50 protein-coding genes and 1 tRNA gene (1 of these 51 running past the window's edge) are annotated in these 57,671 nt (G+C 64.3%); 35 read left to right on the top strand and 16 right to left on the bottom strand.

The annotated features are described in order from the left end of the window. Nucleotides 1–256: the start of a glutamine-hydrolyzing GMP synthase gene (gene guaA / locus DSM100688_RS07945; RefSeq protein ID WP_152358567.1), read on the bottom strand. 1,307 nt of this gene lie to the left of the window's left edge; only the first 256 of its 1,563 coding nucleotides appear in the window; its start codon is at nt 254–256; the stop codon falls past the left edge of the window. 445 nt (nt 257–701) lie between these two features. On the opposite strand from guaA, the gene DSM100688_RS07940 reads away from it, so the two are divergent. The 3 genes from DSM100688_RS07940 to DSM100688_RS07930 all read left to right on the top strand — a co-directional run bounded on the left by DSM100688_RS07940 (nt 702) and on the right by DSM100688_RS07930 (nt 5,097). Continuing rightward, on the top strand, nt 702–3,179 hold the full coding sequence (locus DSM100688_RS07940) for a phosphoketolase (protein WP_152358566.1): 2,478 nt from the start codon (nt 702–704) through the stop codon (nt 3,177–3,179). Between the two features lie 207 nt (nt 3,180–3,386). Beyond that, the gene (locus tag DSM100688_RS07935; protein ID WP_152358565.1) at nt 3,387–4,439 is read left to right on the top strand and encodes an inorganic phosphate transporter; all 1,053 of its coding nucleotides are present in this window, start codon (nt 3,387–3,389) and stop codon (nt 4,437–4,439) included. A 34-nt stretch (nt 4,440–4,473) separates the two neighbouring features. Further along, nucleotides 4,474–5,097, top strand: a complete 624-nt coding sequence (locus tag DSM100688_RS07930) for a DUF47 domain-containing protein (protein ID WP_152358564.1) — start codon at nt 4,474–4,476, stop codon at nt 5,095–5,097. 80 nt (nt 5,098–5,177) lie between these two features. On the opposite strand, the gene DSM100688_RS07925 is transcribed toward DSM100688_RS07930, so the two are convergent. Together DSM100688_RS07925 and DSM100688_RS07920 are read right to left on the bottom strand one after the other, a co-directional pair. After that, on the bottom strand, nt 5,178–5,822 hold the full coding sequence (locus DSM100688_RS07925; RefSeq protein ID WP_152358563.1) for a response regulator transcription factor: 645 nt from the start codon (nt 5,820–5,822) through the stop codon (nt 5,178–5,180). 4 nt (nt 5,823–5,826) lie between these two features. Then, nucleotides 5,827–7,053 (bottom strand): sensor histidine kinase, encoded by a 1,227-nt coding sequence (locus tag DSM100688_RS07920; protein ID WP_152358562.1) that lies wholly within the window; start codon nt 7,051–7,053, stop codon nt 5,827–5,829. A 276-nt stretch (nt 7,054–7,329) separates the two neighbouring features. Here DSM100688_RS07920 and DSM100688_RS07915 point away from each other — a divergent pair, with 276 nt between their 5' ends. From DSM100688_RS07915 to DSM100688_RS07905, 3 genes are all read left to right on the top strand, one after another. Beyond that, entirely contained in the window at nt 7,330–8,283 is a 954-nt protein-coding gene (locus tag DSM100688_RS07915; RefSeq protein WP_420837495.1) for an ABC transporter ATP-binding protein, read from the top strand. A gap of 117 nt (nt 8,284–8,400) precedes the next feature. Next, nucleotides 8,401–9,663 (top strand): ABC transporter permease, encoded by a 1,263-nt coding sequence (locus tag DSM100688_RS07910; protein ID WP_152358560.1) that lies wholly within the window; start codon nt 8,401–8,403, stop codon nt 9,661–9,663. Then, entirely contained in the window at nt 9,650–11,110 is a 1,461-nt protein-coding gene (locus tag DSM100688_RS07905) for an ABC transporter permease (RefSeq protein ID WP_152358559.1), read from the top strand. Before DSM100688_RS07910 ends, DSM100688_RS07905 begins: the two co-directional genes overlap by 14 nt. Nucleotides 11,111–11,126: 16 nt before the next feature. Here DSM100688_RS07905 and DSM100688_RS07900 read toward each other — a convergent pair whose 3' ends face one another. From DSM100688_RS07900 to DSM100688_RS07890, 3 genes are all read right to left on the bottom strand, one after another. Beyond that, nucleotides 11,127–12,617: an ATP-binding protein gene (locus DSM100688_RS07900; protein WP_152358558.1), complete on the bottom strand. Its 1,491-nt coding sequence runs from the start codon at nt 12,615–12,617 to the stop codon at nt 11,127–11,129. A gap of 182 nt (nt 12,618–12,799) precedes the next feature. Beyond that, nucleotides 12,800–14,149: a nucleobase:cation symporter-2 family protein gene (locus tag DSM100688_RS07895; protein ID WP_152358557.1), complete on the bottom strand. Its 1,350-nt coding sequence runs from the start codon at nt 14,147–14,149 to the stop codon at nt 12,800–12,802. Between the two features lie 40 nt (nt 14,150–14,189). Next, nucleotides 14,190–14,771, bottom strand: coding sequence for a xanthine phosphoribosyltransferase (locus DSM100688_RS07890; protein WP_152358556.1), 582 nt, complete (start codon nt 14,769–14,771; stop codon nt 14,190–14,192). Between the two features lie 149 nt (nt 14,772–14,920). Here DSM100688_RS07890 and DSM100688_RS07885 point away from each other — a divergent pair, with 149 nt between their 5' ends. From DSM100688_RS07885 to mltG, 12 genes are all read left to right on the top strand, one after another. Beyond that, nucleotides 14,921–16,921 carry an acyltransferase family protein gene (locus DSM100688_RS07885; protein WP_152358555.1) on the top strand — a complete coding sequence of 667 codons (2,001 nt, stop codon included), beginning with the start codon at nt 14,921–14,923 and terminating at the stop codon, nt 16,919–16,921. A gap of 104 nt (nt 16,922–17,025) precedes the next feature. Continuing rightward, nucleotides 17,026–19,710 carry an ATP-dependent helicase gene (locus tag DSM100688_RS07880; RefSeq protein WP_152358554.1) on the top strand — a complete coding sequence of 895 codons (2,685 nt, stop codon included), beginning with the start codon at nt 17,026–17,028 and terminating at the stop codon, nt 19,708–19,710. A gap of 382 nt (nt 19,711–20,092) precedes the next feature. Further along, complete coding sequence (locus tag DSM100688_RS07875) at nt 20,093–20,497, top strand: DUF4418 family protein (protein ID WP_152358553.1); 405 nt, start codon at nt 20,093–20,095, stop codon at nt 20,495–20,497. A gap of 7 nt (nt 20,498–20,504) precedes the next feature. Next, entirely contained in the window at nt 20,505–21,716 is a 1,212-nt protein-coding gene (locus DSM100688_RS07870) for an ABC transporter permease (RefSeq protein ID WP_163146899.1), read from the top strand. Nucleotides 21,717–21,721: 5 nt separating this feature from the next. Next, entirely contained in the window at nt 21,722–22,519 is a 798-nt protein-coding gene (locus DSM100688_RS07865; protein ID WP_152358551.1) for an ABC transporter ATP-binding protein, read from the top strand. Nucleotides 22,520–22,767: 248 nt separating this feature from the next. After that, complete coding sequence (rpsD, locus tag DSM100688_RS07860; RefSeq protein ID WP_152358550.1) at nt 22,768–23,394, top strand: 30S ribosomal protein S4; 627 nt, start codon at nt 22,768–22,770, stop codon at nt 23,392–23,394. A gap of 153 nt (nt 23,395–23,547) precedes the next feature. Next, the gene (locus DSM100688_RS07855) at nt 23,548–24,222 is read left to right on the top strand and encodes a histidine phosphatase family protein (protein ID WP_152358549.1); all 675 of its coding nucleotides are present in this window, start codon (nt 23,548–23,550) and stop codon (nt 24,220–24,222) included. Between the two features lie 106 nt (nt 24,223–24,328). Next, nucleotides 24,329–24,712, top strand: coding sequence for a DUF948 domain-containing protein (locus DSM100688_RS07850; protein ID WP_152358548.1), 384 nt, complete (start codon nt 24,329–24,331; stop codon nt 24,710–24,712). Then, nucleotides 24,712–24,951, top strand: coding sequence for a hypothetical protein (locus tag DSM100688_RS07845; protein ID WP_152358547.1), 240 nt, complete (start codon nt 24,712–24,714; stop codon nt 24,949–24,951). The genes DSM100688_RS07850 and DSM100688_RS07845 overlap by 1 nt, the downstream gene beginning before the upstream one ends. A gap of 122 nt (nt 24,952–25,073) precedes the next feature. Beyond that, nucleotides 25,074–27,752 carry an alanine--tRNA ligase gene (gene alaS / locus DSM100688_RS07840; protein ID WP_152358546.1) on the top strand — a complete coding sequence of 893 codons (2,679 nt, stop codon included), beginning with the start codon at nt 25,074–25,076 and terminating at the stop codon, nt 27,750–27,752. A gap of 8 nt (nt 27,753–27,760) precedes the next feature. Continuing rightward, nucleotides 27,761–28,240, top strand: coding sequence for a Holliday junction resolvase RuvX (gene ruvX, locus DSM100688_RS07835; protein WP_152358545.1), 480 nt, complete (start codon nt 27,761–27,763; stop codon nt 28,238–28,240). Further along, entirely contained in the window at nt 28,237–29,433 is a 1,197-nt protein-coding gene (mltG, locus tag DSM100688_RS07830) for an endolytic transglycosylase MltG (protein WP_152358544.1), read from the top strand. The genes ruvX and mltG overlap by 4 nt, the downstream gene beginning before the upstream one ends. Nucleotides 29,434–29,487: 54 nt before the next feature. Here the strand turns inward: mltG and DSM100688_RS11795 are convergent, their stop codons facing one another. Further along, nucleotides 29,488–29,958, bottom strand: a complete 471-nt coding sequence (locus DSM100688_RS11795; protein WP_163146898.1) for a peptidase A24 — start codon at nt 29,956–29,958, stop codon at nt 29,488–29,490. Between the two features lie 49 nt (nt 29,959–30,007). On the opposite strand from DSM100688_RS11795, the gene aroC reads away from it, so the two are divergent. Genes aroC through aroQ form a run of 3 tightly spaced genes read left to right on the top strand, consistent with a single transcriptional unit; the run spans nt 30,008 to nt 33,340 of the window. Further along, nucleotides 30,008–31,204: a chorismate synthase gene (gene aroC, locus DSM100688_RS07820; RefSeq protein WP_152358543.1), complete on the top strand. Its 1,197-nt coding sequence runs from the start codon at nt 30,008–30,010 to the stop codon at nt 31,202–31,204. Further along, complete coding sequence (locus DSM100688_RS07815; RefSeq protein WP_152358542.1) at nt 31,201–32,838, top strand: bifunctional shikimate kinase/3-dehydroquinate synthase; 1,638 nt, start codon at nt 31,201–31,203, stop codon at nt 32,836–32,838. Before aroC ends, DSM100688_RS07815 begins: the two co-directional genes overlap by 4 nt. A gap of 55 nt (nt 32,839–32,893) precedes the next feature. Further along, on the top strand, nt 32,894–33,340 hold the full coding sequence (gene aroQ / locus DSM100688_RS07810; RefSeq protein ID WP_152358541.1) for a type II 3-dehydroquinate dehydratase: 447 nt from the start codon (nt 32,894–32,896) through the stop codon (nt 33,338–33,340). A 217-nt stretch (nt 33,341–33,557) separates the two neighbouring features. On the opposite strand, the gene DSM100688_RS07805 is transcribed toward aroQ, so the two are convergent. Then, a complete protein-coding gene (locus DSM100688_RS07805) occupies nt 33,558–34,547 on the bottom strand; it encodes a CTP synthase (protein WP_152358540.1) in 990 nt (329 codons plus the stop codon). 367 nt (nt 34,548–34,914) lie between these two features. Here DSM100688_RS07805 and DSM100688_RS07800 point away from each other — a divergent pair, with 367 nt between their 5' ends. Further along, the gene (locus tag DSM100688_RS07800) at nt 34,915–36,582 is read left to right on the top strand and encodes a CTP synthase (protein WP_152358539.1); all 1,668 of its coding nucleotides are present in this window, start codon (nt 34,915–34,917) and stop codon (nt 36,580–36,582) included. A 94-nt stretch (nt 36,583–36,676) separates the two neighbouring features. On the opposite strand, the gene DSM100688_RS07795 is transcribed toward DSM100688_RS07800, so the two are convergent. The 4 genes from DSM100688_RS07795 to DSM100688_RS07780 form a co-directional block, all read right to left on the bottom strand. After that, the gene (locus tag DSM100688_RS07795; RefSeq protein ID WP_152358538.1) at nt 36,677–37,537 is read right to left on the bottom strand and encodes a TraX family protein; all 861 of its coding nucleotides are present in this window, start codon (nt 37,535–37,537) and stop codon (nt 36,677–36,679) included. 23 nt (nt 37,538–37,560) lie between these two features. Then, a complete protein-coding gene (locus DSM100688_RS07790; protein ID WP_152358537.1) occupies nt 37,561–38,028 on the bottom strand; it encodes a hypothetical protein in 468 nt (155 codons plus the stop codon). 277 nt (nt 38,029–38,305) lie between these two features. Continuing rightward, nucleotides 38,306–39,514, bottom strand: coding sequence for a sensor histidine kinase (locus DSM100688_RS07785; protein WP_163146897.1), 1,209 nt, complete (start codon nt 39,512–39,514; stop codon nt 38,306–38,308). Further along, nucleotides 39,511–40,161 carry a response regulator transcription factor gene (locus DSM100688_RS07780; protein ID WP_239519403.1) on the bottom strand — a complete coding sequence of 217 codons (651 nt, stop codon included), beginning with the start codon at nt 40,159–40,161 and terminating at the stop codon, nt 39,511–39,513. The genes DSM100688_RS07785 and DSM100688_RS07780 overlap by 4 nt, the downstream gene beginning before the upstream one ends. A gap of 233 nt (nt 40,162–40,394) precedes the next feature. Here DSM100688_RS07780 and DSM100688_RS07775 point away from each other — a divergent pair, with 233 nt between their 5' ends. The 7 genes from DSM100688_RS07775 (at nt 40,395) to DSM100688_RS07745 (ending at nt 48,562) form a co-directional block, all read left to right on the top strand. Further along, nucleotides 40,395–42,005 carry a L,D-transpeptidase gene (locus DSM100688_RS07775; protein WP_152358534.1) on the top strand — a complete coding sequence of 537 codons (1,611 nt, stop codon included), beginning with the start codon at nt 40,395–40,397 and terminating at the stop codon, nt 42,003–42,005. Nucleotides 42,006–42,398: 393 nt separating this feature from the next. Continuing rightward, complete coding sequence (gene sufB, locus DSM100688_RS07770) at nt 42,399–43,853, top strand: Fe-S cluster assembly protein SufB (RefSeq protein WP_051923850.1); 1,455 nt, start codon at nt 42,399–42,401, stop codon at nt 43,851–43,853. A gap of 5 nt (nt 43,854–43,858) precedes the next feature. Next, the gene (gene sufD, locus DSM100688_RS07765; protein ID WP_152358533.1) at nt 43,859–45,088 is read left to right on the top strand and encodes a Fe-S cluster assembly protein SufD; all 1,230 of its coding nucleotides are present in this window, start codon (nt 43,859–43,861) and stop codon (nt 45,086–45,088) included. 42 nt (nt 45,089–45,130) lie between these two features. Then, nucleotides 45,131–45,910 carry a Fe-S cluster assembly ATPase SufC gene (sufC, locus tag DSM100688_RS07760; protein WP_152358532.1) on the top strand — a complete coding sequence of 260 codons (780 nt, stop codon included), beginning with the start codon at nt 45,131–45,133 and terminating at the stop codon, nt 45,908–45,910. A 151-nt stretch (nt 45,911–46,061) separates the two neighbouring features. Then, a complete protein-coding gene (locus tag DSM100688_RS07755) occupies nt 46,062–47,333 on the top strand; it encodes a cysteine desulfurase (protein ID WP_152358531.1) in 1,272 nt (423 codons plus the stop codon). A gap of 3 nt (nt 47,334–47,336) precedes the next feature. Beyond that, on the top strand, nt 47,337–47,885 hold the full coding sequence (gene sufU / locus DSM100688_RS07750) for a Fe-S cluster assembly sulfur transfer protein SufU (protein ID WP_152358530.1): 549 nt from the start codon (nt 47,337–47,339) through the stop codon (nt 47,883–47,885). A 74-nt stretch (nt 47,886–47,959) separates the two neighbouring features. Continuing rightward, the gene (locus DSM100688_RS07745; RefSeq protein ID WP_420837494.1) at nt 47,960–48,562 is read left to right on the top strand and encodes a metal-sulfur cluster assembly factor; all 603 of its coding nucleotides are present in this window, start codon (nt 47,960–47,962) and stop codon (nt 48,560–48,562) included. 167 nt (nt 48,563–48,729) lie between these two features. On the opposite strand, the gene glgC is transcribed toward DSM100688_RS07745, so the two are convergent. From glgC to DSM100688_RS07730, 3 genes are all read right to left on the bottom strand, one after another. Continuing rightward, the gene (gene glgC, locus DSM100688_RS07740; RefSeq protein WP_275575913.1) at nt 48,730–50,001 is read right to left on the bottom strand and encodes a glucose-1-phosphate adenylyltransferase; all 1,272 of its coding nucleotides are present in this window, start codon (nt 49,999–50,001) and stop codon (nt 48,730–48,732) included. A 132-nt stretch (nt 50,002–50,133) separates the two neighbouring features. Continuing rightward, a complete protein-coding gene (locus DSM100688_RS07735) occupies nt 50,134–51,000 on the bottom strand; it encodes a TrmH family RNA methyltransferase (RefSeq protein ID WP_152358527.1) in 867 nt (288 codons plus the stop codon). Between the two features lie 95 nt (nt 51,001–51,095). After that, nucleotides 51,096–51,183: transfer RNA gene (locus DSM100688_RS07730), tRNA-Leu, on the bottom strand. Between the two features lie 119 nt (nt 51,184–51,302). Here DSM100688_RS07730 and DSM100688_RS07725 point away from each other — a divergent pair. From DSM100688_RS07725 to era, 6 genes are all read left to right on the top strand, one after another. Continuing rightward, nucleotides 51,303–52,097 carry a 16S rRNA (uracil(1498)-N(3))-methyltransferase gene (locus DSM100688_RS07725; RefSeq protein ID WP_152358526.1) on the top strand — a complete coding sequence of 265 codons (795 nt, stop codon included), beginning with the start codon at nt 51,303–51,305 and terminating at the stop codon, nt 52,095–52,097. A gap of 129 nt (nt 52,098–52,226) precedes the next feature. Next, nucleotides 52,227–52,565: a histidine triad nucleotide-binding protein gene (locus DSM100688_RS07720; RefSeq protein WP_152358525.1), complete on the top strand. Its 339-nt coding sequence runs from the start codon at nt 52,227–52,229 to the stop codon at nt 52,563–52,565. 9 nt (nt 52,566–52,574) lie between these two features. Next, nucleotides 52,575–53,837 carry a PhoH family protein gene (locus tag DSM100688_RS07715; protein ID WP_152358524.1) on the top strand — a complete coding sequence of 421 codons (1,263 nt, stop codon included), beginning with the start codon at nt 52,575–52,577 and terminating at the stop codon, nt 53,835–53,837. Continuing rightward, the gene (gene ybeY, locus DSM100688_RS07710) at nt 53,834–54,379 is read left to right on the top strand and encodes an rRNA maturation RNase YbeY (protein WP_152358523.1); all 546 of its coding nucleotides are present in this window, start codon (nt 53,834–53,836) and stop codon (nt 54,377–54,379) included. The genes DSM100688_RS07715 and ybeY overlap by 4 nt, the downstream gene beginning before the upstream one ends. A gap of 128 nt (nt 54,380–54,507) precedes the next feature. After that, entirely contained in the window at nt 54,508–55,947 is a 1,440-nt protein-coding gene (locus DSM100688_RS07705; protein ID WP_152358522.1) for a hemolysin family protein, read from the top strand. A gap of 1 nt (nt 55,948) precedes the next feature. Beyond that, entirely contained in the window at nt 55,949–56,971 is a 1,023-nt protein-coding gene (gene era, locus DSM100688_RS07700; RefSeq protein ID WP_239519398.1) for a GTPase Era, read from the top strand. 135 nt (nt 56,972–57,106) lie between these two features. On the opposite strand, the gene DSM100688_RS07695 is transcribed toward era, so the two are convergent. Then, nucleotides 57,107–57,460 (bottom strand): endonuclease domain-containing protein, encoded by a 354-nt coding sequence (locus tag DSM100688_RS07695; protein ID WP_152358521.1) that lies wholly within the window; start codon nt 57,458–57,460, stop codon nt 57,107–57,109. Nucleotides 57,461–57,671 lie beyond the last annotated feature (211 nt).

Here is a 57,671-nt window from a genome sequence, read left to right as displayed (position 1 = left end):
GGAAGCCGTAGCAGATGCCGAGCACGGGGACGCCGGCGTCGAACAGCTTCGTGTCGACGCGCGGGGCGCCCGGCTCGAACACGGAGGCGGGGCCGCCGGACAGGATGATGGCCTTGGGATCCTTGGCGAGGATCTCGTCGGCCGGCATGGAGTGGGGCACGAGCTCGGAGTAGACGCCGGCCTCGCGCACGCGGCGCGCGATGAGCTGGGCGTACTGGGCTCCGAAATCAACGACAAGGACAGGACCTGTTGCCATGAATTCTCCCTTTAATACATGTTGGGTATGCCAGACGGTTAACAGATCCATTGTGGCGGCGCAAGGCGACATTGCCCGGCATCGCGGCACGTCGGGGGAATGTAACAGAGTGTTACGTTCGGTTGAACAACACGCCGCGTGTGATACGGGTGAAGTGAACGCGGTTAATATATATGAAGCACCGATTTTCCGCGGAATATCGCCGTTTTCCAACCGTTCGCCGGTAAATTCCGTGTTCACAAAATCCCCATCGAAAGCAAACAAAAGGTTAGATTTTCATAACATTTTCGAACAGACACGCAAAAAATCGGCCAAAAGTCGGGCTTCGATCGTATGATGCCAAGTGATTGGGATTGAGCACGGCTAAATCGCAAGGTTCGGCACGGCCCATGACCTACCGATAACAATCAATCGCACAACACAGTGCAGGAGTACAGGAGTACATATGACGAGTCCTGTTATTGGCACCCCTTGGAAGAAGCTCAACGCTCCGGTTTCCGAGGAAGCCCTCGAAGGCGTTGACAAGTACTGGCGCGCCGCCAACTACCTTTCCATCGGCCAGATCTATCTGCGTTCCAACCCGCTGATGAAGGCGCCGTTCACTCGTGAAGACGTCAAGCACCGTCTGGTTGGCCACTGGGGCACCACTCCGGGCCTGAACTTCCTCATCGGCCACATCAACCGCTTCATCGCCGACCACGGCCAGAACACCGTGATCATCATGGGCCCGGGCCACGGCGGCCCGGCCGGTACCTCCCAGTCCTACCTGGACGGCACCTACACCGAGACCTTCCCGAAGATCACCAAGGACGAGGCTGGTCTGCAGAAGTTCTTCCGTCAGTTCTCCTACCCGGGCGGCATCCCGTCCCACTTCGCTCCGGAGACCCCGGGCTCCATCCACGAGGGTGGCGAGCTGGGTTACGCCCTGTCCCACGCCTACGGCGCCATCATGGACAACCCGTCCCTGTTCGTGCCGGCCATCGTCGGTGATGGCGAGGCCGAGACCGGCCCGCTGGCCACCGGCTGGCAGTCCAACAAGCTCGTGAACCCGCGCACCGACGGTATCGTGCTGCCGATCCTGCACCTCAACGGCTACAAGATCGCCAACCCGACCATCCTGTCCCGCATTTCCGACGAAGAGCTCCACGAGTTCTTCCACGGCATGGGCTACGAGCCGTACGAGTTCGTCGCCGGCTTCGACGATGAGGACCACATGTCCATCCACCGCCGCTTCGCCGAGCTGTGGGAGACCATCTGGGACGAGATCTGCGACATCAAGGCGACCGCCCAGACCGACAACGTGCACCGTCCGTTCTACCCGATGCTGATCTTCCGCACCCCGAAGGGCTGGACCTGCCCGAAGTACATCGACGGCAAGAAGACCGAGGGCTCCTGGCGCTCGCACCAGGTGCCGCTGGCTTCCGCCCGCGATACCGAGGCCCACTTCGAGGTCCTCAAGAACTGGCTCGAGTCCTACAAGCCGGAGGAGCTGTTCGACGAGAACGGCGCCGTGAAGGAAGACGTCACCGCCTTCATGCCGAAGGGCGAGCTGCGTATCGGTGCCAACCCGAACGCCAACGGCGGCCTGATCCGCAAGGATCTGGATCTGCCGAACCTCGAGGACTACGAGGTCAAGGAAGTCAAGAAGTACGGCCACGGCTGGGGCCAGCTCGAGGCCACCCGTCGCCTCGGTGTCTACACCCGCGACATCATCGCCCGCAACATGCACGACTTCCGCATCTTCGGACCGGATGAGACCGCTTCCAACCGTCTGCAGGCCTCCTACGAGGTCACCAACAAGCAGTGGGATGCCGGCTACATCTCCGACGAGGTCGACGAGCACATGCACGTCTCCGGCCAGGTCGTCGAGCAGCTGTCCGAGCACCAGATGGAAGGCTTCCTCGAGGCCTACCTGCTGACCGGCCGTCACGGCATCTGGAGCTCCTACGAGTCCTTCGTGCACGTGATCGACTCCATGCTCAACCAGCACGCCAAGTGGCTTGAGGCTACCGTCCGCGAGATCCCGTGGCGCAAGCCGATCGCCTCCATGAACCTGCTGGTCTCCTCGCACGTGTGGCGTCAGGATCACAACGGCTTCTCGCACCAGGATCCGGGTGTCACCTCCGTCCTGCTGAACAAGTGCTTCCACAACGACCACGTCATCGGCATCTACTTCGCGACCGACGCGAACATGCTGCTGGCCATCGCCGAGAAGTGCTACAAGTCCACCAACAAGATCAACGCCATCATCGCCGGCAAGCAGCCGGCCGCCACCTGGCTGACCCTCGACGAGGCTCGCGCCGAGCTCGAGAAGGGTGCCGCCGCTTGGGATTGGGCTTCCACCGCGAAGACCAACGATGAGGCCGAGGTCGTGCTTGCCGCCGCCGGCGATGTCCCGACTCAGGAGATCATGGCCGCTTCCGACAAGCTGAAGGAACTGGGCATCAAGTTCAAGGTCGTCAACGTGGCTGATCTGCTCTCCCTGCAGTCCGCCAAGGAGAACGACGAGGCCCTGACCGACGAGGAGTTCGCCGACATCTTCACCGCCGACAAGCCGGTGCTGTTCGCGTACCACTCCTACGCCCACGACGTGCGCGGCCTGATCTACGATCGTCCGAACCACGACAACTTCAACGTCCACGGCTACGAGGAGGAAGGCTCCACCACCACGCCGTACGACATGGTTCGCGTGAACCGCATCGATCGTTACGAGCTGACCGCTGAGGCCCTGCGCATGATCGACGCCGACAAGTACGCCGACAAGATCAAGGAGCTCGAGGACTTCCGTCAGGAAGCCTTCCAGTTCGCGGTCGACAACGGCTACGATCACCCGGACTACACCGACTGGGTGTACTCCGGCCTGAACACCGAGGAGAAGGGCGCCATCACCGCGACCGCCGCCACCGCCGGCGACAACGAGTGACGATAGCCTGATCGCTAGGTCATAAGGAGTCAAGCTCCCCGAGGGATATCCCCCGGGGAGCTTTTTCATTGCCACGTGATCGCTCCACCCACCTGTCGCACGAGGAAAGACGCAACACGACACGAACGGATACGACTACGTAGTCGGTCATCGTATACAATCAAACTGTCCGCACGCTCGCCCTCGAAGAAGAAGGAACGATCCCCCTTGGATGTGTCCCTATCGTATTTCGTCCAACAGGTGCTTTCCAATCCCGCACTGGCCGTGACAACGTTGCTGACGCTCGGCGTCATCTTTGTCAACGGATGGACCGACGCGCCCAACGCCATTGCGACCTGCGTGACCACCCGGTGCATGCGCGTGCGGTCGGCCGTTATCATGGCCGCGGTGCTCAACTTCCTCGGCGTGTTCCTCATGACGCAGGTCAACGCGTCGGTCGCGTCCACCATCTCCACCATGGTCGACTTCGGCGGCGACACGCACGCCGCGCTCATCGCCCTGTGCGCGGCGCTGTTCTCCATCGTCATCTACAGCGTCGGCGCGTCCATGCTCGGCATCCCCACGTCGGAAAGCCACAGCCTCATCGCCGGCCTGTCCGGCGCGGCCATTGCCATCCAGGGCGGTATGGGCGGCATCAATATGGGCGAATGGGTCAAGGTGCTCTACGGCCTCGTGGCCAGCCTGCTCATCGGCTTCGGCATGGGCTGGATCGTGTGCAAGGCTGTTACCCTGATTTGCGCGAGTCTCGATCGGCGACGTACCAACGGGTTCTTCACCTACGCGCAGATCGTCGGCGCGGCCGCCATGAGCTTCATGCACGGCGCGCAGGACGGCCAGAAGTTCATCGGCGTGCTGTTCCTCGGCATGGCGTTCTGCAACGGCCAGTCGAGCGTCGCGGGCGTGGTGATCCCCGTGTGGCTCATGATCCTGTGCAGCACCATCATGGGCGTCGGCACGTCCGTCGGCGGCGAGAAGATCATCAAATCCGTCGGCCAGGACATGGTCCGTCTCGAAAAGTACCAAGGCTTCTCCGCCGACCTGTCAAGCGCGCTGTGCCTGCTGCTCATGACCGTGCTTGGCATCCCCGTCTCCACCACGCACACCAAGACCAGCGCCATCATGGGCGTCGGCGCGGTCCGGCGCCTGTCGGCCATCAACTTCGGCGTGGTACGCGACATGATGCTCACTTGGGTGTTCACGTTCCCCGGCTGCGGCATCATCAGCTTCGTCATGGCCAGACTGTTCATGTTCGTGTTCTAACCGGTACTGTTTTTTTTGAGGAGGACCACCAGCAATGGCACGGAAAAACGACGCGTTCTATTTCGACGGCTTCAAGCGGAGTGCCGACTGCGCATGCCAGGCCGCGCACCTGCTGTCGGACGTGATGCATGACTATAATCCCGAGCGGCTGCGTGAGCGCATGGACGCCATGCATGCGATCGAACAGTCGGCCGACGAGGTGCGCCACCAGATGATGGACGAACTGGTGACCGCGTTCATCACGCCGTTCGACCGCGAGGACATCGCCCGGCTCAGCCATGTGCTCGACGACGTGACCGACAGCATTGAAGGCGTGCTCGACCGCATGTACTACGACAACGTGACCGTGATGCGTGATGACGCGCTGCACATGGCCGACATGGTCGTACGCGCCTGTGAACGCATCGCGCTGCTCGTCGCGGAACTGCCGCAGTTCAAACGCTCCAAGACCCTGCGCGGACTCGTGTTCGACATCAACACCATCGAAACCGACGCTGACCATGTGTTCATCGAGGCGATGCGCACGCTGCACACCACCTGCGACGATCCGATGCAGATGTTCGCCTGGCACGACGTGTACCGCAACCTCGAACAGTGCGCCGACGACTGCGAGCATGTGGCCGACACGGTCGACAGCATCGTCATGAAGAACAGCTGACCGGACGCTCCCCTCAGTCGGCTGCGCCGACAGCTCCCCTCGGGGAGGGAAGCCATGATCCGCCTCCTTGGAAATCGGGATCAGCGGTGGGCGTTGAGCCAGAGGATCGCGAGCTGGGTGCGGTTCGTCAGTCCCAGTTTGTCGAGGATGCCGCTGATGCGGTTGCGTACGGTGCCTTCGCTGACGAACAGCTTCGCGGCGATGTCGCGGTTGTCGAGCCCTTCGGCGACCAATGCGGCGATCTCGCGGTCGCGGTCGGACAGCCGGTCGAACGCCTGACGGTCGGCCGTACGGTCGGCTTCCTCCGGCGAATCCGGTGTTGAGAGCTTGCCGAGCACGTCGGCGCCCAACACGATCTGCCCGGCCATCACCGCCTGCAACGCCGGGCCGACCGATGTGACGTCCTGCTTGATGAGATAGCCGCGCGCGCCGAGCGACACCGCCTGTGTGATGTACGATCGGTCCGCGAACGTGGTCAGGAACAGGATCTTCGCCGCCGGATCCTTGGCAAGAATCTCGCGCGCCGCGGCCAGCCCGTCCTTGCCGGGCATCTGCACGTCGATGAGCAGCACGTCCGGCCGGCTGGACGGCGACCTGAAATACTGTGCCACCGCAGCGTCCCCGTCGTTCGCCGTCCACAGCACGTCCGCCGTATGCGTCGCCGTCAGGATCGTCGCCAACGACTGGCATACGATCGGATCGTCGTCCGCAATCGCCGTTCTCATGACATCAGCTCCTTGATACGCCCGACTCGACGGTGCCGTCATGTTTCCCGTCGGGATCATGGTAGGCCCATCGCCGCTTGGGAACCGTGACGAACACGCGCCATCCATCGTGATACGGGCCACACGATGCCATGCCTCCGAGCGCTCGCACGCGGCTGTCGATATCGGCCAATCCCATGCCGCGCATTGCCTCGCCGTCCGATTCGTCATGACGGTCGGCCATGGCCTTCACCGGGCCCGGATCCTCGATGACCAGCTGCCAGATCGCCGGGAAATCACGCAACGTCACCGTCGCCGTGGATGCATCGCTGTGCCGGACCACATTCGACAGCGATTCACGGATCACTGTGGCGAAACAGTGGGTCACCGGTGCCGGCGCATCCGTGATCTCGTTCGACAGCGTTACCGTGAACCCGGGCGTCGCCATGCCGAACGCATGCGCCGCGTCCGTGATCTGCGCGGCGAAATCCGTACCGTCGTCCGCCAGATCGTGCACGGAACGCCGCACCATCGTCATCGCCTCGTCCAATGTGCCGTGCAATGCGCCGAACCCTTGGGAAGCCACCGCGTCGCCCGTCGCGTCGGCCACCGCCCTGCCGGCCTGCGCCTGCATGATCGCACGGGTAAGCAGATGGCCGACGTTGTCGTGGATCTCGCGGGCGATACGCGTGCGCTCGTTCAGCGTGGCCATGCGCACCGACTGCGAGCGTTCCTCGGCGATGTCGGCCATGCGGCGACGGTTGGCACGGTTGCCGTCACGGGCGATATCCTGCGTATGCCGCAGCGTCCGCCGCAGCCGCAGCACCGTCGCGCGCGACCGGCCCAGCATCAGACCGATCACGGTGACCAGACCGGCCACAAGCAGTATCAGCCGGTCGGAGACATCGCCCATACGCGCCATGGCGATGGTCGTCGGCACTAGCGGCGACAGCCATCTGACCAGCCTATCCGCGCGCGCATCATGCCACGCCACTGGCAGACGCGCCAGATCATAGGCGACGACCGGCAAAAACACGCACCAGCGCGGCATGAGCAGGGCTGCCACGATGCAGACGCCCGCCGGCAGCGCGGTCATGGCAGGAGCGACGCGTCGCAACATCAGCCATTCGCCCAGACAGGACAGGGAGATCGCCGTCAACAGACCGATCAGCGCGGCGGTGTCGCAACCGGACAGCGCGGCCATGGCCGTTGCACAGGCCAAGAGCAACGCTTTGTCCAGCAAGATGAGCATGCCCTCATGGTAGCCGGTTCCCGGGATGCGGCGTGCAGATCCCGGGAACCGGCAAACGCACAGCATCGAACATTGCGCACATCGCGATCAGCGGCGTTCCAACGATTGCGAGAAAAACCGAACATGGGCTGGTTCCCGGGATATTCCGCCGAAAATCCCGGGAACCGGCAAACCCGTGACAAATGTCACGTCCGCCCGGCCACGTCGTGACGGATGGCTGTGGCATCGTCACGCCCCACGCGCGATGATGAAATCATCCCAAGGAAAGGAGCGGACATGACCGACATCACCGACACGCCGGCCGTCCATGTCAGTCAACTGGTCAAACGATACGGCGACATGGTCGCGCTCGACTACTTCGACCTCGATGTGAACCAGGGCGAGATCTTCGGCCTGCTCGGACCCAACGGTTCCGGCAAGACCACCGCCATCAACTGCATCCTCGCGCTGCTCACCTACGACGCCGGCACGATCCGCGTGTTCGACCAGCCGATGACGCCGACCAGCTATGCGCTCAAGCGCCGCATCGGCATCGTGCCGCAGAACGTTGCCGTGTTCAACGAGCTGACCGTCACCGAAAACATCGACTACTTCTGCTCGCTGTACGTGCCGAAGAAAGCCGACCGCGCGCCGCTCGTCGAAGAGGCGATCGACTTCGCCGGACTGCAGGAATTCCGCAAATTCCGCCCGGGCAAACTCTCCGGCGGCCTCCTGCGTCGTCTCAACATCGCCTGTGGCATCGCGCACAGGCCCGACCTGATCTTCTTCGACGAGCCGACCGTGGCCGTCGACCCGCAAAGCCGCAACGCGATCCTCGAAGGCATCCAGAAGCTCAACCGGGACGGCGCGACCGTGATCTACACGAGTCACTACATGGAGGAGGTCGAACAGATCTGCGACCGCATCCTCATCATGGACCACGGCCGGCATCTCGCGCTCGGCATCGCCGACGAACTCAAGGCCATGATCGACACGGGGGAGCGGATCACCATCGAAACGTTCGATCTGACCGACGACGCGCTCGCGGCCGTACGCGCGCTCCCGTTCGTGATCGAGGCGACGTACGACGGCCACGAGCTGGCCGTACGCTGCCGGCGCGGCGACCACAACCTCGTCGACCTGATCGGCGTGCTGCGCGGCGCGGGCGCGAACCTCGGCCATCTGACCAGCCGGCCGCCAAGCCTCAACGACGTGTTCCTCGAACTGACCGGCAAGGCGCTGCGGGACTGAGGAGTGGATGAGGCCGGTCGGGTGGCTCCTCTCAGTCAGCCGCAGGCTGACAGCTCCTCTCGGAGAGGGAAACCATTCGATCGGCACCCACGCCTCACCCAAGGAAAGGAGAACGCCATGTGGAGCACCTTCATCGTCACCCTGAAAATGAACCTGCGCAACAAAAGTTCGCTGTTTTGGCTCATCGTGTTCCCGATCGCGCTGGCGACCATGTTCAACGGCGTGTTCGGCGGACTCGACAAGGCCATGAGCATCACCCCGGTACCCGTCGCCGTCGTCCAGGACACGAACTGGACAAACGCGGTCGGCGCGGACACGCTGATCACCGCGCTCGCCGGCGACGGCAGAACGGATAAGGCGACCGGCGGTGACAACGCCGACACGACCATCGGCGACATCGACATCGACATACGCCTGCTGGACGTCACCAAGGTCGACTCCGCCGCACAGGCCCGTGACCTGCTGACCCGAGGCAAGACGGATGGCGTCATCGCCGCGGACGGCGACGGCCGCATCGCGCTCACGCTCGGCTCCGACACCGTCGCCACGGCCAACAACGGCACGCAGGACGTGGGACTCGATGTCTCCCTCGCCGCGCTCGACAACGTGATCGACCAATACAACCGCACCAGCGCGACCGTGAAAACTGCGTTGAAGGACAACCCGACCGCCGCCCTCACGCGCACGTTCTGGAACGGCATCGGCTCGGCCATGAACGGTACGAAGGAGATCTCACTGACCAACTTCAAACCCGACGTGATGGCGAGATATTACTATGCGCTCATGGGCATGGCCTGTCTGCTCGCCATGTCGTACATGATCCATACCGTCACCACCGCGCAGGCGAATCTCTCCGCACTCGGCATCCGCCGCACCGTCGCGCCGCTCGGCCGCGCCAGACAGCTGCTTGCCGGGTTCCTCGCCGGTTGGCTGTGCTCCTGCGCGTGCCTGCTCGTCGCGCTCGCCTACATCCGTTACGTGTGCGGCATCGCGGTCGGTGGGCGTGAACCGTTGGCCGTGCTCGCCGTGGTGGTCGCCTCGTTCATGACCTGTTCGTTCGGCACGATGATCGGTGCGATCCCCAAGCTCACGGACGGCGTCAAGCAGAGCATATCCACCGCGATCGCCTGCGGACTGTCGCTGTTCAGCGGCCTGTACGGCGGGTTCGCGATGGAATTGAGCGACCTGATCTCGCGCAAGGTCCCGCTGCTCGCCGCCATCAACCCCACCCAACAAGTCACCAACCTGTTCTACTCGCTCATGTATTACGACAGCACCCAGCCGTTCATCCGCACCTGCGCCATCCTGCTCGCGATGAGCGCGGTGTTCCTCATGGCCGGCGTGATCATGCTCAGGAGGCAACGCTATGAACACCTGTAAGGCCACCGTGCGCGTGCTGATCGCGCACCGCACGTACATCATCATCTATCTCGTGCTCATGGGCGTCATGATGTTCACGCTCAGCTGGTCGCAGATCACCGCCGCCAACCGGCCCGTCGCCGACACCTACGAGCCGGCCAAGGTCAACGTCGCCGTCGTCGATCGGGACGACAACCGCGGCGGCATCGCCGGAGCCTTACGCGACTATCTGTCCGAATCCGCCACGCTGATCGATCTGAAGGACGACTCCGAATCGCTGCAGCAGGCCGTCGCCTCGAATTGGACCGATCTCATCGTCATCATCCCGAACGGATACGCGGACCGGTTCCTTGCGGCCGCGCGTTCCGGCGGTGCCATGCCGCAGGTCGAGACGGTCACGAGCTACGCGTCCGGAGCCGGCACGATCGGCGGCATGAACGTGAGCGGATTCCTCTCGCTCGTCCGCATCGCGCTGATCGGCGGACATGCGCACATCGACCAGGCCGCGCTGAAGGACTGGTACGTGAAGATGAGTGGGGGAGCCGCCGGCGTCGGGGCATCCGCAGGTCAGAATACCGGGACGGACGGTGACTGGTCGAAGATCGCGGTCGATCCGTCCGCGTTCGACATCGAGTCGCTGCCGGAAGGCACGATGACCGATCTGACGATGGACGATGTGAAAAATGCCGCCGACAGTGCCGCGAAGACGGCGCATGATGCGGATATCAACCGTACGGTCGCCGTGGAGAAGATCACGTCGAAGGACAAGCGAGATGCCGGCACGGTGAATCCGGTCGCATCGGGATTCGGCGACACGATGAAAACCGCGGTGTATCCGCTGTTCCTGACATTGAGCGTGTGCGTGAGTCTCGTGTCGCGCGTATTCGGCGCGGGGGAGCTGCGGCGCAGGCTTGCGGCGTCCCCGGTGGCGGCGTCGATCGGATTGAAACGCATGGGTGTGCTCTGCGTCTTCGCGCTGTTGATCTGCGTGGCCTACCTCATCGCCGCATTGGGGCTGACGGCCGCGGCCGGAGCCGATCCGACCGTGTTGCCGACGACGGGTGTGGCAATGACGTTTGGTTCGGCCTGCATGTTCAGCCTCATGTGCGTGGCCTGCGGGTTCATGCTTGGCGAGTTCGGCGCCTCCGATACGGCCGCCAACGGATTCGCCAACGTGTTCGGCCTGCTCATCATGTTCACCTCGGGCATCGCGTTCCCCGTGAGCATGATGCCCGACGCGATCGTTCCGCTCGTCACGCTGACGCCTGGCTGGTGGTACACGTCGTCGATCGACGCGGCGCTTGGTGTCGGCACAGGTGGGGCGAACGTCGCCGGCTGGCTGAGCGGGTCGGGCATCGTCGCGCTGTATGCGGTGACGTTCGTGTGCATCGGACTTGCGGTGGGACGGATGCGCCGGATGCGGCCATTGGACACGGCCCCGGCGACGACCCAGCTCGCCGAGGCGTGAGTCGCGTCGCCGCCGGTCACGCGGTTCGGCTGATGTTCAGCCGGTAGCGCTGGTCCGGGTCGTCCTGGAACCGGACCGGGGTGACCCGGCCCTCGCGCAGCAGCTCGCGCAGACCGGTGGTGGCGGCGAGCGGCGTCAGCTGCAGTTCGCGCATGATCTCCTTGACGCTCATCGCCGAATGGCGTTCCAGCACCGTGGTGATCGCCTTGGAGATGTCACCGGGCGAACCAAGCCGTGCGGTGCGCTGTTTGGTGATCGTCATGGTGAACGTGTTGATCGTGTTCACCGTGGTCGCCGGTTCGATGCCGGCCTCGCGCAACGCGGCGGCGATGCGCTGGTAGCCGTCGCCGCCTTCGGGGTTCACGTACCCGCCGCCCGGATACGGGGTCGATTCGAGCAGCGTGAACAGGAACTGGTTGCGGGTCGACTGGAATGGCGTTCCCGACACCGGATGCGGGTCGGTGAGCACGTTATGCGTGACGGTACCGTACAGTCCGCCCGGATTGGCGATCTCGATACGGTCGGTGAACACGCTGACATGCACCTGCGTACCGCGGGCGTCGGGGGAGTAGTCGCGGTGGGTGAGCGCGTTCGCGATCGCCTCGCGCAGTACGATGGGCGGATAATCCGGCTTCTTGGCGCCGATCCAATGCATCAGCGATTCGACCGTGTCGTCGATCATCACCGGGATCGGACCGACGATCGACTTGGATGCGACCAGTCGTTCGTCGCCACGGAACACATCGTCGAGACTGGTTCCGGGGAACACGGCGATCGTGACGCCCAGACGCGGATAGTACTTCTGTGGATATCGCCCCAGCGCCAGCAATCCGGCGAGCGTCGGCCGCAACACGCCGCCGACGTGCGACTCGTCCGAATCGTCGTGACGCAACACCTGCAGATCCAGCAGCGTATCGGTGTCGTTCCGCCCGGCGAACACATGCGGATGCTGGTCGCGCACCCGTTCGAGCAGACCGGAGACAAGCGTGGGATCAAGATCGTCGACCGTGGCGTTCGGCACGATGTCCAGATCGTAGGTCGGCTGCAGATGCTCCTCGATGAGCCGGTCGACCTCATACGAATTCATATGCCGGTCGCCGTCGCCGGTACGGATGTACGAGCCGTTGTACGGTCCCTGTTCGGTCAGGAAGCACGGTTTGTCGCGCGGCAGCATCTCGTCCACGCGGGCGAACACAAGATTCGTGCCCTCGAACGGGCACGTCACGATCGTCGGCCTGACCGGCGGCGTCATCTTCTCGCACGCCTGGCTGAGCGACTCCTGCATGGCGCGCGCATTGAACCCCTCGACCGGCGTGAACCCGGCCTTTTCCGACAATCCCAGAATGATCCAGCCGCCCGAACCGTTCGAGAATGCGGACAAGGTGTCGGTGATGGTCGATGAGATGCGACGTTTGCACTCCTTGACCTCGCATTGCTGGGTGTCGTTGCCGATCAGACGCATCAGGTTGATCAGCTCGGTCATCTTCGCGGTGTAGTCGTCGGTCATGGCCAGCCTCCTTGACACCATTGTGCCGCAGGCGAAGCCGCCGGGACGGCGGTTCATGGAGAATTCACATACACGAAAGGCTTCCTGCCGAGATCGGCGGGAAGCCTATGCATGATGGTTCGTCTTGCCGCGGGCGGCGAGACTGTGCTTATTATTCCTCGCCGCGAGCAGCGAGGCTGTGCTTACTGTTCCTCGCCGCGGGCGGCGAGGAAGTGCTCCTCGCTCGGCAGGACGGCGTTGAGGATGACGGCGACGACGAAGGCGACGGCGATGCAGTTCGAGGCGAAGATCTGCTGGAACAGGGCCGGGAACTGGCTGAAGATATCGCTCACCTGCGTGAAACCGATGCCGATCGTGAGGGAGAGCGCGGCGATCGTGATGTTGCGCTGCGAGAAGCCCGCCTCGGCGATCATCTGGAAGCCGGAGAGGATGATGTTGCCGAACATCATGATCGTGCAACCGCCGAGCACGGCCTGCGGCAGCGAGTTGAACACTTCGGCGATGGCCGGCACGAAGCTCGCGAGCACGAGGATCAGACCGCCGGAGAGGATCACCTTGCGGTTGACGACCTTGGTCATGGCCACGAGGCCGATGTTCTGTGCGAACGAGGTCAGCGGCAGGCAGCCGAACAGGCCGGACACGGAGGAGATCAGGCCGTCGCCGGCGATCGCGCCCGCGGTCTCGCGCTCGGTGGGCTGGCGGTTCAGGCCGACCTTCGTCAGCGCGGCCGTGTCGCCCAGCACCTCGACCGAGGAGACGACGTACAGCAGGCCGAGCGAGATGATCGAACCCCAGTCGAACGTCGGCTTGAACGGCATGAACTGCGGCAGGGAGACGATCGCGAGGTTCTGGAAACCGGAGAAGTCGACCTTGCCCATGCAGATCGCGACCACATAGCCCACGACGAGACCGAACAGCACGGACAGCTGCTTGGCGGTCCCCTTCATGAGCAGCTGGAACGCGAGGCAGGCGACGAGCGAGATCAAGCCGAGCGTCAGGTTCTGCCACGAGCCGAAGTCCTTCGCGCCGGAGCCGCCGCCGAACGAGGTCGCGCCCACGTTGAGCAGCGAGAAGCCGATCGACGTGACGACGATCGCGGAGACGATCGGCGGCACGAACCGACGCCAGTACTTGGCCGTCAGACCGAGCACGAGCTCGAGCAGACCGCCGACGATCACCGCGCCGACGACCGCGCCGTAGCCCTTGTCCGCGGCGATCGCGCACGCGGCCGCGACGTACGTGAACGAGATGCCGGTGACCATCGGCAGTCGCGAGCCGATCAGCCACGCGCCGTACAGCTGCAGGCAGGTGCCGAGGCCCGCGACCAGCAGACCGGCCTGGATGATCGCCGCGGACTGGACCGCATCCATCTTCGCGGCGGACGCGACGATGAAGATCGGGGCGAGGTTCGCCACGAACATGGCCATGACGTGCTGCAGACCGAACGGGATGCCCTTCCAGAACGGGACGGGCGCGTCGAGACTGCTCAGCGCTTCGAATGAGACGGCCTCGGATTGCTTCTTCTCAGACAAATTTGGTTCCTCTCTTCTTGCTCTCTGATTGCTCTTGGGATCAGTGACGGAATTCGATCTCGCCGGTCTTCGGATCCATCGACTCGACGATCGCCAGCGAATCCACGTCGTAGCCCTCCTCGCGCAGCTGGTCGCCGCCGCCCTGGAAACCCTTCTCCACGGCGATGCCGATGCCCTCGACGGTGGCGCCCGCATGCTTGCAGATGTCGATCAGGCCGTGCAGCGCCTTGCCGTTCGCGAGGAAGTCGTCGATGAGCAGCACATGGTCCTCGGGGCCAAGGTACTTGCGCGAGACGATCACCGGGAATTCGCGCTGCTTGGTGAACGAGTACACGGTCGTCACGTACTGGTCTCCGTCGAGGTTGATCGACTGCGCCTTCTTAGCGAACACGACCGGCACGTTGCCGAAGTGACGCGCGGCCACGCACGCCATGCCGATGCCGGACGCCTCGATGGTGAGGATCTTGGTGATGGGTTTGCCGGCGAAATGCTCGGCCCACGCCTTGCCCATGGCATCGTACAGCGCCACGTCGCACTGGTGGTTCAGGAAGGCGTCGACCTTCAGCACGTTGCCTTCCTTGACGGTTCCTTCCTTGCGGATGCGCTCTTCGAGCTCCTTCATACAACCCCTTTGATCAGGTGAAACGGCGGTTAATTATGGATGTAGCATACGCGACGCAGATGACCTCGGCACGGGCTCCCCGAAGGGTCGAGCCTGTTGTGTAGCCTTGCAGCGCACGAAACGCGATGGAAGGCTCGAGGGAAGTGGTCATGCAGCACAATGCGCGCTATGCGAGTATGGACGGTATCAAGGGATTCGCCCTGATCGGCATCATCTGGTACCACTTGGCGCAGCGGTATCTGGCCGGTGGTTTCGTCGGCGTGGATGTGTTCTTCACCGTTTCCGGATTCCTGCTCGGCCTGAGCCTGCTGCGTGAGCTCGACCGGAGCGGGCGCATCGCCGTCGGCTGGTTCTATGTCCGCCGTCTGGCCCGTCTGTGGCCTGCCATGCTGTTCATGATCGCGTCCGTGGTGAGCCTTGGCTTCCTGACCGATCGCGATACGTTGGTGCGCATCGGCGGCAAAAGCGCCGCGTCGGCGCTGTTCGCGTCGAACTGGTATGAGATCGCGACCGGCGGCAGCTATTTCGATTCGACGTCGCCGCAGCTGCTGCGTCACCTGTGGTTCGTGGCCCTGCTCGCGCAGTTCACCGTCATCATGCCGCTGCTGGTGCTGGTGTTGCGGCTGATCCGTCCGTTCGCGGTGCGATTGGCGGCGACGGTCGGTCTGGCCGTGCTGTCGGCCGTGGGCATGGCGTTGCTGTTCGTGCCGGGGGCCGATCCGACCCGCGTATATTTCGGTACCGACACGCATTGCTTCGGACTGCTGCTTGGTCTCGCATTGGCGATGTGCGTGCATCGGCGGGAGACGGACGATGATGCGGCGCATCCGGTGATCGTCGCGCCGTGGCGGCGTGAGACGGCGTCGTGGCTGGCGACGGCCGCGCTGCTGGGGCTGATCGCGCTGATGACGCGCGTCGGGCAGGATGCGTCCGCGTTCCGCGGAGGATTGTTCGCGGCCGCCGCGCTGTCCGTCGTGCTCATCGCAGGCAGCGTCGCCGAAGGATCGTGGATGGGCGGGCTGTTCACCTGGCGTCCGCTTGCGCTGCTCGGCAAATACTCGTATGGCATCTACCTGTGGCATTGGCCGCTGTTCCTGCTGTATCAGGTGATGCTGCCCGCATGGCGCGGCGACGGCATCTGGCTGATCTGGACGTTGACGCTCATCTCCAGCGGCGTCATGGCCGCCGTGTCGTGGTGGATGATCGAGAAGCCCGTCGCCGGCTGGATCGCGGCGATGCGTCGTCGGCGCGCCGCCAAGGCCGCCGACGAACGCCCGGCTGCCCGCACCGCAGCCTCCACGCCGTTCGGCTCGCAGTCGTCGCCGGTGGTCGGCGCGCCCGCATTCCAGCCGCCGGCGACCGCGCAGGACGCGCTGCTGCGCGCCCGCGGCGGCATCGTGCCGTCATGGCTGCGCGCCGTCATCACCACGGTCGTCACGATCCTGGTCGTCGTCGGCTTCGTGTTCGGCGTGATGCATGCGCCCGCCAAGTCGCGCATCCAGATGACGCTCGAACAGAATCAGGGCGAGCTCGACAAGCAGGCCGGCAAACGGCAAAGCGACGCCGAGGCGGCCAAGGCCGCCGCCGAAGCGAAGCGTCGCGCCGAAGAGGCCGCCCGCAAGCGTGAGCAGGCCAAGCAGGAGGCACTCAAGCACCTCGACGGCAAGGACGTCACCGTCATCGGCGATTCGGTCACCGTCGGTGCGTCCCCGTCGTTGAGCAAGCTGCTGCCCGGCGTCGTCGTCGACGCGCAGGTGTCGCGCTCCATCCTCAAAGCGCCCGAAATCGTGTCCACACTCAAGGCGCAGGGGCAGTTGCGCAAGTACGTCGTCATCTCACTCAACACCAATTCGGAATCCAACGCCGCCGAATTCGACGACATCGTCAACGCCGCCGGCGACGGGCACGTGTTCGTCCTCGTCACCGCCTACGGCGACCGGTCGTGGATCCCCGTCGCGAACAAAGCCACCTTCGACTATGCGAGCGCCCATCCGGGCAACGTCACCGTGGCCGACTGGAACGCGGCGATCGGCGCGCAGCCGCAGCTGCTCGGCAGCGACGGCATCCATCCGGGCGAGCAGGGGCAGGAGCTGTATGCGCAGGTCGTCAAGGAGGCGATCGCCGGCTGGATCGCGGACCACGGCGTGTGACGGCAGGCTCCGGCCGCCGCATCGGATCTCGCTCCCGCACTGACCGCCGTCTGTGGTAGACAAGTAAGGCCGCAAAACGACAACCGAACGTGAAGGGGAGCATCGTGCAGCAGGATCCGGATCTCATCGTCCGCAGCGCCGACGAACTGGTCGGCGACCTCAATCCGCCGCAGGCTGAGGCCGTGCAGTACCGCGGCCCGGCGCTGCTCATCGGCGCGGGCGCCGGCTCCGGCAAAACGCGCGTGCTCACCCGGCGCATCGCCTACATCCTCAGCCAGGGCGGCGCCTGGCCGAGCCAGATCCTCGCCATCACCTTCACCAACAAGGCTGCCGCCGAAATGCGCGAACGACTCTCCGCGCTCATCGGTCCGGTCGCCCAACGCATGTGGGTGTCCACGTTCCACTCGGCATGCGTGCGCATCCTGCGTCGCGACGGCAAGGCCATCGGCCTCGACTCCGGCTTCTCGATCTACGACACGGCCGACTGCGAGCGCCTCGTCAAACTCATCGCCGCCGACCTCAACATCGACGTGAAGCGGTACACGCCGCGCGCGATCCTCTCGCGCATCTCCGACTACAAGAACAACCTCGAGGACTGGCGGACCAAACTGCGCGAACAGGCGCCCGACTACCGGCCCGGCCAGCGCGGCTACCGCATCGGTAACCCCGGCAACGCCGAAGCCCTGTACGCGATCGTCTACGCCGAATACCAGCACCGGCTCGCCGCCGCGAACGCCGTCGACTTCGACGACCTGATCGGCCGCACCGTCGAACTGCTGCGCGCCGACCCGAACGTCGCCGCATACTATCGCCATAAGTTCCGCTTCATCCTCGTCGACGAGTATCAGGACACCAACCACGCGCAATACGTGCTCGTGCGCGAACTCGCCGGCGTCGACTCGCCCGACGGGCAGCAGGCGTGGATCACCGTCGTCGGCGACTCCGACCAGTCGATCTACGCGTTCCGTGGCGCCGACATCCGCAACATCCAGGACTTCGAGCAGGACTTCCCCAACGCGAAGACCATCATGCTCGAACAGAACTACCGTTCCACGCAGACCATCCTCGACGCGGCGAACGCGGTCATCGCTAACAACGAGGGGCGCAAGCCGAAGAAACTGTGGACCGCGCTCGGCAAGGGCGCGCCGATCACCGGCTATGCGGCCGACAACGCGCAGCAGGAGGCGGCGTGGATCGCCGGCGAGATCGCGCGGCTGCACGCCGAAGAAGGCACCGCGTATTCGGACATGGCGATCATGTACCGCGCCAACGCGCAGTCGCGCTCGCTTGAGGAGGCGCTCATCAACGCCGGGCTGCCGTACCAGCTCGTCGGCGGCACGCGCTTCTACGAACGCCGCGAAATCAAGGACGCTATCGCCTACCTGCAGGCCATCGTCAACTCGGCCGACGACGTGAACATGCGCCGCATCCTCAACGTGCCCAAGCGCGGACTCGGCGCGCGCGCCGAGGCGATCGTCGCCGGATACGCCGAGGCGAACGCGATCCCGTTCTACGGCGCGATCGAACGGCTCGACCAGATCGGCGACGTGCCGACCCGCACCGCGAACCAGCTGCGCGGCTTCCGTGACCTCATGGCCGGACTGCGCGCGTTCGCCGCCGACCCGGCGAACAAGCCGAGCGACATCGTCGCCGAGGTGCTGTCCAAGTCCGGGCTGCTCGACGAAATGAAACGGTCCGAGGACCCGCAGGACGCGTCGCGTGTCGAGAACCTGTCGCAGCTGCAGTCCGTGGCCGCCGAATTCGAACAGAACACGCCGGACGCGACGCTCGCCGGCTTCCTCGAGACGACCGCGCTCGTCGCCGACTCCGACCAGCTGCCGTCCGAAGGCGAGGACTCCGGCAAGGTGACGCTCATGACGCTGCACACCGCCAAGGGCCTCGAATACCCGGTCGTGTTCCTGACCGGCATGGAGCAGGGCACGTTCCCGCACTCGCGCGCGATGGAGGATGCGAGCGAACTGGCCGAGGAACGGCGGCTCGCGTACGTGGGCATCACGCGCGCCAAGCGGCGGCTGTACGTGACGCGCGCCGCCGTGCGCGCCCAGTGGGGGCAGGCCAACGAGATGATGCCGAGCCAGTTCCTTGACGAGATCCCGGACGGGCTCATCGACTGGAAGCGGCGCGAGGCTGGCGTCGAGCGGATGCGCGCCGGTTGGCAGGGCGGCTTCGGCGACGATGACGACGAGTTCGGCGGCTGGGGCGACGACGATTTTGGAGGCGGGACCACGTTCGGCGGATCGGCCTATGGATCGTCCTCGTCGTACGGGTCCGGTTCGCGCTCGTCGTTCGGCGGTTCGTCGTACGGGTCCGGTTCGTCGTATGGTTCGGGATCACGATCGTCGTACGGATCGTCGTACGGTTCCGGTAGCGGTTCGCCCGGTTCATCGCGGCGGTTCGGATCCGGTTCGAGTTCGCGTTCGTACGGTTCCGGATCGGGCGGTGGTTCGCGGTCGTATGGTTCGAGGTACGGTTCGTCGTCCGGGTATGGTTCCGGGTCGTCGTCGCGCAGCGGCAAGGTGACGACGCGTCGCGTCACGCCGAAGTCGAGCGGTTCGTCCACCGGCGGCCAAGCCTCGGGCGCCGTCAAGGACAACGGGCTGAACGTCGCCGACTTCGCGGTCGGCGACCGCATCACGCACGACACGTACGGGCTGGGCAAGGTCGTCGAGACGCAGGACAAGGGCCGCAACTCGGTCATCACCGTCGACTTCGGCTCCGCCGGCGTCAAGCGCCTCATGCTCCGCCTCGCGCCGATCGAAAAGCTCTAACCCCCTGACGGACATACAGCCGATTTTCGAGTGAAAACGGCTGTATGTCCGTTGAAGAAACGGGTCGTAAGGAAGTACGACGTGCCCATTGATGTTGGAGCCATAACCCTTACAGACATACAGCCGTTTTCGCCCGAAAATCGGCTGGATGTCCGTTGGAAAGGGGAGCGCACGTTGCAATGATGCGGCGATGCAATGGTCGCGTCGTCTGTCTCCCGCTTATCCCTTCAACGGACATCCAGCCGATTGGCGGCTCGGAATCGGCTGTATGTCCGTTGAAGGGGATGCCGTAGCGTAGGCGCGGACGAAAGTCAAGTCTTGTTTTTCCGTTTCGTTACTGGAATAATCTGCACAGTTCGCAGAGCATCAACGAGAGGAAGACATGACCCGCAAACTGTTCGCCACCCTGCCCGCCATCGTGCTTGGCGTGCTGATCGCCGTCGCCCCGCAGACCTTCGCCTACGTGTGCAAGGTCGAGGACGGCATGAAGATGGCCTGCCACTACACCGCGCAGGCCGCGCTCGGCCTCGGCGTCGTCATCGCGCTGCTCGGCGTCATCGGCCTGTTCGTCGAGCCCAAGGTGCGCGCCGGCCTCAACATCGCGGTCGTGCTCAACGCCGCGCTCGTCATCGCCGTGCCGACCGTGCTCATCGGCGTGTGCAAAGGCGCGATGATGCACTGCCACATGGTCACGCTGCCCACGCTCATCGTGCTCGGCGTCCTCGCGATCATCTTCGCCGCCATCGCGGCATGGCTCGGCATCCGCGACGCCAAGACGGTGCGGTGACCGCATCATGCCGCACATCACCCTCGGCCGACTGCCCTTCGAGAATCTCAAACGCAAGCCGTTCCGCACGGCCGCGCTTGTCATCGTCGTCACCATGCTCACCGTCGCGTTCTACGGTGGAGCGCTGCTCGCAACGAACCTGAAAACCGGACTGGACAGCATGCAGGAACGCATGGGCGCCGACCTCATGGTCGTGCCGCAGAACACCGGTGCCAAAGCTGAAGCGCTGCTTACCAGTGGCAGTTCGAGCACGTTCTACTTCACCAACGACATCGCGAAGCTCGTCGCCAAGGCCGACGGCATCGGCCAGGCCACCGCACAGACGTACATCTCGTCGCTCGCCGCCGCCTGCTGCGACGAGAAGGTGCAGATCATCGGCTTCGACCCGGCCACCGACTTCGTCATCGAACCGTGGATCACCTCGCAGTACGACGGCGACCTCAAGAACGGCGAAGTCGTTGCCGGCGCGAACATCAACGTGTCCGCCGACGGCACGATCAAACTGTACAACCACGATTTCCCGGTCGCCGCGCAGCTCGCCTCCACCGGCACCAGCCTCGACAACTCGGTGTTCGTCAACGAAACCACCATCCCCGACGTCGTCGCGTACTCCGCCAAGGTTGGCCACGCGGCGATCCCGCAGGAGTACGCCGACACGGCCGTCTCCGCGGTGCTCATCAAAACCGCGGACGGCTACGACGCACACACCGTGGCCGACAACATCGCCAAGGCGAGCGGCATCGGCACCCTCGGCTATGTGTATCCGGGCGGCGTGACGGCCACCACGCGCGCCAACCTCAACGCGCTCGTCGGCTACGCCGGCTTGTTCCTCGCCGTGTTCTGGACGATGGGACTGGTCGTGCTGTTCGCCGTGTTCGCCTCCTCGATGAACGAACGCAAGCGCGAGTTCGCCGCCTACCGCATCATGGGCGCCACGCGCGGCATGCTCGTCGGTCTGATCGTCCGGGAATCCGCGACGGTCGGTCTCGCCGGCGGTGTGATCGGCATCGCGGTCGCGTCGCTTGCGATCCTGCCGTTCAACACGCTCATCGGCAGGCAACTGCAACTGCCCTACCTGCAGACCGGCGCGTTCACCGTGCTGGCATTGGTAACGGCCGGACTGCTGTTCGCCGTGACGACCGGGCTCATCGCCTCGATCATGACGGCCGTGAAACTGTCCGCGCCGGAAACGTACCTGACCCTGCGCGAGGGGGAGTGACCGGCATGGCAATACTCGAGATCCACGATCTGACCCGCGAATTCACACGCCGCGGCAGCGCGTTTCCCGCCGTCGACCATGTGAACCTGACCATCGACACCGGCGAGTTCGTCGCGATCGTCGGCCGGTCCGGCAACGGCAAAAGCACGCTGCTCAACCTCGTCACCGGACTGCTCAGCCCGACCTCGGGCACGGTACGCGTCGACGGTCACGTGGTCGGCTCGCTGAACGACCGCGACATGGCACGGCTGCGCAACCGGACGATCGGATTCGTCACCCAGTCGGCCACGCTGCTGGCGAACCTGACGGTGCTGGACAACGTGATCCTGCCGGCCGTGATGCTGGGGGAGCCGGCGGCCGACGGGAACGATGACGATACGCCGTCCGTGCGGCATGCGACGCAGGATACGACTGCGACGCCGGCGACGGATCCGGACATGCCCGACGTGATCGCCCCTGCCGAGGCCGATGCGACGACCGAGGACGCGCTCACGCGACGCGCCCGGACGCTGCTCGACGCGCTGCAGGTGTCCGATCTGGCCGACTGCTATCCGAAGGAACTGTCCGGTGGCGAGATGCGCCGCGTGTCGATCGCCCGCGCGCTGATGAACCGGCCGAAGCTGCTCATCGCCGACGAGCCGACCGGCGATCTGGACGCCGACAGCACGGCGATCGTCATGCGGCTGCTGCGGCAAACCGCCGACGCCGGCACCGCCGTGCTCATGGTCACGCACGATCCCGATGCACTCGGCTATGTCGACCGCACCTATCGGATGGACCGGGGCGTGCTCACGACGGCCTGACCACTGCGGACGGCATGCCGGATATGGCCTGTCCGCACCCCATGTGTATAGTTATCGATTGGTGTGTGCCGTGAGACATATGCCGTCTGGGAGCCTTAGCCCATCAGCGGGTCGGCGACCGGGAGCTTATGGTTCCCTGCCGTTCGCGCATCGCGCGAACAAGCGCTGGAGAGGCCGGCTCAGCGCGGAAATCACCCGATTGCCGCGTTCCGTTCAGACAACGACAGAACAACCAAAGGAATATACCAATGACGAACGTTCAGCGTTCCCGCCGTCAGGTGCGTCTTTCCCGCGCCCTCGGCATCGCACTGACCCCGAAGGCTCAGCGCATCTTCGAAAAGCGTCCGTACGCTCCGGGTGAGCACGGCCGCACCCGCCGCCGCACCGAGTCCGATTACGCGGTGCGTCTGCGCGAGAAGCAGCGTCTGCGCGCCCAGTACGGCGTGTCCGAGAAGCAGCTGCGTCGCTCCTACGAGCAGGCCACCCGTACCGCCGGCCAGACCGGTAACGCCATGCTGCAGGATCTCGAGGTTCGCCTCGACAACCTGGTGCTGCGCGCCGGCATCGCCCGCACGACCGCCCAGGCCCGCCAGTTCGTGGTGCACCGTCACATCCTCGTCGACGGCAACATCGTGGACCGCCCGTCCTACCGCGTCAAGCCCGGCCAGACCATCCAGGTGAAGGCCAAGAGCCAGACCATGGTTCCGTTCCAGATCGCCGCCGAAGGCGTGCACCGCGACGTGCTGCCGCAGGTCCCCGGCTACCTCGACGTGAACCTCGCCTCCCTGAAGGCCACCCTGACCCGCAAGCCTGAAGCCGAGGAGATCCCGGTGCAGGTCAACATCCAGTACGTCGTCGAGTTCTACGCTCGCTGATCTGGATCCTCTTCACCCTGTAAGAATTTACAGCTTAAGGACATACATACGCACGAACGCCCCGTGGCATACGCCCGGGGCGTTCGTGTATCCGTTGGTGCATCCAGGGCGTGCGTACGTCACGACGACCATGCGCGGTGCCATAATCGAACCATGATTCTGCATCTGCACTTCGTCCGCCACGGACAGACCACGTTCAACCGTTACAACCGACTGCAGGGCTGGTGCAACGCGCCGCTCACCGAGTCCGGCATCGCCGACGCCGACAAGGCCGGACGCAAGCTCGCGCACTACGACTTCGCCGCTGCCTACTGCTCCGACACGTCGCGCGCGCAGATCACCGCCACGCGCATCCTCGACATCAACGAGGCCGCTGGGCACGCCCGCCCCGACCTCGTCTCCGACATGCACTTCCGCGAACAGTGCTACGGATACTTCGAAGGCCAGGACATGTCGCTCGCCTGGACCGCCGCCGGAGGCCCTCACGGCGCGAAGGACTACAACGACATCGTCGCCAAGTTCGGCCTCGCCGCCACCCGCGACTTTCTCAAGGAGGCCGACCCGTTCCACGACGCCGAATCCGACGCCGAATACTGGACGCGCGTCGAAGGCGCGTTCGCGCTCATCGCCGCCAATCCCGCGCTGCATGACGGCGACGACGTGCTGCAGATCTCGCACGGCAACACGCTGCTCAGCCTCGCGCACCGGTTTGGCGGCGACGGACTCGACCTGAGCGAACGACCGGCCAACGGCTCCGTCACCGACGTGGACTTCGACACGGCGAAGCCGTTCGGCGAGTCGCTTACGATCGTGCGCTACAACCAGTGACGCCGCCCGCCGCCCACGGCCGCGCTTGCACGCGTCGCGGCCGTTGGCTAGGCTTGTGCGGGTATTGTGTGGCACGGCTCGTCCGTGGTGCAGGAAAGAGGTCCAGATGGGTGTTGGAGACATCGCCGGCCTGATCGCCGCGATTGCTTTCGCCGTGCTTGCGGGATTCATGATCTATCCGCTGATCCGGCTCGGCAAACTGTTCGACCAGATCGCCGAAACGGTGAGGGAATCCGGGGAGCATGCGATCCCGGCCCTCGACGAGGGCGTGACCACCGTCAAGCAGGTGAACAAGTCGCTCGAGGACGTCAACCGCATCTCCGCCGCGGCGTCCGCCACGGCCAACAACGTCGGCGCGCTCACCGACCTGTACGGTTCGTTCCTCGGCAAGCCCGTCATCAAGATCGTCTCCGCCGGCTACGCGCTCAAATCCACCGCGCAGTCCTTCCTCGCGAAGCGGACGACCGGCAACGCCGCCAAGGGGGAGTGATGTTCAAACGACTCTTCTGGATCGGCATCGGCTTCGCGGCCGGCGTGATCGCCGTGTCCAAGGCCAACGCCTACGTCAAGGCGAACACCCCCGACGCCATGCGCCAGTTCGTGCTCGGCCCCGATCAGGACCACGTGACCATGCGCACGCTCGAAGGGCTCGTCAACGAGTTCAATGCGACGCGGCGCGCCCGCGAGGCCGAACTCAGCCGGACCTACACGGAACGCACGAACCGCTGACCGTAGTCGGACATCGGTCATCCGGTGCGCCGCAGGGCCACCGCCGTCGGCTTGTCGGACGGCAACGCAATCATCGGGCGGTAGGAACGCATCCCGCCCAAAACCAAGGAGATCAATCATCTATGCGCACTTCAGAAATCGCGAAGCGCTATCTTGACTATTTCGGCAAGCACGACCACCTCATCGTGCCCTCGGCGTCGCTGATCTCGCCGAACCCGACCACCCTGTTCACCATCGCGGGCATGGTGCCGTTCATCCCGTACCTCATGGGCGAGCAGACCCCGCCGAAGCACCGCATGGCCTCCAACCAGAAGTGCGTGCGCACCCTCGACATCGACGAGGTCGGCAAGACCACCCGTCACGGCACCTTCTTCCAGATGCTCGGCAACTTCTCCTTCGGCGACTACTTCAAGGAGGAGGCCATCCACTACGCGTGGGAGCTGCTGACCACCCCGCGCGAGCAGGGCGGCTACGGCTTCGACCCGGAGAAGCTGTGGATGACCACCTTCACCGACGACGAGGAAGCCCGTTCGATGTGGAAGAACGAGGGCGTCGACCCCGAGCACATCCAGATCATGGGCATGGAGGACAACTTCTGGACCACCGGCGGCCCCGGCCCCGGCGGTCCGTGCTCCGAGATCTACGTCGACCGCGGCCCCGAATACGGCGTCGAGGGCGGCCCGATCGCCGACGAGAACCGCTACATCGAGATCTGGGACCTCGTGTTCGAGAACTACGAGGTCGACAACGTCAAGTCCAAGACCGACCTGCACATCGTCGGCGAACTCGAGAACAAGAACATCGATACCGGCGCCGGCCTCGAGCGTCTCGCCTACCTGATGCAGGGCAAGCAGAACATCTACGAGACCGACGAGGTCTTCCCGGTCATCGAGGCCGCCGAACGCCTCTCGGGCCGCAAGTACGGCGAGGACGAGAAGGCCGACGTGAAGTTCCGCGTCGTGGCCGACCACGTGCGCTCCGCCCTCATGATCATGTCCGACGGCGTGCGCCCGTCCAACGTCGGCCGCGGCTACGTGCTGCGCCGCCTGCTGCGCCGCACCATTCAGGCCATGCGCGTGCTCGGCGTGACCGATCCGGTCATCCCGGAGCTGCTGCCCGTGTCCAAGGACGCGATGGTCGCCAGCTACCCGGAGCTCAACGACACGTTCCACGACGTGTCCGAAGCCGCCTACGGCGAGGAGGACGCGTTCCGCCGCACCCTCGACAACGGCATCCAGATCCTCGACGTGGCCGTGGCCAACGCGAAGAAGAGCGCCGACCCGACCGTCTCCGGCGATGACGCGTTCACGCTGCACGACACCTATGGCTTCCCGATCGAGCTCACCCTCGAGATGGCCGCCGACCAGGGCGTGAAGGTCGACGAGGCCAAGTTCCGCGAGCTCATGAGCGAGCAGAAGTCCCGCGCCCGCGCCGACGCGCTCAAGAAGCGCCACAACGTGGACCTGTCCGTCTACGACGACTTCAAGAAGACGCTCGCCAAGCCGATCGACTTCCTCGGCTACACCGATTTCTCCGCGCGCGCCACCGTGCTCGGCATCATGCAGGAGGGCAAGGGCTCCGTCCCGGCCGTCACCGCGCCCGCCACCGTCGAGGTCATCCTCGACCGCACTCCGTTCTATGCCGAGGCCGGCGGCCAGCTCGCCGATCAGGGCGAGATCCTGTCCGACGACGGCGCGGTGCTCGAGGTCGACGACGTGCAGAAGCCGATCAAGGACCTCATCGTCCACCAGTGCCGCCTCACCGAAGGCACCCTCGTGGTTGGCTCGCCGGTCAACGCGAGCATCGACCTCGACCGTCGTGGCGCCATCGCCCGTTCGCACACCGCCACCCACATGGTGCACAAGGCGCTGCGCGAGGAGCTCGGCCCGCAGGCCACCCAGCGCGGCTCCGAGGACGCCCCGAACCGCCTGCGCTTCGACTTCCAGTGGTCCAAGGCCCCGTCCAAGACCGTGATGAACGCCGTTGAGGCCCGTGTCAACGAGAAGCTGCGCGACAACCTCGCCGTCACCACCAAGGAGATGAAGTTCGACGACGCCATCGCGCTCGGCGCGATGCATCTATTCGGCGAGAAGTACGGCGACATCGTGCGCGTCGTGTCCATCGGCGAGGACGGCTGGAGCCGCGAGCTGTGCGGCGGCACCCACGTCGACCACGTCGGCAAGATCGGCATGGTCAACATCATGTCCGAAGCGTCCATCGGCTCCGGCGTGCGCCGCGTCGATGCGCTCGTCGGCGCGGGAGCGTACGACTTCAACGCCCGCGAGCACGCGCTGGTCTCCCAGCTGAGCGACAAGCTCAACGCGCGTCCGGACGAGCTCGCCGAGCGCGTGAACACGCTGCTCGCCAAGCTCAAGGAATCCGACCGCCGTCTCGCGGCCATGTACGAGAGCCAGCTGGCCGCCGCCATGCCGGCGCTCGTGGCCGAGACCCGCGCCTCCGCGGCACCGGTCAAGGTCGCCGCGAAGAACGTCGGCCACTTCGGCTCGTTCGACGCCCTGCGCAAGACCGTGCTCGATGTGCGCGCACAGCTCGGCGACGAGGCCCCGGTCGTGGTGGCCCTCGCCGGTGTGTCCGAGGACGACAAGCCGATGGTCGCCGTGGCCACCAACGAGGCCGCCCGCAAGGCCGGCATCAAGGCCGGCGACCTCGTGCGCGGCGCGTCCAAGATCCTTGGCGGCGGTGGCGGCGGCAAGCCGGACTTCGCCCAGGGCGGCGGTGCCGACGCGTCGAAGATCGACGAGGCGGTCGCCGCGCTGAAGAACGAGGCGTTGAAGGGCTGAGTCGCCTAGTGGTATGGCTCGGCGTTGATCTGGGTGACGCCCGGGTCGGACTCGCGTTGTCCGACCCGGAGCTCACCCTCGCACACCCGGCCGGCAACGTCCGGGTGTATGGCGATTCCTTTCAGGCTTTGGACGAGGTCGTCGACGTCATCGAGGACGAGACGGTGGACCACGTGGTGGTGGGCCTGCCGCTATTGCTCGACGGCACGGAAGGCAAAAGCGCGAAGAAGGCGCGGCGATGGGCCGCCAATCTGGTTAAGCGCATCCATAGCCGTATCGAGGAGGGCGACTGCGCCATCACGCAGCCTCCTCAGGTAACATTGGTCGATGAGAGACTGACGACGGTCAGTGCCCACCGGCAGCTCCATCAGGCGCTGGTGTCCGGCAGGAAGCACCGCCCGGTGGTCGATCAGCAGTCGGCGGTCGTGATACTGCAATCGGCATTGGATGGTGCGCGCAGGGACGAGGGCGAGGAAACGGAGCGATGACAGAGGATTTCGAGGATTTCTTCTCCGAAAACACCCATTGGGTGGCGGATCAGGGAGGTGCGGCCGCACATGAACCGCCCCAGCCGCCCAAGTCGCGCAAGGACATGCGCCGGCGACGCGCGCAGCGCAGGCGCAGGACGGTCACGGTGGTCGTCGCCGTGGTCGTCGTGATCGTGGTCGTCGCCGTTGGTGCGCTGTTCGGCTATCGCGGGCTCAGGTCGTGGGTCGCCGCACGGCAGGCCGCCAACGCCGCGGCCGCGATTCAGGACTATCCGGGGCCGGGCTCCGGGTCGGTCGCCTTCACCGTTGAAAACGGGCAGGGAGCGGTGCAGGTCGCGCAGAACCTCGTCGATCAGGACATCGTCAAGTCGCAGGCCGCGTTCACCAGCGCCGTCGCGGCAGCCGACGCCACGCTGTACCCCGGCACCTACCAGCTGAAGCAGCAGATGAAGGCCGCCGACGTGGTGACGATCCTCTCCGACCAGACCAAGGCCGGCGGATTCCTCGAAGTCAAGCCGGGCGAACGCGTGAGCGCGGTCATCGCGAACGTCGCGAAGATCGACGGCGCCGATGCCGACGCGTTCAAGACGCTGCTCACCGGCGACGGATCGGACATCCTGCCGTCGGAGGCCGGCGGCAGTTTCGAAGGCTGGCTGGAACCGGGCATGTACAACGTACAGAACCGCACCGCCGCTGACGTCGTCAAGGAGATGGTCGACGCGCGCGTCGCCAAACTCGATGACATGGGCGTGCCGTCCGGCTCCGAACGCGAGGACATCCTCAACATCGCGTCCATCGCCGAAGCCGAGGTCAACGCCGAGGAATACTACGGCAAGGTCACGCGCGTCATCGACAACCGCATCAAGCAGGGCATGACGCTCGGCATGGACTCCACCGTCGCGTACGGCAACGACGTCGAGCCGTCGATGATCACGCAGGACATGCTCGACGACGCCAGCAACCCGTACAACACGCGACAGAACACCGGTCTGCCTCCCACGCCGATCAGCAATCCCGGCGACTCGGCCATCAAGGCGGCGTTGAAACCAGAAAGTGGCGACTGGCTGTTCTTCGTCACCGTGAACCTGAAGACCGGCGAGACGAAGTTCACCACCGGCACGCTGGAGGAACAGCAGGCGCAGTTCGAACAGTACGTCGCCGAGTACAAGAACAACAACGAGAACGCGAACTGATCTGTTGTGTCCGTCGCTCCGCCATGTCGGTGCGGCGAACACGTCAGGCCTAGATCAGAGCAGCGCGACCGCCATCGCGGCGAGCAGACCCGCAACCACGATCACCGGAGCGAACGGCACCTTGCCGGCATACGGGGTATCGGATTGCGGGTCGAACCGTATCCACAGGGCCATCCACGCCAGCCCCAGCAGCCCCATCAGCAACCACCACACGACCATCGCCGGCAGGCCGAACAGGCCGACGCCGAGTCCGGTCATCAACGTGCACGTCACGTCGCCGAATCCCAACGCGCCCGGCTTCGCCAACGCGAGCAGACACTGCAGTACGGCGGCGATGACGGCGAACAGCAGCGACTGCACCACGACGAACAGGCTGTTGATGATCAGTCCATACGTTACGTTCGCGACGAGCTGTGCGAGACCGCCGGCGGCGATCCATGCGCGCGGCACGCGGCGGCAACGCACGTCTTCGACACCGACCGCCAGTCCACAGATCAGACTCGGCAACAACGCAAGGTAAGGCATACCGCTACAATAGCCCGCAGTTGACGACGACAAGCAAAAGGAGAACGGCATGTTGCGCTGGCAGACGGCGGGCGAATCACACGGCGAGGCGCTGGTCGCCATGATCGAAGGACTACCGGCGGGCGTGGAGGTGACCAGCGGCGACGTCGTGGACGCGCTGGCACGCCGACGCCTCGGATACGGCCGCGGGGCGCGCATGAAGTTCGAACAGGACAAGGTGCGTCTGCTCACCGGCGTGCGCCACGGCCTCACGCTCGGCTCGCCGGTCGCCATCGAGATCGCGAACACCGAATGGCCCAAGTGGACCGAAGTGATGAGTGCCGACCCGCTCGACCACGACATTCTGCGCGAAGGCCGCAACGCGCCGCTGAGCCGTCCGCGCCCGGGCCACGCCGACCTGACCGGCATGCGCAAGTACGGCTTCGACGACGCGCGCCCCGTGCTCGAACGTTCCAGCGCCCGCGAGACCGCCTCGCGCGTCGCGCTCGGCGCGGTGGCCGCGAAGTTCCTCGAGCAGACGGTCGGCATCCGCACCGTCGCGCACGTGCTCTCCATCGGCGGCGCCGGTGTGGACGAGACCGCCGGCGACCGCGTGCTACCGACGCCGGACGACGTCGCCGCGCTGGACGCATCGCCCGTTCGTACGCTCGACAAGGCGGCCGAGGCACGCATGATCGCGCGCATCGACGAGATCAAGGCGAACGCCGACACCGTCGGCGGCGTGATCGAGGTGATCGCGTACGGCGTGCCGGCCGGACTCGGCACGTACGTCGAATCCGACCGTCGGCTCGACGCCGCGCTGGCCGGCGCGGTTATGGGCATCCAGGCCATCAAGGGCGTCGAGATCGGCGACGGCTTCCTCGAGGCCGTGCGTGCCGGCTCCCAGGCGCACGACGAGATGGTGCCGGGAGCCGATGGCCATATCACGCGGCTCACGAACCGCGCGGGCGGCATCGAAGGCGGCATGTCGAACGGCGAGCCGATCCGTGTGCGCGCCGCGATGAAGCCGATCCCGTCTATCCCGCGGGCTCTGCGCACCGTCGACGTCGCATCCGGCGACGCGGCCGCCGCCATCAACCAGCGCTCCGATTCCACCGCCGTGCCGGCCGCGTCCGTCGTGGCCGAGGCGATGGTGCGGCTCACGCTGGCGAAGTTCGTACTCGAGAAGTTCGGCGGCGACAGCGTCGAGGAGATCCGCCGCAACGCGGCCGGCTATCTCGCCTCCTGGCCGGAGCACATGCGATGAGCGACTCCGGTGCATCCCGTCCCGTCGCCGTCATCATCGGTATGATGGGCGCCGGCAAGACTCGCGTCGGCCGTGAAGTCTCGCAGATGCTCGGCCTGCCGTTCCGCGACGCTGACCTCGAGATCGAGCGTGAGGTCGGCATGTCGATCCCCGACTATTTCTCCCGGTACGGCGAACCCGCGTTCCGTGAGGTTGAAAGCGATCTGATTCGGCGTACGCTCGAAGAATTCGACGGCCTGTTTGCGCTCGGTGGCGGCGCCCCGATGACCCCGGCCACGCAGGACGCGCTGGCCGACTACATCGCCGACGGCGGCCGCGTGATCTACCTGCAGGCCGATCCTAAGGAGGCGATGGAACGCGCCAACCGCGGCGGCGGCCGACCCATGCTCAACGGCGGCGACGCCAACGAACGCTGGATGCGGTTGTATAAGCAGCGCGACCCGGTGTTCACCCGCATCGCCAACATCCACGTACGCACCCACGGATCCACGCCGCAAATGGCGGCGAGAAAGGTGATGAACATGATCGAGGAACGCGTCGTCCACGTCGATGTCGTCGCCGCGGACGACTACAACGTGCGCATCGGCGAAGGGGCGCTCAACCATCTCGCCGGCGTGCTCGGCGACAAGCCGACGCGCATCGCGCTCATCCACACGCAGCCCGTGCAGCGGCACTCTGACCGCGCCCGCGCCCTGCTGCGCCAGGCCGGCTACGAGGTCTCGGACATCGTCATCCCCGACGCCGAGGCCGGCAAGACCATCACCGTGGCGAACGGCATCTGGGAACGGCTCGGCAACGAGGGCTTCACCCGGTCCGACGCCGTGGTCGGCGTGGGCGGGGGAGCGGTCACCGATCTGGCCGGATTCGTCGCCGCCACATGGATGCGGGGCATCCGCTACGTGAACTGCCCGACCTCGCTGCTCGCGATGGTCGACGCGTCCACCGGCGGCAAGACCGGCATCAACACGAAGGTCGGCAAGAACCTCGTCGGCTCGTTCTACACGCCGGCCGGCGTGCTCGCCGACATGACCACGCTCGCCTCCCTGCCGAACGACATCTTCATCGAAGGACTCGGCGAAGTCGCCAAATCCGGCTTCATCTCCGACCCCGAGATCCTGCGCATCCTCGAGGATCATGCGGCCGAACTGCGCGCGTTCGACGGCGCGACGCTCATCGGCTCGCCGCTCGAGGACGTGGTCGCCGAACTCATCGAACGCACCGTGAAGGTCAAGGCACGGCACGTGTCCGCCGACCTCAAGGAGGCCGGACTGCGCGAATTCCTCAACTACGGGCACACGCTCGGCCATGCGATCGAAAAGCTCGAGCACTTCCGCTGGCGTCACGGCAACGCGGTCGCCGTCGGCATGGTGTACGCGGCCGAACTGGCCTCGCTGCTCGGCTACATCGACCGCGATCTAGTCGACTATCACCGGTCGCTGCTCGCCTCGCTCGGCCTGCCGACCTCCTGGAACGGCGGCTCGTTCGAGGACGTGCTCGCGCTCATGCACCGCGACAAGAAGGCGCGCGGCAACACGCTGCGCTTCGTCGTGCTCGACGGCATCGGACATCCCGTGCATCTCGATGACCCGCCGGCCGACGCCGTCGAAGAGGCGTTCCGCCGCATTCAGCAGTAACCGTAGCCTCCGGCAACCGTCAGCAATCAGCAATTCATCAAAGGAGCCATCAATCATGACCACAGTCATCGTCGTCAACGGACCGAACCTCGGCCGTCTCGGCGTGCGCCAGCCCGACGTCTACGGCCGCCAGGACCTTGAGGAGCTGCGTCGCCTGTGCACCGCATGGGGCGCCGAGCTCGGTCTCGACGTCGACGTGCGCCAGACCGACGACGAGGCCGAGATGGTGCGATGGATGCACCGTGCCGCCGACGAGAAGACGCCGATCGTCATGAACCCGGCCGCGTTCACGCACTACTCGTATGCGCTGGCCGACGCCGCGCACATGGTCGGCGACGCCGGTCTGCCGCTCATGGAGGTGCACATCTCCAACCCGTCCGCCCGCGACGAGTTCCGCAAGCGGTCCGTCATCAGCCCGGTCGCCACCGGCACCATCACCGGCCTCGGCTTCTACGGCTACAAGCTCGCCCTCGAGGCCATCGCGCACCTCCTCGCCGAGTAGGGGAGGGCGGGGTCGCTGCGCCGGGTCTCGACCGCTTCTGCCTCGGCATAAGCGTGGATGCCCTTGGGTTGCACACGCTAATGGCGTCTGTACCGTGTGCAACCCAAGGATGCCCACAGCACAAACCCGCGTTTATACACGCGATCCGCCGGCTGGGCGTGGATAACCCGGGGCTGCCCACGCCGACGGTTCCGATCTCCCCGCGCGAATCTGTCGTTCAGCGTGGATAATCATCGGCATGCCCTTCGGGATAACGGGGCACGCCAAGTGTCGAAAGCTTATCGACCAGTTTCTTCCGATCCATCAGGTCTTCATAGTCGAACCGGCAGATCGCCGTGACACCCCATGCCGTCAGATCCCGCTCCCGTTGAACCTGTTCATGGACCACGGCGCGTATCGACTGACGGTTCGTCATCGTCGGATCGGTATATTTCGCCAGTCCGTCATACTCGGCGACAAGGATGCGCCTTCCGGGAAGAAACCATACAAAATCGCCCCGGTACCGGTGGCTCGGATCCTGAGGGTCGACGAAAACATGCTGAATAGTCGGAGTGAAGAACCGTTCCTCGATCATGATGCCTCTCGCCAGTGATTCGCCGCCGTTTTCGCTGGCCGGATTCATATGCGACAGTATCCGTTCGGGCGCCCGGCGGCGATGAATCGTGCCGATGACGGTTCGGACGTCGTCGGGCAGGCTGCCGTCGCGGGCGGCGGCGGAATCCGCGATGGGCAGCGCCTGATGGAAGGGGAGGACGTTCGCGCAATCCGCTACGGTGCGCGCCATGGAGGTCACGGGTATGGTCTGCGACAGGACCGATTCCTCGAATGCGGAAGCCGTCGCGCATATGCGGTTCAGCCCGTGCCGACTCCGCCCGGTTCCCTGCTTGGCCGATAGGATGAATAGTCCGGAGCGATGGATCGACCACTGATGTTCGAGGCCGTGGATTGCGGCGGCGGTCGGTCCGGCGAACACCCACGACGGGTGTTTCAGGGCAAGGGCCCGGACCTGATGCAGCACCTGCTCGTCGGGTTTCAGCTGACGCCAATACGATGCGCTGGCGAACAGTCCCGGGAAGGGCTTGACCAAATCGCCGCAGGTCAGTCGTCGCCGCAGGGCGCGGTCCTCGGCTCGGGTGTGGGGGAAGACGCATCTGCGTTCCCGCTGCGCTTGGTCAAGGAGTCTGTCGATATGGCCGTGTTGTCTCATGATTCGACGGTACTGTGGAACCGTCGGTCGGCTGCCGTCTTTTGGACGATGTGGACGCAGACGCGGATGCCCGGCGTGTTGTGGACAACTCGATGTGGACAATCGGTCGCGGGATTCGTTACGGGATGAGGAAATCGCTGGAATGTGTGGGTTTCCGTAGGAAGCACACGCATGGATGGCGGTTGGTGTGGATAACTCGGGGATGCCCGCGGTGGTTTCCTATGGTTGCACACGCGCGGACACCGGCGCGCGTGTGCAACCATAGGAAACCACCGCTACGAGGCAGGGGAGCGCGCAATGCGGGAGTCGGTTGCGCCCATCATGCGGTAACACGCCGCGTCACGCGCGGATGATACAGTGGAATTCCATGGTTAGAAGACAACATGGCAACTCTCAAGAACACGTCACCAAGCATATCTTCGTCACCGGCGGCGTCGTTTCCTCCCTCGGCAAAGGCCTGACCGCATCCTCGCTCGGCCGTCTGCTGCGCAGCCGCGGCATCCACGTCCTCCAGCAGAAGCTCGATCCGTACATCAACGTGGATCCGGGCACGATGAACCCGTTCCAGCACGGCGAGGTCTACGTGACCGAAGACGGCGCCGAAACCGATCTCGACATCGGCCACTACGAGCGCTTCCTCGACGTCTTCCTGTCGCAGAAGGCGAACGTCACCACCGGCCAGATCTACCAGGAGGTGCTGCGCAAGGAGCGCGCCGGCGAATACCTCGGCCAGTGCGTGCAGGTCATCCCGCACATCACCAACGAGATCAAGTCCCGCATGCGCGCCCAGGCGTCCGATGACGTCGACGTGATCATCACCGAGATCGGCGGCACCGTCGGTGACATCGAATCCCAGCCGTTCCTCGAGGCCGCCCGCGAGGTGCGTCGCGACCTCGGCGCGGAGAACTGCATGTTCGTGCACGTCTCGCTCGTGCCGTACATCTCCGCCGCCCACGAACTCAAGACCAAGCCGACCCAGCACTCCGTCATGATGCTGCGCCAGCTCGGCATCACCCCGGACGCGCTCGTGCTGCGTTCCGACCGTCCGCTCAACAAGTCTATCAAGGACAAGATCTCCCTGATGTGCGACGTGGATGAGGAGGGCGTGGTCAACTGCGTGGATGCGCCGAGCATCTACGACGTGCCGAAGATCCTGTTCAACGAGGGTCTCGACGCGTACGTCGTGCGCGAGCTCGGACTGCCGTTCCACGACGTCGACTGGGACGAGTGGGCCGACCTGCTCGAACGCGTGCATCACCCGAAGCACGAAGTCAACGTCGCGATCGTCGGCAAGTACATCGACCTGCCGGACGCCTACCTGTCCGTCACCGAGGCCATCAAGGCCGGCGGCTTCGCCAACTGGGCCAAGGTCAACGTCAAGTGGGTCGCGGCCGACAAGTGCGAGACCGAGGAGGGCGCGGCCGCCGCACTCGACCAGGTCGACGGCATCGTGATCCCGGGCGGCTTCGGCATCCGCGGCATCGACGGCAAGATCGGTGCGCTCAAGTACGCCCGCGAGAACAAGCTGCCGGCGCTCGGCCTGTGCCTCGGCCTGCAGTCGATGGTCATCGAATACGCGCGTCACGTGCTCGGCATCGAGGACGCGAACTCCACCGAGTTCGAGCCGGAGTGCGCGAACCCGGTCATCGCCACGATGGAGGAGCAGAAGGACATCGTCGCCGGCCACGGCGACATGGGCCACACCATGCGCCTCGGCTCCTACCCGGCCGTGCTCGAGGAGGGCTCGCTGGTCGCCGAACTGTACGGCACCACGCACGTGACCGAACGCCACCGCCACCGTTACGAGGTCAACGTGGCCTACAAGGACCGCCTGCGCGAGGCCGGTCTGCGCATCTCCGGTCAGAGCCCGGACGGCGAACTCACCGAGTTCGTCGAACTGCCGCAGGACGTGCACCCGTTCTACGTGGCCACGCAGGCCCATCCGGAGTTCAAGAGCCGCCCGACCAAGCCGCACCCGCTGTTCGCGGGTCTGGTCAAGGCCGCGCTCGACCATCAGGAGGCCACCCGCCACTGAGCGGTGACGGTTTTCTGACCGGTTGGATATGAGTGTGGGGAGTACCGAACCGTTTCGGCACTCCCCACACTCATATCTGCGGCATGCTCCTCCGCTATGCGCCCACCGGCATCGTCGCCAGCTGCCCGAGGCCATACAGCGCGACGATGTGCACTGGATAGAACGCGTAGAAGAACCATTTGATTCCCGGACCGCGTCGTCTGTTGTACGCCAGCAGGAACGGCAACGCGAATGCCATCATCCACTGGTAGTTCAGCGTCCAGATGGAGCGTCCCATCGCGAACCTGGGGATGCCCAAAATATCCAGCAGCATGAACATCTGATCCCCGACCGCCGCTACGATCGGGTTGCGGTGACGACTGAGCGCGAACAGCACACGCGCACTGTATGACGACATCGCCAGCGAGAACAGCACCACCAGTCCAACGAACACGGCGGACAGCAGAATCTTCCGGTCACGGGCGGCCCACAACGCGACGCCGAGCATCACATAGAAGAAGCCTCCCTCCAAACCGAGTATCGAACCGGTGGCCGCGACGGCGACCCGTAGAACGACGTCGGGAACATCAAGCGGCGCGATGGCATACCACAGCACCAGCGTCAATACGGTCTCATACAGGAGATAGGCGGCGATGCCGCGAGCCCGTTCATGGGCTTCCTCGCGTGACAGCAACGAGACGATCAGCGCCACTTGGAACAGACTGGTGAACACGTTGTTGGAAATGCCCAGCACGCCTTGGACGATCGCCATGCACACGCCCGCGACATACAGCCGTCGCAGATACCGTGTGCGGTCATGCGTGAACTCGCAGCTCCATCCCACCAGAAACAGGAAGATGGGCGCCGCAAGCCGACCGATCCAATGCATCTGCACCGGCATCCCGGGAACGAACTCGGCGACATGGTCGATGAGCATGAAGATGCAGGCCAATACCTTTAAGGAAAACGAAGTCATATTGAGTGGGCTGTTAGTGGGTTTTACCGTATGTGACCGGCAAAGCTATACCAATAACCATTTTGGTTATGGAACCCGAGATATAGTTTTTCGTTTGTTTTCATCCCGTTAATTGTCATTGACGCCATATGGTTTGCAGGAATTGTAATCCTCTTTAATACTTTTTTGCCCGTAGTGTATGCTTCAACAATAATGGGATTAGAACCGGTGTTGCGAGTGAGCGTAAAATAAGAAGTTTTGCCGGTAAAGTAATAATTGGTATAGAGTGCTAACGTGCCGCCAGCTCCTTCATATACGTATTTTCCTTTGGTCTGAATGTTCCATTCTTTTCCAGGGGTTCCGGTTTCCCGAGTATTTTTGTAGTCTTCCGTAATAGTGGGCGAAACTCCTATACCGGCGTTGTCATGAGCGAAAGCTGGTTGTATTGGTGATGTATAAAAGAACATGATGCAAAGAATGATCATGGTAAAAGTCTTAACGGTTTTGTTCATTGTCGTCTCCTTGTTTTTAGAAAAAGCATTTTAAGAATAATGAATAATACTTTGCTTATCGTCCTTTAGATGATAGGCGGTTGAAAATATGACAATAATAAGATGGCGTCTAACAATGGAAGGAGATATCGTAATGAAAAAATCGTAAATTGTATTGTAATTATTTGTTTTGCAACCTGCCGTCGCATCTGCGATACATAATTGTGATGAGGTGTTGCCGACTATATCCCGTGTCGGCGTATGCCCTCCTTGGCTGAAGTGGTTTTGCGGCAGATGATTAGTCTTGCGCATGATAGGGTATCGTGGCGGCGAGCACCCACATGCCATCCTCATCGGCATAGGACAGATTTCCGCCGAGAGCTCGAATGCGATTGCGGTGCAAGGCGAGACCTTTGCCGGTATGATATGAGGTTCGTTCCGGTTTGGAATTATTGAACTGGGACAGTTCTATGGTGCGATCATTGATGACGAGATGGATCTGATATCCTTCATCGGCATTGGCGTGCACCAGAATATTGGTATAAATCTCGTTCAACAGAGCCGTGATCTCGTGATAGTGCGCCGGTGACGGATGATCGTTTCGTTCCTGTTGCCGATCCTCGACGGTACTGATTCCGATACAGCCGGTGGCTCGCATCCGCTGGTCGTTGTTTCGTAACGTTGCGGACAGCATGTCCGCGAGCGAATCGCTGCCGGACGAATCGTTGACCGTGATCCCAGAAGCCGGCGCGTCGCTGGTTCCGTCGAGCAGGTCGATGACCTCGCGTACCTGTGCCAATGTAGTCTGCGCGGTATAGCGTATGGTTCGCAGGGAATCGTCCATAGCGTCCGAGTCATTGATGCCGTCAAGACATTGGTCGGACAGCAGCGTAATGAGTGTCAATCCTCGTGCCGTCGAGTCATGCAATGTACTGGCAAGCATGATATTCCGTTGCATTCGGTCGTGATCCTCACGTAGGCGGTGCTGTTCCATTGCTTCACGCCTTGCGTGTTCCGCATGCTGATGTTCGGCGATCGCCAGACCAATAACGGCTGCTATGACATAGGTGCAGGTTGCAGAGAGAACGCCTGATGGGGTCCATGTCGTACCCGCGTCGCTGAACAGTTCATAGCAGTGTGACAACAGTTCCACGATAATGAGAACGAACGACGTCGGTGCCTTATGGAGATAGGCCAGCAATCCCACGGACAGCCAGATGCCGAATAACTGCGAAGGAAAACTTACGAAAGGAATGAGTTTCGAACATGCACTGACGGTGACGAGGAGTATTCCGCATACAGAAGGTCGCCAGTACAGGCCGACGGTAAGCGCGATCTCCATTGCGGTTACCGCCGCAGTGACCGGCAGAACTTCGATGGCAATAACGTATTCGATGAGTGTGTAGCATACCGTTCCTGCGATCATCAACGCCACATACGGATGATTCAATGTGGAGGGCACGGGAATACGATGAGTGGTGAAGGGGCCACGCTGCCTGGATGTCATGACAGCGGCCTCCTGATAGTGCTCCATACGCTGATGGCTTGCAGCTTATTACGCACCCCCAGCTTGATGATGACGTGACGTATATGCGTCTTGATCGTGGATTCGCTGACGCCGAGACGTCCGGCCACCTCCTTTGCGGTCAGTCCGGTGATCGTCAGATCCATGACTTCGATCTCTTTGGCGGACAGGGGCACTGAGCCATTGTCATGATCGTCGGTCTGAACGTCCACGGAATCCTTGCTGCGGCATTGCATCGGTATTCTTCCCTGCGAACGGTCGATCAGGAATTGTTCCATCGCGTCTATATCGGCTTTGTCGAGCAGCGTGCATGCGCCGGATCGCAGTGCGGCATCGCGGTAATGATTCAATGAGTGGGCGGTCATCGCGAATATGGTGATGCGTTCGCAGACGTGTCGAATGCGACGACAGGTCTCCTCGCCATCGACATCGTCCATACCCATGTCCACCAGCACGGCGTCTGGCCGCGTCGCGACCGCAACGCATCGATCCACGGCGACGGTTCCGGATCGTGTCGCCCATATTACGCATATGTCGTGCTTGCGCAGACGCCCGTTGATCAGCGTGCGGAGCGCGGCCAACGTCATAGGGTCATCATCGACGATGCCTACGCGTAAACCACTGTTCATCAAGGGCTGCCTTCCCACTGCTGACAATTCCCTGAAGAGTTATTGTACCGGGTAATGGTGCACGTCGGATCATCGATGACAACCTTGCGTGCCGTGCGTCGACGGCACCGCATGTCAGCTGTGAGCGGATTCACATGGCGGCGTGGGCCGATACGCTCCGGAGTTCATGGGCATGAGGCATAATGAGGGGCAATGTACCAATACGCCGGGTGACCGGTACGTAAGGGAATGCCATGAACGAGAACAACAAGATGAACAAGGGTGGCGCCTTCGCGGACGGCGAGGCCACGGCGGTGTTCGCGCCGCTGGATCTGAGCGCGTTCGCCGTGCCGGAGGAAGGCGCTGCGACCGCGGTCCGCAAGCCGCGCAAACGCCATGTCGTATGGCCGTGGGTGGTGCTCGCCGTGTTCGTCGTCGCGATCGGCGCGGCGGCCGGCGGCGGCTACTGGTTCTTCCAGTCGCATGCCCTGCCCGGCGTCACCCTGTGGGGCAACGACGTGACCGGCCGTTCCCACGAGCAGCTCGTCTCCGAGATCGACGATACGGTGAACAACACCGCCGTGCCCGTCTCCTATGACGGCAAGACCGCGAAGGTCACGCTCAAGGACCTCGGCCTGAGCGTCGACTCCAGCGCCCTCGCCGACGAGGTCATGAACGCCAAGCGCGACAACGTGTGGTGGCAGCGGTACGCATGGTGGATCAACGACAACGTCTCCACCGAACCGGCCAACCCGCAGGCCGCATCCTCGTCCGCGCTGAGCGCCAAGCTCGGCGTCGAGGAGACCGAACCGGTGAACGCCTCGGTCACGCTCAACGACGACCGGAGCGGCTTCACCGTGGTCGCCGGCCAGCAGGGCCAGGGCGTCGACGCCGAACCGGTGGCCAAGGCCGCCGTCGCCGTCGTCAAGTCGCTGGGCTCCACGAGCGCGCAGGCCGTCGAGGTCACGACCCAGTCCATCGACCCGGTCGTCACCGACGCGATCGCCGACAAGGCGAAGACCACGCTCGACGGTCTGGTCAAGACCCCGGTCGCCATCACGATCGGCGACCGTGCAATCGGCTCGTTCGACGCGGTTGCACTCGCCGACGCCACCACCGTCGACGCCAACGAGAACGCCAAACTCGCCGACGGCCAGACCCGCAACGGCTACGTCGTGTTCGACGCGGCCAAGCTGCAGCAGTATTATGACGACACCATCAAGACGAGCCTGCAGTCCAAGCGTGAGGATCGCGAGGTCATCGTCAACAACTCGGGCGAAGAGGTCAACGTCATCAAGGAGGGCCATGACGGCGTCACCGTTACCGCCGGCTCCGACACGAACGTGGGCAAGGACGCGGCCGAAGCGCTGGCCAACGGCGGCGGCTCCGTCGCCGTCGAGGGCACCGTCGACAAGATGCAGACCAAGAAGACCAAGCGCCACGTGGTCGTCGACCTGTCCGACCGCAAGGTGTACGCGTACGAGAATGGCAAGCTCATCAAGACCATGAACATGGTCGCCGCGCAGGGCAACGACGTGAAGACCGGCGCCTGCGACGGCACCATGTGCACGCCGACCGGCGACTTCGACATCTGGCTCAAGTACGAGAGCCAGGACATGTCCGGCAACCTCACCCTGTCGAACGGCAAGGTCGAGAAGTGGGACGTCAAGGACGTCGGCTACGTCAACTACTTCTCGCACGGCGGCTGCGCCATCCACCGCGTCGCCTCGTCCACCCCGTACAACGACGCTGATCTGGTCAACTGGCCGAACACCTCCCACGGCTGCGTCGGCATCGGCTGGGACGTGGCGCCGTGGTTCTTCGACTGGTGCGTGATGGGCACGTCGGTGCACGTGCAGCAATAGCTGGCGACCGACGGCATATCGACGGCGGCGGGCGGATTCCTGATGGGGACCGCCCGCCGCCGTTGTTCATGCACCGGTTGCGTCAGCCTTATCCGAAGACATTCCGCTTCCTCGTAACGGACATACAGCCGATTCCACCGATGGAATCGGCTGTATGTCCGTTACGAGGAAGCGGATGCGAACCGGGGGTGTGCTTCGATCGGAGTCGTGTGCCGACCGGCGACGCACGGTCGTATGTGGCCCGCATCACTATGCGTTCAGCCAATATTCGACGTGTGTGCTGGAGTCGGACCCCGGTATCTGTTAGGTTTACGTAGGAACTTTGTGAAGTCGATTGGAGGGAAGCGTACGGTGAGCGAAAACCAAGCGCCAAACGCCGCGGCTGACGTGGAGATGAGCCAGTATGTGGCCGATCGTGCACGCGTCAACGAGGAGAAGATCAAACAGGATGACGAGATCATCCAGCAGTTCGGCGACTACAGCTATGGCTGGCATGATTCCGACGCCGCCGGCGAGGCCGCGAAGCGCGGCATCGACGAGAACGTCGTGCGCGCCATCAGCGCCGACAAGGGCGAGCCTCAGTGGATGCTCGACATGCGTCTGCGCGGGTTCAAGGCGTTCCTTGACAAGCCGATGCCCGACTGGGGCGTCGATCTGAGCGGCTTCAATGCCGACGACTTCAAGTACTACGTCAAGCCGATCGACAAGCAGGCCAAGACGTGGGAGGAGCTGCCGGACGACATCCGCTCCACCTACGACCGCCTCGGCATCCCGGAGGCCGAGAAGAAGCGCCTCGTCTCCGGCGTGGCCGCGCAGTACGAGTCCGAGGTCATCTACAACTCCATTCAGGAGGACCTCAAGAAGCAGGGCGTGATCTTCGTCGACACCGACACCGCCGTGCGCGAATACCCCGACCTCGTGCGCAAGTACTTCGGCACCGTCGTCAGCCCCGAGGACAACAAGTTCGGCGCGCTCAACACCGCCGCATGGTCCGGCGGCTCGTTCGTGTACGTGCCGAAGGGCGTGCACGTCGATATCCCGCTGCAGGCGTACTTCCGCATCAACACGCCGGCCATGGGCCAGTTCGAACGCACGCTCATCATCGCCGACGAAGGCTCGTACGTGCATTACGTCGAAGGCTGCACCGCGCCGATCTGGTCCGAGGACTCGCTGCACGCGGCCATCGTCGAGATCATCGTCGAGAAGCACGCGCGCGTGCGCTACACCACCGTGCAGAACTGGTCGAACAACGTGTACAACCTCGTCACCCAGCGCGCCTACGTGCGCGAGGGCGGCACGATGGAATGGGTCGACGGCAACATCGGCTCCAAGGCCACGATGAAGTACCCGGCCTGCATCCTCGCCGAACCGTACGCCACCGCATCCACGATGTCGCTCGGCTTCGCCGGCAAGGGCCAGTATCAGGATACCGGCGCGAAGATGATTCATCTTGCCCCGCACACCAAGTCCACGATCGTCGCCAAGTCGATTTCGCGCGGCGGCGGACGCTCCGCCTACCGCGGCCTCGTCAAGATCGTCGACGGCGCGTACGGCTCGTCGAACTCGACCGTGTGCGACGCACTGCTCGTCGACGACTTCAGCCGTTCCGACACGTACCCGCATGTGGACGTGCGCGAGGACGATGTGACGATGGCGCACGAGGCGACCGTCTCCAAGGTCTCCGAAGACCAGCTGTTCTACCTGATGAGCCGCGGCCTCGAGGAGAAGGAGGCCATGGGCATGATCGTGCGCGGCTTCGTCGAGCCGATCAGCCGCGAGCTGCCGATGGAGTACGCGCTCGAACTGAACCGTTTGGTCGAACTGCAGATGGAAGGATCGGTGGGCTGATTCCCATGGCATCGAACACAACTGAACTCAACATTCCCGTCGCGGATCCGAACGACCCGTACGCGATCCCGGCGGCCATGCCGTCGAGCGCCGACAAGGAGCCGCGCTCGTTCGACGTGGCCGACTTCCCGCAGCCGACTCGCAAGCAGGAGGACTGGCGGTACACGCCGCTCGAACGCATCGAGGAATTCTTCGACGTGTTCAAGCCCAGCGGTGAGACCACGCTGGTCATCTCCAACGTGGACGGCACGCCCGTCGACCCGAAGCACGTGACCGTCAGCCAGACCAAGCTCGGCGAAGGCGTCTCCGGCACCGTGTCCAAGCCGAACGACCGCGCTTCCGTCGTCGAATGGAACTCCGGCCACACCGCCACCGTCGTCAACCTGAGCGGCGAACTCGCCCAGCCCGTGCTCATCCGCGTGATCGGCGGTGGCGAGGACCTCGACGCGCTGCATCTGGTCATCGCCGCCGCCGACGGCACGCACGGCGACGTCGTCGTCGAGCACAACGGCACGGCGCGTCTGGCCGAAGGCGTCGAAATCACCACCGGCAAGGACTCCCACGTCTCCGCCACGTTCATCCAGGAATGGGACAAGGGATCCAAGCACGTCGGCAACCACCGTATCCACGTCGGCGAGAACGCCTCGCTGCGTCACTCCGTCGTCACGCTCGGCGGCGACGTCGTGCGCATCCGCATGGATCAGGACTTCGGCGGTCCGCAAGGCGACCTCAACATGCTCGGCATCTACTTCGTCGACCCGGGCGAGCACATCGAGCACCGCACGATGGTGGTGCACAACCATCCCGAATGCAAGTCGCGCGTCGTCTACAAGGGCGCGCTCGACGGCAAGGATGCGCACTCCACGTGGGTCGGCAACGCCCTGATTGCGCCCACCGCGCCCGGCACTGACTCCTACGAGCTCAACCGCAACCTCGTGCTCACCCCGGGTGCCATTGCCGACTCCGAGCCGAACCTCGAGATCGAGAACGGCAACATCATCGGCGCGGGCCATGCCAGCTCCGTCGGCCGCTTCGACGACGAGGAACTGTTCTACCTGCAGTCGCGCGGCATCCCCGAAACCGAAGCCCGCAAGCTCGTCGTGCGCGGCTTCTTCGGCGAACTCGTCGAGGAGATCGGCGTACCGTCCGTCGCCCAGCACCTCATGGACGTGATCGATCGTCGCCTCGCGCGCGGCGAGGACGCGGCCATGCAGGCGGTGCTCGAAGACAAGTAACCCAACCACAGACTTTACATCCGTCAGTAACAGGAGAATCCAATGTCCACTCTGGAAATCAAGGACCTGTACGCCTCCGTCGAAACCAAGGAAGGCCGCAAGCAGATCCTCAAGGGCGTGAACCTGACCGTCAACTCCGGCGAGACGCACGCCATCATGGGCCCCAACGGCTCCGGCAAGTCCACGCTTGCCTACACGCTGGCCGGCCACCCCAAGTACGAGGTCGATTCGGGTGAAGTGCTGCTCGACGGCGTCGACATCCTCAAGCAGACCCCGGACGAGCGCGCCAAGGAGGGCCTGTTCCTCGCCATGCAGTACCCGGTCGAGGTGCCGGGCGTGTCGATGACCAACTTCCTGCGCACCGCCAAGACCGAGGTCGACGGCAAGGCGCCGGCCATCCGCACCTGGACCAAGGAACTGTCCGAAGCCATGAAGCGTCTGCGCATGGACCCGAAGTTCGCCACGCGTTCCGTCAACGAGGGCTTCTCCGGCGGTGAGAAGAAGCGCGCCGAAGTGCTCCAGCTCGAACTGCTCAAGCCCAAGTTCGCGATCCTTGACGAGACCGACTCGGGCCTCGACGTCGACGCGCTGCGCATCGTGTCCGAAGGCGTGAACCGCGCCAAGGAGGCCAACAACTTCGGCATCCTCATGGTCACGCACTACACGCGCATCCTCAAGTACATCAAGCCGGACATCGTGCACGTGTTCGCCGACGGCCACTTCGTCAAGACCGGCGGCCCGGAGTTGGCCGACGAGCTCGAGGAACACGGCTACGACGCGTACCTGCCCGAAGGCGCCGACTCCGAATCCGCGCTGGCGTAAGTGTTTCCGGTGACCGCGTGGGGCCGGGATGTTCCATTCCCGACACGCTCCGGGCCGCTCGGCCAAGTCATACGGTCGGAAACGGAACATCCCGGCCCCACGCTCGTTGATACGGAATATCGCGTTTTCCATTTGCTGAATAAGGGGAATGATGGTTGATTTTGCAGCGATTCGGGCGCAATTCCCGATTCTGGACCAGGAGATCCACGGGCATCCGCTCGTGTATCTCGATTCGGCGGCGACGTCGCAGAAACCGCAGTGCGTGATCGACGCGGAGGCGAATTTCTACCGTACGATCAACGCCGGCGTGCACCGCGGCGCCCATGAGCTTGCGGCGCGCTCGACCATGGCGTTCGAGGAGGCCCGCGCCAAGGTCGCGCGCCTCGTCGGCGCGAACGCCGAAGAGGGACAGGAGGAGGTCGTCGTCACCGGTGGCGCCACCGCCGGCCTGAACCTGCTCGCCACCGCGTTCGGCAACGCCAGCCTCGGACGCGGGGGAGCGGCGGCCAGGCGGTTCGCCCTCAAGCCCGGCGACGAGATCGTCGTGTCCAAGGCCGAGCATCATTCGGTGCTGCTGCCGTTCCAGGAGCTGGCCTACCGTACCGGTGCCACGCTCAAGTGGTTCGACCTGACCGAGGACGGACGCATCCGCTCCGACACGGCCGACGAGGTCATCACCGAACGCACCAAGGTCGTGGCGGTCACGCACGTGGGCAACACCACCGGCGCGATCACCGACATCGCGCCCATCGTGCGCCGCGCCCACGAGGTCGGCGCCGTGTTCATCCTTGACGCCTGCCAGTCGGTGCCGCACCTCAAGGTCGACTTCCACGCGCTGGACGTCGACTTCGCCGCGTGGAGCGCACACAAGATGTACGGGCCGACCGGCGTCGGATTCCTGTACGGCAAGCGCGAGTTGCTCGAGGCCCTGCCGCCGGCGAACTTCGGCGGGTCGATGGTCGAACTCGCGTGGATGGACCAACCCGCGCAGTACATGGAGCCGCCGGCACGCTTCGAGGCCGGCACGCAGCCGGTCGCGCAGGTCGTGGCCGCCGGCGTCGCCGCCGAATGGATGATGAGCATCGGTTTGGAGAACATCGAAGCGCACGAGAGGACGATCGCCGCCGAACTGCTCAAGCTCGGCGACATCGACGGCGTGCGCATCCTCGGGCCGCGCGAGAACGTGGACCGTATCGGCACCGTCGCGTTCGACGTGGCCGGCGTGCACCCGCATGACGTCGGCCAGTTCATCGACGCGCAGGGCATCGCCATCCGTGTCGGCCACCACTGCGCCCAGCCGGTGCACCGCCACTTCGGCCTGTATGCGTCCAACCGCGCGTCGAGCGGCGTGTACAACAGCGTCGAGGACGCGGCCGCGCTGATCGAGGTCGTGGCGAAGGTCCGTCCGTTCTTTAAGGTGTGATATATGAGTGATTTTGGCATGAGCGGCGACGAACTGGAACAGATGTACCAGGAGGTCATTCTCGAGGCGGCGCGCGATCCGCACGGCCGTGAGTCCTTCGCGCCCGATCTGGCGTCGGAGGATGCGGCGAAGGCCGGCGACACCACCATCCGCGCCACCCACGAATACTGCACGCCGGGCGAATCCCACCAGTTCAACCCGACCTGCGGCGACGAGGCGACCGTGCATGCGGAGGTGTCCGACGCCGAACCGCATCGCATCGAACGGCTCGTATGGGACGGCCACGGCTGTTCCATCTCGCAGGCCAGCCTGTCGGTGATGGTCGACCTGTGCGCCGGCAAGACCGTGGACGAGGCGATGGAACTGTTCCGCGACTTCCATGAGCTCATGGAATCGCGCGGCGCCGGACTCAACGACGACGCCAAGGAGGAGAAACTCGAGGACGCGGTCGTGTTCCAGGGTGTCTCCAAGTATCCGATGCGCATCAAATGCGCCCTGCTCGGCTGGGAGGGCATGCGCGACTCCGTGGCCAAGGCGCTGGCGGCGAAGTAACCGTGCCACGGCCAAGTCCGTGCGGTAAGCTGGATCCCAAAGGTTTTCGTACCTTCCATCAATGTTTGGAGTGAATGATGAGCGACAATCTGGTTCCCGAACCCGAGCCTTCGGTGTTCGACGCCGTGAACGAAGTGCTGGGTGACGAGGAGGCCGCGCGTCGCGTGATGGCCAATCCGAACCTTGCTGCGGGATTCCCCAACGGCCGCCCCGATCCGAACGCCGGGGCGAAGGCCGACGGCGACGTCGAGATGTGCGCATGCGGCCGCCATCCGAAGAGCGAATGCGGCCACGGCGACGAGCACAGCAGCGAGGACGACATCCCGCTCAAGGCCGTTGACGACATCGGCCGCGCCACCGCCGCCGATGTCAAGGAGGCCCTGCATCAGGTCATCGACCCTGAACTCGGCATCGACGTGATCGACCTTGGCCTGGTGTACGGCATCGAGATCGACGAGCTCGGCCGCGCGATCATCACCATGACGCTCACCACGCCCGCCTGCCCGCTCACCGACCTCATCGAGGACGAGTGCGCGAGCACGCTCGCCGGTCTGGTCGAGGAATTCCGCATCGACTGGACGTGGCAGCCGCGCTGGACGATGGACAAGATCACGCCGGAGGGCCGCGAACAGCTCGCCGCGCTCGGCTTCAACTTCGACAACCTGCCGAAGTACTGATCGATGCAGGGGAGGGGGACTGGCTGCACGAACTGACTGAACAGCTGGTCCTCGTCGCTCCCCTCAAGTCCGCTGCGCTGACAGCTCCCCTCGGAGAGGGGGAGCCGGAGATAGCGAAAGGCCCCGGTCATATGACCGGGGCCTTTACTGTAGGAGCCGAACGTCGATCAGTCGTCGACGATGGTGCCCTTCGGCACGACGGTGATGCCTTCCGGCGTCACCGTGAAGCCGCGCGCCAGATCATGCTCGGTGTCGATGCCGACGGTCGAGTTCTCGGTGAGTACGACGTTCTTGTCGAGGATCGCCTTGTACACGCGCGCACGACGGTTGATGATCACGCCGTCGAACAGCACGGAGTCGACGACCTGCGCCCACGAGTGGATGCGCACGTTCGGAGAGAGCACCGAATGGTGCACCTCGCCGCCGGAGACGATCACGCCGGGGGAGACGATCGAATCGGTCGCGTGGCCGAGGCGGTCACGGCCGGCGTGCACGAACTTGGCCGGCGGTAGGGTGCCGGAGTCCGTGTAGATCGGCCATGCCTGGTTGTACAGGTTGAACTCGGGCACATAGGCGATCAGATCCATGTGCGCATCGTAGAACTGCTTGATGGTGCCCACGTCGCGCCAGTAGGCGTGGTCGGTCTCCGTCGCGCCCGGGATGACGTTCGTGTTGAAGTCGTACACGCCGGCCTCGCCGCGCGCTGCGAAGTACGGGGCGATGTCGCCGCCCATGTCGTGCTTGGTGTCCTCGGCCTTCTCGTCCTTGGCGAGCGCGTCGAACAGCGCATCGGTGTTGGCCACGTAGTTGCCCATCGAGGCGAGGAACGAGTTCGGGTCGTCCGGCAGACCCTCGGTCGTGGCCGGCTTCTCCTGGAACTCGCGGATCTGGTTCGGGTGGTCCGGGTCCACGCTGATCACGCCGAACTGGTTCGACTGGGCGATCGGCTGGCGGATGCCGGCGACCGTGAACTCGGCGCCGGATTCGATGTGCTGTTGCACCATCTGGCCGAAGTCCATGCGGTAGACATGATCGGCGCCGACGATCACGACGATGTCGGGCTGCACGTCCTCGATGATGTTGATGGTCTGGTAGATCGCGTCGGCCGAGCCAAGATACCAGTGCTTGCCGAGACGCTGCTGCGCCGGCACCGGGGACACGTAGTTGCCCAGCAGGGAGGAGAAGCGCCACATCTGCGAGATGTGACGGTCGAGCGAATGCGACTTGTACTGCGTGAGCACGATGATGTGGCGGTAATCCGAATTCACCAGATTACTCAGCGGAAAATCGATCAGACGGAACACGCCTCCGAAGGGGACTGCGGGCTTCGCACGATCACGGGTCAACGGCATCAGGCGCGTCCCTTCACCGCCCGCCAGGACGATGGACAGAATCTTCTGCTTGTTTTTCGCCATCCGATGCTCCTCTCTTTTGGTCATCCACAGCGTCTCGCGACACCGAACTGCTTTGCACCCACGCTTCATCGCAGGGGCGACACTGTCAATACTCGCACAAATTCGGCGACACGCAAGGCAACACCACGGGCATGTCGCCGTTATTTTCGTGACTTTTCAGCGAACTCTGGTCGAATAGAAGGCGACCGCGCTCGATGCGGCCACGTTGAGCGAATCCACGCCGTGGCTCATCGGGATCTTCACCGTCAGATCGGCGTTCGCGATGGTGTGCCGGCTCAGCCCGTCGCCCTCGGTGCCGAAGATCAGCGCCAGCCTGTCGATATGATCCGATTCGGTCGCGTCGTTGTTCAACCGGCGCACCAGTTCGTCGAGACTGATCGAATCATCGGTCAGCGCCATCGCCACGGTGGTGAAGCCGAGATCGTGCAGCTCCCTCAATCCTTCGAACGGCCACGCATGCCTCGACTCCATGCCGATGCGCGTCCACGGGATCTGGAACACGGTGCCCATCGACACGCGGGCGGCGCGGCGGTACAACGGATCGCCGCAGGACGGGGTCACCAGCACGGCGTCCACGTCAAGCGCGGCGGCCGAACGCATGAGCGCGCCGACGTTTGTATGGTCGACGATGTTCTCCATGACGGCCACGCGGCGGGCGCCGGCGCACACGTCGGCCACGGACGGCAACGGCCAGCGTCGCATCGCGGCCAGCGCGCCGCGGTGCAGGCGATAGCCGGTGAGCTGCTTCAACTGTTCGGGAGAGGCGACGTACACGGGAACGTCCGTGCCCCAATGCTCGTCCACGAACGCGAACGTATCGGCCATGCCGTCGATCCAAGGCTCCTCGACCAGCAGCGAGATCGGTTCGCGGCCGGCGGCCAGCGCCCGGTCGATGACCTTGGGGGATTCGGCGATGAACAGGCCCTTGGCCGGCTCGAGACGGTTGCGCAACTGGATTTCGGTGAGATTGGTATAGGCCGCGACGCGCTCGTCGTCGATGGACTCGATGGTGATGAACCGCATGCGCGGACCTTTCGCTCGGGGGAGTGGACCGATCGACCATGCGTGATCGGCCGGCAGATACAAGAAAACCCCGTGTTTCCACGGGGTTGTTCCAGTGTCCGAGATGGGACTTGAACCCACACGCCTGTATAAAATAGGCACTAGCACCTCAAGCTAGCGCGTCTACCATTCCGCCACCCGGACAGGTTGCGTTGTTCAGACAACGATGTGAAACTATACCGACGCCCCATGTCATCGTCAAATCGTGACGTAGTATCGGCGTGTCGCGTTGGAACTCCGCCGTTTTGTGTAGCGTAGTGCGCATGACGAATCCACTGTTTCTTTTCGATCCGGCCCAGGACGACGTGCCGGTCAACAGCGACGAACTCAACACCGGGTGGAAGATCACCCTGCCCGCATCCGTACGCCGGCACGCCGTACAGGCGATGCGGTTGACGGACGGCGACGAATTCGACCTGTCGGACGGCGCCGGCCTGCGCATCGCCGCCGTGCTGACCGACGCCGGCAGCGGGCTCGCCGAAGTGCGCGAGGTAGGCCGCGAACCGCAGCCGGTCACCCGGCTCGCGCTCATCCAGGCGCTCGCGAAGAACGGCCACGATGAACAGGCGATCGACGTGGCCACGCAGATCGGCGTGGACCAGGTGATCCCCTGGCAGGCCGACCGGTCCATCGCCAAATGGAAGGCGGGCCGCACCGACCGCAAATGGGATCAGGTGCTGGCCGCCGCCACCGAACAATCCCGGCGCGCATGGAAGCCCGAGCTGGCCGACTGCGTGTCCTCCAAGCAGGTGGTGGCCATCTGCCGGCGCGCCTGCGTGCACGGCGATCTGGTGGTCGTTCTGCATCAGGACGCGACCGATACGTGGGACGGCATCGAACAGGCCGTACGGGAGCTGTCCGACCGGTGCCTGGACGACGGCAGGCCGCGCACTGTCAACGTCGTGGTCGGCCCGGAAGGCGGCATCGCGGACGCCGAGATCGAACAGTTCACCGCGGCCGGCGCCCGCGTATGCGTGCTCGGCACGAACATCCTGCGCGCGTCGGCGGCCGGCCCCGTGGCGCTGTCGCTGCTGTCGCGCGCCCTCGGACGATTCTAGCCCGGGCCGGCCGGTCGTGCGCCGGCCGCCGATCGGGCCGCGGGCGAAATTGACGTGCCTGCGCAATAGCATGGTGCCCAGAACCGAAGCGCCGCGCCAGCGGCGCGCATGCCACTCGAAGGAGCGAAGATGAGCGAGTCGACGGACTGCCTGTTCTGCAAGATCATCGCCGGGGATATCCCCAGCACCAAGGTGTACGAGGACGACACCACCTACGCGTTCAAGGACATCAACCCCAAGGCGAAGGTGCACGTGCTCATCGTGCCGCGCAAGCACTACGCGAACGTCGCCGAACTCGCCAAGGACGATCCGGCCGAACTGGCGCACATCGTCGAGGTCGCGCAGTCCATCGCCGATCAGGAGTTCCACGGCGCATACCGGCTGATCTTCAACACCGGCCTCGACGCCGGACAGACGGTCTTTCACGTGCATGCGCACGTGCTGACCGGCGAGACCCTGGACGAGTAGAGGAGCCCAGTGGCGACAACGACACGAACCATCACCATCCCCACCGAACTTGACCCGGTCGCCGTCCTCGGACCCGTGGACGAGGTGCTGCGCGAGATCGAACGGGCCTTCCCCGATCTGGACATCGTCGTGCGCGGCAACCGCGTCGCGATCACCTCGCGATCCCGCCAGTCGGAACCGCAGGCGGCACAGGCCGAAGACGTGATCCACACGATCATCCAGGCCGCCTACGGCGCGCCCATGGACGCTGACACCGTGCGCCGGCTGCTCGACCAGCAGGTGCTGCCGAACCGCGTGCGGCAGGAACGCTTCGCCGAACGCGCCGTGGACAGATCGCGGACGAATGGCGCTCCGTACGCGGCGCAACGTGAGGCGCAGGCCACGCAGGCGGCGCGACGGGCCGACCACGACCATCGTGCCGACGGCCGCGATGCGCACGACCAGCGCAAGCCGCGCGTGCCGGGCGTCATCACGTTCGCGCTCGGCCAGCCCGTGCGTGCGAAGACCGCCGGCCAGATCGCCTACGTGAACGCCATCGAATCGCATACGATTACGTTCGCCATCGGCCCTGCCGGCACCGGCAAGACGTACCTCGCCGTCGCCAAGGCCGTGCAGGCGTTTCAGGAACGGCGCATCCGGCGCATCCGGCGCATCATCCTGACCCGTCCGGCCGTCGAAGCGGGCGAGAACCTCGGCTTCCTGCCGGGCACGCTCAACGAGAAGGTCGATCCGTACCTGCGCCCGTTGTACGACGCCCTGTCCGACATGCTCGGCTCCGACCAGCTGCGCCGGTACATGGACGACGGCACGATCGAGGTCGCGCCGCTCGCCTACATGCGCGGCCGCACACTCAACGACGCGTTTGTGATCCTCGACGAGGCGCAGAACACGACTGAGCAGCAGATGAAGATGTTCCTCACCCGACTCGGCTTCAACACGACGATGGTCATCACCGGCGACATCACGCAGGTCGATCTGACCGTGCCCCGGTCGGGGCTCGCCACCATCGAGCACATCCTCGGCGGCATCGACGACATCGCGTTCGCGCACCTCGAGGCGGCCGACGTGGTGCGCCACCGACTCGTCGGCGAGATCGTCGCCGCCTACGACCGGCATTCGGCCATCGCCGGCGACCACAGCACCAAGGCCCGTCGCGAGCACGGGGAGATGAAGCAGCGCGCCGCCTACGCCGGACCGCCGGCAGGGGAGGGCGCTGCGACGCCTGCCATGGCCGCCGCGACCGCAACGACAGGAAAGGAACGCATCCGATGAGCGTCGACGTCGCCAACGAAACCGTATGGACCATCGATCCCAAGGTGTTCTCCGACCTCGGCATCTGGGTGATGGACCAGATGCGCGTAAGCACCCAGTCCGACCTGACCATCCTGTTCGTCGACCCCGAACCGATCGCCGAACTGCACGAACGCTGGATGAACCTCGAAGGGCCGACCGACGTGATGAGCTTCCCCATGGACGAGCTGCGCCCCGGCGACGGCAAAACCGTGATGGAAGGCGTGCTCGGCGACCTCGTGATCTGCCCGTGGGTGGCCGCTCAGCAGGCCGCCGCGGCCGGGCACAGCACGCTCGAGGAGATGATGCTGCTCACCATCCACGGCATCCTCCACCTGCTCGGCTACGACCACGTCGGCCCCGATCAGGAACGCCAGATGTTCGGCCTGCAGCGTCAGCTGCTGCTCACCTTCATCGCCGTACGCCAAAGCATCGGCGACCCCGTCGTCCTGCCGCCCGGATCGGCGGACGCGCTCGCCGAATACGAAGCGGTGCACGGCACCAACCGGCAGCTCGGGCACTGAGCCCGGGGCCGGTCGGCGGGCGGGCGACGGGTCGAATCCGAACAGTCATCCGCCCATCGCGCATCCAATCCACACATCCAACACGCAACCCCACCATCGCAACCACAATCTAAGGAATCGGAAACCCCATGCCTGCTGACACGTCGGCCATCGTGCTGACCATCACCCTGATCATCGTCGCGGCCCTGCTGGTCTGGTTGTCGCTCACCCTGGCCGCCGCCGAAGGTGCGGTCTCCCGTGTCACGCGGGCCAGCCTCAACAACCTGATCCTCGAAGTGCAGACGGATTCCGAAACCTCGCAGTTCCTGCGCATGAAGAAGATCGACCGCATCCACAAGGTGCAGCATCTCATCGCCGACCGGTACGCCACCGCCGGCTCCTGCGCGTTCTTCCGCATCGCCTGCAACGTGCTCGACGGCGTGCTCGTCGCCTGCATCGCCGCATTGTTCGAGGCGCCGATGTGGGCGGAACTGCTCGCCGGATTCGTGTTCGCGATCATCGTCGGCGTCGTGTCGATTCTCGTGCGCCCGCGGTCCGCCGGGGCGCTCAAGCCGGTCGACATCATGCTCGGCCGTGCCACGCTCGTGTCGATCGCCGCATGGCTGACCCCGTTCGCCCGCATCGGCGGCCAGCGTGACCCGAAGAAGCGCGACCGCGACTCCGACCTGTCCGACGACGAGGAACTCGAGAAGATCCAGCTCGAACAGGGCCGCGCCACCATCGACCGGCTCGTCGAAGCGAACGATTTCGACCCGGAAGTCTCCGAGATGCTGCGCAACGTGCTCACCCTGTCGGAGACGCTCACGCGCGAGATCATGGTGCCGCGCACCGACATGATCTGCATCGAGAAGACCGAGACCCTTGAAAGCATGCTCAAGTTGTGCTCGCGCTCCGGGTTCTCCCGCGTGCCGGTGATCGGCGACGACGTGGACGATCTGATCGGCGTCGCCTATCTCAAGGATGCGGTGCGGGCCACGGCGTTCAATCCCGCGGCGACCGGTCGCGAGGTCGCGTCGATCATCCGCCAGCCGATGCTCGTGCCCGAATCCAAGCCCGTGGACGACCTGTTCCACGAGATGCAGCGCACCCGCCAGCATGTGGCCATCGTCGTGGACGAATACGGCGGCATCGCGGGTCTCGTGACCATCGAGGACGCGATCGAACAGATCGTGGGCGAGCTTGAGGACGAACATGACCGCACGCAGCACGCCGAACCCGAAAAGATCGGCGAACACAAGTGGAGCATGCCTGCGCGCACGCCGATCGCCGACCTCGAGGAGATCTTCGAGATCGACATCGACGAGGACGATGTGGACACGGTGTACGGTCTGCTGACCAAGCTGATCGGCCGGGTGCCGATCGTCGGCGCGTCGGCCGTGACGCGTGGCCTACGCCTGACCGCCGTGGACTCCGCCGGCCGACGCAAGAAGGTGTCCACGATCGTCGTGGAGCCGGCGCACGTCGAGGGCGTCGGGAATGATGACGAATCATCCGATGAAGACGACGCCGAACGCGGCGACGAGACGAACGAACAGCATCGCGGCGGTCGCGATGACGACAAGGAGTGACATGAGCGATACCGAACAGCACGTCGACGACGTGGACGAGACGCCGAACGCGGCGGCGAACGACGGCCCGGTGCAGGGCGAACAGCCGTACCGTTCCGGCTTCGTGGCCGTGGTCGGCCGTCCGAACGTCGGCAAGTCCACGCTGATCAACGCCTTGATCGGCAAGCAGATCGCCATCGCGTCGTCCCGTCCGGAAACCACGCGCAAGGCCATCCGCGGCATCCTCACCACCGACAACGCGCAGCTCGTGCTGGTCGACACGCCGGGCATCCACCGGCCGCGCACGCTGCTCGGCCAGCGGCTCAACGACATCGTCGAGGAGTCCCTGTCCGACGTGGACGTGATCGCGTTCCTGCTGCCCGCCGATCAGGAGATCGGCCCCGGCGACCGCCGTATTCTGAGCCGCCTGCGCGCCGATTTCGCGACCAAGCGCGACGACGGCACGTTCAAATGGAAGGTGCCGCTCATCGCGATCGTCACCAAGATCGACGAGCTGAATCGTGAGCAGCTCATTGCCAAGCTCATCGAGATCAATGAATTCGCCGACTTCGCGGATATCGTGCCGGTCAGCGCGCTCGAGCACGACAACCTCAACGAAGTGAAGAACGTGCTCATCGATCACACGCCCGAAGGCCCGCAGATGTACCCGGACGACCAGATCAGCGAGGAACGGCCCGAGGAGACGATCGCCGAACTCGTGCGCGGTGCGTTCCTCGAGGAGCTCGACGACGAGCTGCCGCATTCGCTGGCCGTGGTCGTCGACTCGATCGAATACCCGCAGGACAACGAATCGGGTGCAGCCTACGACGGCAAGATCCACGTGCTCGTGTCCGTGTACGTGGAACGCGACTCGCAGAAGCCGATCATCATCGGCAAGGGCGCGGAACATCTCGTGCGTGTCAAGAAGAAGCTGCGCACGCCCGTCAACCGCATCGTCGGCGGCAAGGCCAAGCTCGACCTGCACGTCAAGGTCGCCAAAGGCTGGCAGTCCGATCCTAAGCAGTTGGAGAAGCTAGGATTCTAAGGTATCGGCCGTGCATTCGCGCGGCCGATACTGTTGATGCTGGTGGTTCCCTCACAGAGGGGAGCCAGAGTGGTGAGGCGTGGCTCCCCTCTCCGAGGGGAGCTGTCCGCGTAGCGGACTGAGGGGAGCGGCGTATTAGGACCCAGATGCCAACACGCGTTCAATGACCTCACACACTCCCTCGAAATTCGTATCGACGTCATAGTTGGAAAATCGCAATACCGTGAATCCTGCGCGTTCAAGATCCGCCGTGCGTGCGGCATCCTTGGCACGTTGCACGTCCGTATAATGTCCGCCACCGTCCAGTTCGATGACGAGTTTCGCCTGTTCGCAACTGAAATCGGCGATATAGCGATGTATGGGCTTTTGCCTGCGGAAATGTTCCGGGCGCGATCTCAGATATTCGTACCAGAGTTTGCGCTCCCATGGTGTCATGGATCGACGCAGCTGTTTGGCGAGTGCGACATTGCGCTTGTCATATGCAGGCATTGGGTCAGCATAGCGAATGGGCTGGTCTGGTGGCTCCCCTCAGTCGGCTTCGCCGACAGCTCCCCTCACAGAGGGGAGCCGCCTGGCGGGTTCTAGTGATCGTTGCAACACCTGATGATCTGGGAAGGAGATTCAGGTGGGCAAGTGGGTGTTCGACGGGGTTGAATACGCAACCCGTAATGAGATGTGTAAAGCACGTCGTGACAGGTAT

It is taken from the genome of Bifidobacterium ramosum, assembly GCF_009299505.1.
GTDB lineage: Bacteria > Actinomycetota > Actinomycetes > Actinomycetales > Bifidobacteriaceae > Bifidobacterium > Bifidobacterium ramosum.
Note: the sequence above shows the minus strand (reverse complement) of the source record. Positions and strands in the feature narration are given on the sequence as shown.

Coding starts and splice junctions, on each gene's coding strand:
- DSM100688_RS07845 (WP_152358547.1), top strand. CDS start 24,712: ATGTTCAAACGACTCTTCTGGATCGGCATCGGCTTCGCGGCCGGCGTG.
- DSM100688_RS07785 (WP_163146897.1), bottom strand. CDS start 39,514: ATGACATCCAGGCAGCGTGGCCCCTTCACCACTCATCGTATTCCCGTG.
- DSM100688_RS07870 (WP_163146899.1), top strand. CDS start 20,505: ATGCCGCACATCACCCTCGGCCGACTGCCCTTCGAGAATCTCAAACGC.
- glgC (WP_275575913.1), bottom strand. CDS start 50,001: ATGACCAAAAGAGAGGAGCATCGGATGGCGAAAAACAAGCAGAAGATT.
- rpsD (WP_152358550.1), top strand. CDS start 22,768: ATGACGAACGTTCAGCGTTCCCGCCGTCAGGTGCGTCTTTCCCGCGCC.
- DSM100688_RS07725 (WP_152358526.1), top strand. CDS start 51,303: ATGACGAATCCACTGTTTCTTTTCGATCCGGCCCAGGACGACGTGCCG.
- DSM100688_RS07805 (WP_152358540.1), bottom strand. CDS start 34,547: ATGAGACAACACGGCCATATCGACAGACTCCTTGACCAAGCGCAGCGG.
- DSM100688_RS07940 (WP_152358566.1), top strand. CDS start 702: ATGACGAGTCCTGTTATTGGCACCCCTTGGAAGAAGCTCAACGCTCCG.
- DSM100688_RS07775 (WP_152358534.1), top strand. CDS start 40,395: ATGAACGAGAACAACAAGATGAACAAGGGTGGCGCCTTCGCGGACGGC.
- aroC (WP_152358543.1), top strand. CDS start 30,008: ATGTTGCGCTGGCAGACGGCGGGCGAATCACACGGCGAGGCGCTGGTC.
- DSM100688_RS07875 (WP_152358553.1), top strand. CDS start 20,093: ATGACCCGCAAACTGTTCGCCACCCTGCCCGCCATCGTGCTTGGCGTG.
- DSM100688_RS07850 (WP_152358548.1), top strand. CDS start 24,329: ATGGGTGTTGGAGACATCGCCGGCCTGATCGCCGCGATTGCTTTCGCC.
- sufC (WP_152358532.1), top strand. CDS start 45,131: ATGTCCACTCTGGAAATCAAGGACCTGTACGCCTCCGTCGAAACCAAG.
- DSM100688_RS07795 (WP_152358538.1), bottom strand. CDS start 37,537: ATGACTTCGTTTTCCTTAAAGGTATTGGCCTGCATCTTCATGCTCATC.
- sufD (WP_152358533.1), top strand. CDS start 43,859: ATGGCATCGAACACAACTGAACTCAACATTCCCGTCGCGGATCCGAAC.
- DSM100688_RS07865 (WP_152358551.1), top strand. CDS start 21,722: ATGGCAATACTCGAGATCCACGATCTGACCCGCGAATTCACACGCCGC.
- sufU (WP_152358530.1), top strand. CDS start 47,337: ATGAGTGATTTTGGCATGAGCGGCGACGAACTGGAACAGATGTACCAG.
- DSM100688_RS07905 (WP_152358559.1), top strand. CDS start 9,650: ATGAACACCTGTAAGGCCACCGTGCGCGTGCTGATCGCGCACCGCACG.
- DSM100688_RS07890 (WP_152358556.1), bottom strand. CDS start 14,771: ATGAAGGAGCTCGAAGAGCGCATCCGCAAGGAAGGAACCGTCAAGGAA.
- DSM100688_RS07755 (WP_152358531.1), top strand. CDS start 46,062: ATGGTTGATTTTGCAGCGATTCGGGCGCAATTCCCGATTCTGGACCAG.
- DSM100688_RS07745 (WP_420837494.1), top strand. CDS start 47,960: ATGATGAGCGACAATCTGGTTCCCGAACCCGAGCCTTCGGTGTTCGAC.
- DSM100688_RS07695 (WP_152358521.1), bottom strand. CDS start 57,460: ATGCCTGCATATGACAAGCGCAATGTCGCACTCGCCAAACAGCTGCGT.
- DSM100688_RS07930 (WP_152358564.1), top strand. CDS start 4,474: ATGGCACGGAAAAACGACGCGTTCTATTTCGACGGCTTCAAGCGGAGT.
- DSM100688_RS07800 (WP_152358539.1), top strand. CDS start 34,915: ATGGTTAGAAGACAACATGGCAACTCTCAAGAACACGTCACCAAGCAT.
- DSM100688_RS07900 (WP_152358558.1), bottom strand. CDS start 12,617: ATGACCGACGACTACACCGCGAAGATGACCGAGCTGATCAACCTGATG.
- DSM100688_RS07910 (WP_152358560.1), top strand. CDS start 8,401: ATGTGGAGCACCTTCATCGTCACCCTGAAAATGAACCTGCGCAACAAA.
- DSM100688_RS11795 (WP_163146898.1), bottom strand. CDS start 29,958: ATGCCTTACCTTGCGTTGTTGCCGAGTCTGATCTGTGGACTGGCGGTC.
- aroQ (WP_152358541.1), top strand. CDS start 32,894: ATGACCACAGTCATCGTCGTCAACGGACCGAACCTCGGCCGTCTCGGC.
- DSM100688_RS07920 (WP_152358562.1), bottom strand. CDS start 7,053: ATGCTCATCTTGCTGGACAAAGCGTTGCTCTTGGCCTGTGCAACGGCC.
- DSM100688_RS07780 (WP_239519403.1), bottom strand. CDS start 40,161: ATGAACAGTGGTTTACGCGTAGGCATCGTCGATGATGACCCTATGACG.
- DSM100688_RS07815 (WP_152358542.1), top strand. CDS start 31,201: ATGAGCGACTCCGGTGCATCCCGTCCCGTCGCCGTCATCATCGGTATG.
- DSM100688_RS07735 (WP_152358527.1), bottom strand. CDS start 51,000: ATGCGGTTCATCACCATCGAGTCCATCGACGACGAGCGCGTCGCGGCC.
- DSM100688_RS07855 (WP_152358549.1), top strand. CDS start 23,548: ATGATTCTGCATCTGCACTTCGTCCGCCACGGACAGACCACGTTCAAC.
- DSM100688_RS07915 (WP_420837495.1), top strand. CDS start 7,330: ATGACCGACATCACCGACACGCCGGCCGTCCATGTCAGTCAACTGGTC.
- mltG (WP_152358544.1), top strand. CDS start 28,237: ATGACAGAGGATTTCGAGGATTTCTTCTCCGAAAACACCCATTGGGTG.
- DSM100688_RS07925 (WP_152358563.1), bottom strand. CDS start 5,822: ATGAGAACGGCGATTGCGGACGACGATCCGATCGTATGCCAGTCGTTG.
- sufB (WP_051923850.1), top strand. CDS start 42,399: ATGAGCCAGTATGTGGCCGATCGTGCACGCGTCAACGAGGAGAAGATC.
- DSM100688_RS07705 (WP_152358522.1), top strand. CDS start 54,508: ATGCCTGCTGACACGTCGGCCATCGTGCTGACCATCACCCTGATCATC.
- DSM100688_RS07790 (WP_152358537.1), bottom strand. CDS start 38,028: ATGAACAAAACCGTTAAGACTTTTACCATGATCATTCTTTGCATCATG.
- DSM100688_RS07720 (WP_152358525.1), top strand. CDS start 52,227: ATGAGCGAGTCGACGGACTGCCTGTTCTGCAAGATCATCGCCGGGGAT.
- ybeY (WP_152358523.1), top strand. CDS start 53,834: ATGAGCGTCGACGTCGCCAACGAAACCGTATGGACCATCGATCCCAAG.
- era (WP_239519398.1), top strand. CDS start 55,949: ATGAGCGATACCGAACAGCACGTCGACGACGTGGACGAGACGCCGAAC.
- DSM100688_RS07885 (WP_152358555.1), top strand. CDS start 14,921: ATGCAGCACAATGCGCGCTATGCGAGTATGGACGGTATCAAGGGATTC.
- alaS (WP_152358546.1), top strand. CDS start 25,074: ATGCGCACTTCAGAAATCGCGAAGCGCTATCTTGACTATTTCGGCAAG.